The sequence below is a fragment of the Prevotella illustrans genome, assembly GCF_017426725.1.
GTDB lineage: Bacteria > Bacteroidota > Bacteroidia > Bacteroidales > Bacteroidaceae > Prevotella > Prevotella illustrans.
Genome location: NZ_JAERMS010000012.1, coordinates 1 through 57,671 on the forward strand (window position 1 = coordinate 1; position 57,671 = coordinate 57,671).

At 46.8% G+C, this 57,671-nt stretch carries 48 protein-coding genes, 1 tRNA gene and 1 pseudogene; 15 read left to right on the plus strand and 35 right to left on the minus strand.

Annotated elements, in window-relative coordinates; genetic code table 11:
• From JHU38_RS05480 to JHU38_RS05520, 9 genes are all read left to right on the plus strand, one after another.
• Positions 1 to 183: hypothetical protein (locus tag JHU38_RS05480; protein ID WP_207859320.1), on the plus strand; the 183-nt coding region annotated here is incomplete at its 5' end.
• A 355-nt stretch (positions 184 to 538) separates the two neighbouring features.
• The gene (locus JHU38_RS05485) at positions 539 to 1,762 is read left to right on the plus strand and encodes a site-specific integrase (protein WP_107581692.1); all 1,224 of its coding nucleotides are present in this window, start codon (positions 539 to 541) and stop codon (positions 1,760 to 1,762) included.
• Between the two features lie 117 nt (positions 1,763 to 1,879).
• Entirely contained in the window at positions 1,880 to 2,089 is a 210-nt protein-coding gene (locus JHU38_RS05490; RefSeq protein WP_107581691.1) for a helix-turn-helix transcriptional regulator, read from the plus strand.
• Between the two features lie 33 nt (positions 2,090 to 2,122).
• Positions 2,123 to 3,487 (plus strand): toll/interleukin-1 receptor domain-containing protein, encoded by a 1,365-nt coding sequence (locus tag JHU38_RS05495; RefSeq protein ID WP_107581690.1) that lies wholly within the window; start codon positions 2,123 to 2,125, stop codon positions 3,485 to 3,487.
• Positions 3,484 to 4,992, plus strand: a complete 1,509-nt coding sequence (locus tag JHU38_RS05500; RefSeq protein WP_023924954.1) for an argonaute/piwi family protein — start codon at positions 3,484 to 3,486, stop codon at positions 4,990 to 4,992. The genes JHU38_RS05495 and JHU38_RS05500 overlap by 4 nt, the downstream gene beginning before the upstream one ends.
• Before the next feature lie 9 nt (positions 4,993 to 5,001).
• Positions 5,002 to 6,606 (plus strand): site-specific DNA-methyltransferase, encoded by a 1,605-nt coding sequence (locus JHU38_RS05505; RefSeq protein ID WP_107581689.1) that lies wholly within the window; start codon positions 5,002 to 5,004, stop codon positions 6,604 to 6,606.
• Positions 6,607 to 6,609: 3 nt separating this feature from the next.
• Complete coding sequence (locus JHU38_RS05510) at positions 6,610 to 9,258, plus strand: DEAD/DEAH box helicase (RefSeq protein WP_107581688.1); 2,649 nt, start codon at positions 6,610 to 6,612, stop codon at positions 9,256 to 9,258.
• Positions 9,259 to 9,279: 21 nt separating this feature from the next.
• A complete protein-coding gene (locus tag JHU38_RS05515) occupies positions 9,280 to 10,221 on the plus strand; it encodes an AbiTii domain-containing protein (RefSeq protein WP_107581687.1) in 942 nt (313 codons plus the stop codon).
• A 199-nt stretch (positions 10,222 to 10,420) separates the two neighbouring features.
• Positions 10,421 to 11,944 carry an RNA-binding domain-containing protein gene (locus JHU38_RS05520; protein WP_107581686.1) on the plus strand — a complete coding sequence of 508 codons (1,524 nt, stop codon included), beginning with the start codon at positions 10,421 to 10,423 and terminating at the stop codon, positions 11,942 to 11,944.
• Positions 11,945 to 12,002: 58 nt separating this feature from the next.
• Here JHU38_RS05520 and JHU38_RS05525 read toward each other — a convergent pair whose 3' ends face one another.
• The 8 genes and pseudogenes from JHU38_RS05525 to JHU38_RS05560 all read right to left on the minus strand — a co-directional run bounded on the left by JHU38_RS05525 (position 12,003) and on the right by JHU38_RS05560 (position 18,484).
• Entirely contained in the window at positions 12,003 to 12,650 is a 648-nt protein-coding gene (locus JHU38_RS05525) for a hypothetical protein (protein WP_107581685.1), read from the minus strand.
• A gap of 2 nt (positions 12,651 to 12,652) precedes the next feature.
• The gene (locus JHU38_RS05530; RefSeq protein ID WP_107581684.1) at positions 12,653 to 13,573 is read right to left on the minus strand and encodes a relaxase/mobilization nuclease domain-containing protein; all 921 of its coding nucleotides are present in this window, start codon (positions 13,571 to 13,573) and stop codon (positions 12,653 to 12,655) included.
• On the minus strand, positions 13,570 to 13,923 hold the full coding sequence (locus JHU38_RS05535; protein ID WP_107581683.1) for a plasmid mobilization protein: 354 nt from the start codon (positions 13,921 to 13,923) through the stop codon (positions 13,570 to 13,572). The genes JHU38_RS05530 and JHU38_RS05535 overlap by 4 nt, the downstream gene beginning before the upstream one ends.
• A gap of 143 nt (positions 13,924 to 14,066) precedes the next feature.
• Entirely contained in the window at positions 14,067 to 14,978 is a 912-nt protein-coding gene (locus JHU38_RS05540; RefSeq protein WP_107581682.1) for a toprim domain-containing protein, read from the minus strand.
• Between the two features lie 268 nt (positions 14,979 to 15,246).
• Positions 15,247 to 16,437, minus strand: a pseudogene (locus JHU38_RS05545) (primase-helicase family protein).
• A gap of 3 nt (positions 16,438 to 16,440) precedes the next feature.
• Positions 16,441 to 16,734, minus strand: a complete 294-nt coding sequence (locus JHU38_RS05550; RefSeq protein ID WP_004354446.1) for a helix-turn-helix domain-containing protein — start codon at positions 16,732 to 16,734, stop codon at positions 16,441 to 16,443.
• A 512-nt stretch (positions 16,735 to 17,246) separates the two neighbouring features.
• Positions 17,247 to 18,164: a hypothetical protein gene (locus tag JHU38_RS05555; protein WP_107581681.1), complete on the minus strand. Its 918-nt coding sequence runs from the start codon at positions 18,162 to 18,164 to the stop codon at positions 17,247 to 17,249.
• Positions 18,165 to 18,402: 238 nt separating this feature from the next.
• Positions 18,403 to 18,484: transfer RNA gene (locus JHU38_RS05560), tRNA-Leu, on the minus strand.
• 181 nt (positions 18,485 to 18,665) lie between these two features.
• On the opposite strand from JHU38_RS05560, the gene JHU38_RS05565 reads away from it, so the two are divergent.
• Positions 18,666 to 19,760, plus strand: a complete 1,095-nt coding sequence (locus JHU38_RS05565) for a mannose-1-phosphate guanylyltransferase (protein ID WP_207859322.1) — start codon at positions 18,666 to 18,668, stop codon at positions 19,758 to 19,760.
• 208 nt (positions 19,761 to 19,968) lie between these two features.
• Here the strand turns inward: JHU38_RS05565 and JHU38_RS05570 are convergent, their stop codons facing one another.
• Together JHU38_RS05570 and greA are read right to left on the minus strand one after the other, a co-directional pair.
• The gene (locus tag JHU38_RS05570) at positions 19,969 to 20,370 is read right to left on the minus strand and encodes an HIT family protein (RefSeq protein WP_107582361.1); all 402 of its coding nucleotides are present in this window, start codon (positions 20,368 to 20,370) and stop codon (positions 19,969 to 19,971) included.
• Positions 20,371 to 20,411: 41 nt separating this feature from the next.
• Positions 20,412 to 20,879 (minus strand): transcription elongation factor GreA, encoded by a 468-nt coding sequence (gene greA / locus JHU38_RS05575; protein WP_107581679.1) that lies wholly within the window; start codon positions 20,877 to 20,879, stop codon positions 20,412 to 20,414.
• Between the two features lie 290 nt (positions 20,880 to 21,169).
• Between greA and ribD the strand changes: the two genes are divergently transcribed.
• Both ribD and JHU38_RS05585 read left to right on the plus strand, forming a co-directional pair.
• On the plus strand, positions 21,170 to 22,177 hold the full coding sequence (gene ribD / locus JHU38_RS05580) for a bifunctional diaminohydroxyphosphoribosylaminopyrimidine deaminase/5-amino-6-(5-phosphoribosylamino)uracil reductase RibD (protein WP_232369852.1): 1,008 nt from the start codon (positions 21,170 to 21,172) through the stop codon (positions 22,175 to 22,177).
• Between the two features lie 807 nt (positions 22,178 to 22,984).
• Positions 22,985 to 23,701: a Bax inhibitor-1/YccA family protein gene (locus tag JHU38_RS05585; protein WP_107581678.1), complete on the plus strand. Its 717-nt coding sequence runs from the start codon at positions 22,985 to 22,987 to the stop codon at positions 23,699 to 23,701.
• A 130-nt stretch (positions 23,702 to 23,831) separates the two neighbouring features.
• On the opposite strand, the gene JHU38_RS05590 is transcribed toward JHU38_RS05585, so the two are convergent.
• The 12 genes from JHU38_RS05590 to glpA all read right to left on the minus strand — a co-directional run bounded on the left by JHU38_RS05590 (position 23,832) and on the right by glpA (position 42,297).
• Positions 23,832 to 24,773, minus strand: a complete 942-nt coding sequence (locus JHU38_RS05590; protein WP_107581677.1) for a YncE family protein — start codon at positions 24,771 to 24,773, stop codon at positions 23,832 to 23,834.
• Between the two features lie 47 nt (positions 24,774 to 24,820).
• The gene (locus tag JHU38_RS05595) at positions 24,821 to 26,011 is read right to left on the minus strand and encodes a porin (RefSeq protein WP_107581676.1); all 1,191 of its coding nucleotides are present in this window, start codon (positions 26,009 to 26,011) and stop codon (positions 24,821 to 24,823) included.
• A gap of 289 nt (positions 26,012 to 26,300) precedes the next feature.
• On the minus strand, positions 26,301 to 27,560 hold the full coding sequence (locus tag JHU38_RS05600) for a BACON domain-containing protein (protein ID WP_107581675.1): 1,260 nt from the start codon (positions 27,558 to 27,560) through the stop codon (positions 26,301 to 26,303).
• An 18-nt stretch (positions 27,561 to 27,578) separates the two neighbouring features.
• Positions 27,579 to 29,156, minus strand: a complete 1,578-nt coding sequence (locus JHU38_RS05605) for a SusD/RagB family nutrient-binding outer membrane lipoprotein (RefSeq protein WP_107581674.1) — start codon at positions 29,154 to 29,156, stop codon at positions 27,579 to 27,581.
• Positions 29,157 to 29,162: 6 nt separating this feature from the next.
• Entirely contained in the window at positions 29,163 to 32,471 is a 3,309-nt protein-coding gene (locus tag JHU38_RS05610) for a SusC/RagA family TonB-linked outer membrane protein (RefSeq protein WP_232369853.1), read from the minus strand.
• A 56-nt stretch (positions 32,472 to 32,527) separates the two neighbouring features.
• Positions 32,528 to 34,240, minus strand: coding sequence for a calcineurin-like phosphoesterase C-terminal domain-containing protein (locus JHU38_RS05615; protein WP_107581673.1), 1,713 nt, complete (start codon positions 34,238 to 34,240; stop codon positions 32,528 to 32,530).
• A gap of 25 nt (positions 34,241 to 34,265) precedes the next feature.
• Positions 34,266 to 35,135 carry an HAD-IIA family hydrolase gene (locus tag JHU38_RS05620; protein ID WP_107582358.1) on the minus strand — a complete coding sequence of 290 codons (870 nt, stop codon included), beginning with the start codon at positions 35,133 to 35,135 and terminating at the stop codon, positions 34,266 to 34,268.
• Positions 35,136 to 35,141: 6 nt separating this feature from the next.
• Positions 35,142 to 36,629, minus strand: a complete 1,488-nt coding sequence (locus tag JHU38_RS05625) for an MFS transporter (RefSeq protein WP_107581672.1) — start codon at positions 36,627 to 36,629, stop codon at positions 35,142 to 35,144.
• A 31-nt stretch (positions 36,630 to 36,660) separates the two neighbouring features.
• Complete coding sequence (locus JHU38_RS05630) at positions 36,661 to 38,049, minus strand: MFS transporter (protein WP_107581671.1); 1,389 nt, start codon at positions 38,047 to 38,049, stop codon at positions 36,661 to 36,663.
• A gap of 119 nt (positions 38,050 to 38,168) precedes the next feature.
• Positions 38,169 to 39,416 (minus strand): anaerobic glycerol-3-phosphate dehydrogenase subunit GlpC, encoded by a 1,248-nt coding sequence (gene glpC / locus JHU38_RS05635; RefSeq protein WP_107581670.1) that lies wholly within the window; start codon positions 39,414 to 39,416, stop codon positions 38,169 to 38,171.
• A 5-nt stretch (positions 39,417 to 39,421) separates the two neighbouring features.
• Complete coding sequence (gene glpB / locus JHU38_RS05640; protein WP_107581669.1) at positions 39,422 to 40,663, minus strand: anaerobic glycerol-3-phosphate dehydrogenase subunit GlpB; 1,242 nt, start codon at positions 40,661 to 40,663, stop codon at positions 39,422 to 39,424.
• Positions 40,660 to 42,297 (minus strand): anaerobic glycerol-3-phosphate dehydrogenase subunit A, encoded by a 1,638-nt coding sequence (glpA, locus tag JHU38_RS05645; RefSeq protein WP_107581668.1) that lies wholly within the window; start codon positions 42,295 to 42,297, stop codon positions 40,660 to 40,662. The genes glpB and glpA overlap by 4 nt, the downstream gene beginning before the upstream one ends.
• A 706-nt stretch (positions 42,298 to 43,003) precedes the next feature.
• On the opposite strand from glpA, the gene JHU38_RS05650 reads away from it, so the two are divergent.
• The 3 genes from JHU38_RS05650 to JHU38_RS05660 all read left to right on the plus strand — a co-directional run bounded on the left by JHU38_RS05650 (position 43,004) and on the right by JHU38_RS05660 (position 45,736).
• Positions 43,004 to 43,783, plus strand: a complete 780-nt coding sequence (locus JHU38_RS05650) for a DeoR/GlpR family DNA-binding transcription regulator (protein WP_107581667.1) — start codon at positions 43,004 to 43,006, stop codon at positions 43,781 to 43,783.
• Between the two features lie 67 nt (positions 43,784 to 43,850).
• Positions 43,851 to 45,056 (plus strand): 1-acyl-sn-glycerol-3-phosphate acyltransferase, encoded by a 1,206-nt coding sequence (locus tag JHU38_RS05655; protein WP_107581666.1) that lies wholly within the window; start codon positions 43,851 to 43,853, stop codon positions 45,054 to 45,056.
• A gap of 2 nt (positions 45,057 to 45,058) precedes the next feature.
• Positions 45,059 to 45,736 carry a NigD1/NigD2 family lipoprotein gene (locus tag JHU38_RS05660; RefSeq protein WP_107581665.1) on the plus strand — a complete coding sequence of 226 codons (678 nt, stop codon included), beginning with the start codon at positions 45,059 to 45,061 and terminating at the stop codon, positions 45,734 to 45,736.
• On the opposite strand, the gene JHU38_RS05665 is transcribed toward JHU38_RS05660, so the two are convergent.
• From JHU38_RS05665 to JHU38_RS05725, 13 genes are all read right to left on the minus strand, one after another.
• Positions 45,731 to 46,759: a threonine aldolase family protein gene (locus JHU38_RS05665; RefSeq protein WP_107581664.1), complete on the minus strand. Its 1,029-nt coding sequence runs from the start codon at positions 46,757 to 46,759 to the stop codon at positions 45,731 to 45,733. The genes JHU38_RS05660 and JHU38_RS05665 overlap by 6 nt on opposite strands.
• Positions 46,760 to 46,878: 119 nt before the next feature.
• Positions 46,879 to 47,841 (minus strand): Rossmann-fold NAD(P)-binding domain-containing protein, encoded by a 963-nt coding sequence (locus JHU38_RS05670; RefSeq protein WP_107581663.1) that lies wholly within the window; start codon positions 47,839 to 47,841, stop codon positions 46,879 to 46,881.
• 70 nt (positions 47,842 to 47,911) lie between these two features.
• Complete coding sequence (locus JHU38_RS05675) at positions 47,912 to 49,588, minus strand: AMP-binding protein (protein ID WP_107581662.1); 1,677 nt, start codon at positions 49,586 to 49,588, stop codon at positions 47,912 to 47,914.
• A gap of 13 nt (positions 49,589 to 49,601) precedes the next feature.
• Positions 49,602 to 50,156 (minus strand): helix-turn-helix domain-containing protein, encoded by a 555-nt coding sequence (locus JHU38_RS05680; protein ID WP_107581661.1) that lies wholly within the window; start codon positions 50,154 to 50,156, stop codon positions 49,602 to 49,604.
• 86 nt (positions 50,157 to 50,242) lie between these two features.
• Positions 50,243 to 51,382 (minus strand): aspartate aminotransferase family protein, encoded by a 1,140-nt coding sequence (locus tag JHU38_RS05685; RefSeq protein ID WP_107581660.1) that lies wholly within the window; start codon positions 51,380 to 51,382, stop codon positions 50,243 to 50,245.
• A gap of 12 nt (positions 51,383 to 51,394) precedes the next feature.
• A complete protein-coding gene (gene argC / locus JHU38_RS05690; protein WP_107581659.1) occupies positions 51,395 to 52,378 on the minus strand; it encodes an N-acetyl-gamma-glutamyl-phosphate reductase in 984 nt (327 codons plus the stop codon).
• A gap of 9 nt (positions 52,379 to 52,387) precedes the next feature.
• Positions 52,388 to 52,579 carry a PspC domain-containing protein gene (locus tag JHU38_RS05695; RefSeq protein WP_107581658.1) on the minus strand — a complete coding sequence of 64 codons (192 nt, stop codon included), beginning with the start codon at positions 52,577 to 52,579 and terminating at the stop codon, positions 52,388 to 52,390.
• Between the two features lie 74 nt (positions 52,580 to 52,653).
• Positions 52,654 to 53,895 (minus strand): argininosuccinate synthase, encoded by a 1,242-nt coding sequence (locus JHU38_RS05700; RefSeq protein ID WP_107582357.1) that lies wholly within the window; start codon positions 53,893 to 53,895, stop codon positions 52,654 to 52,656.
• 41 nt (positions 53,896 to 53,936) lie between these two features.
• A complete protein-coding gene (locus tag JHU38_RS05705) occupies positions 53,937 to 54,557 on the minus strand; it encodes a GNAT family N-acetyltransferase (RefSeq protein ID WP_107581657.1) in 621 nt (206 codons plus the stop codon).
• Positions 54,558 to 54,573: 16 nt separating this feature from the next.
• A complete protein-coding gene (gene argR, locus JHU38_RS05710) occupies positions 54,574 to 55,050 on the minus strand; it encodes an arginine repressor (RefSeq protein WP_107581656.1) in 477 nt (158 codons plus the stop codon).
• A 34-nt stretch (positions 55,051 to 55,084) separates the two neighbouring features.
• Positions 55,085 to 55,495: a hypothetical protein gene (locus tag JHU38_RS05715; protein ID WP_146156997.1), complete on the minus strand. Its 411-nt coding sequence runs from the start codon at positions 55,493 to 55,495 to the stop codon at positions 55,085 to 55,087.
• A gap of 94 nt (positions 55,496 to 55,589) precedes the next feature.
• Entirely contained in the window at positions 55,590 to 56,465 is an 876-nt protein-coding gene (locus tag JHU38_RS05720; protein ID WP_158267290.1) for an alpha/beta hydrolase family esterase, read from the minus strand.
• Between the two features lie 17 nt (positions 56,466 to 56,482).
• Positions 56,483 to 57,565, minus strand: a complete 1,083-nt coding sequence (locus JHU38_RS05725; protein ID WP_107582356.1) for a phosphotransferase enzyme family protein — start codon at positions 57,563 to 57,565, stop codon at positions 56,483 to 56,485.
• Positions 57,566 to 57,671: the final 106 nt, after the last annotated feature.

Sequence of the window (57,671 nt, forward strand, 5' to 3'; positions counted from 1 at the left end):
AATTCAAATCAAAAAATCAAAGAACGCTTTGAAACCCTTATATACAAAGGGATTCCCATGTGTTTATTAAATATTATCGCATCACTAGTATTTATGAAAATGAAGGTCTGTAACCAATTTATCAACAAGTTCAGAATTTCTAATCATATCCGCTTGCATCAATTTATTATTATTCCTTTTTAGAATGCCCTAAGTTGTTGCTCTGTGGGAACAAAACGGGAGCATCCTTAAAAGACAAAAAGGATAAGTCATCTATTACTAAACACTTATCCTTTTACCTTGTACCCAGACCCGGTACAAAGTGGGTATAACAAGAGAAATAAAGAGAATGTATATAATTGATTATCAACACTTTGTGATTTTCTTATATTTGTCGATTTTGCCCTTTTTCGCCTATTTTTCGTTAGGTAGTACACTTTTAGTACACTTTGATATTCCAAACTTTTTAGTATCTTTGCAAAATAAGAAAACATCTGAAAATAAACGAGTTAATGATTTTACTCGGTTTGATACGCGTTTAGGTACATAACTATCAACTATGGCAAAATTAGAAAATAAAACGAAAGAAAACCCGAAATTAGAGCAAAATACGCTTTCTGATGGTCGGATAAGTCTTTATCTTGAGTATTATCTTGGTAGAGAAGAAACGCCTGTATTGGATAAAAATGGTAATCCTGTTTTGTATGAAACAGGAAAGATGGCAGGCAAACCCAAAGTACACATCAAGCATAACAGAAGAAAAGAGAACTTGCAGTTATACTTGATAGCTAAGCCTCGTACTCCAGCGGAACGACAACAGAACAAGGAAACACTTGCACTGGCTGCCAAAATTCGAGCGGAGCGTGAACAACAGTTTAAGGAGACTATGCTCGGCTATCGTTTGAAGAAGGATAGAGATATCAATTTCTTGGACTACTACCAAGCGTACATAGACAGCTATACCAAGAAAGACCTGCGAATGATAAAAATAGCCTTAAATCGTTTTAAGGATTTTCTGAAAGAGCAATACCCACTCTATGAGTTTAGCATTAAGCCTGACTTGGTAAATAGGGATATGATGGAACACTTTGTTGAATACCTACAATCGAGAAGTGTAGGCGAAGGGGCAAAGAGTATCTATCAGCGTTTCAAGAAAGTGGTGCGTTATGCTATTGATCACGAAGTGATGTTGAAAGACCCTTGCAAGGATGTGGTGTGCAAGGTGGATGACCAGATTTTGCGTAAAGATGTGCTGTCTATGGATGAAATCCAATCTTTGATTCAATGTCATTACGACAACGAGAACCCCAATGTCAGACGAGCCTTTATTCTATGCCTATATTGCGGTTTGCGCTTCTGTGATGTAAAAGACCTTACCTATAAGAACGTAGATTATACCAATCGCTTACTGAAATTTGAACAGAATAAAACCAAAGGACATTCTGCACATAGTGGCGTTATTATTCCTCTCAATGACGGCTTACTCTCTTTAATTGGTGAAGTTCCTGAGGATTTAAATTCTTCTATCTTCAATCTGCCATCGTATGAAAGTTGCAGCAAATCAGTAAAACGGTGGGTAAAGCGTGCAGGTATAAACAAACACATCAGTTGGCATTGTGCTCGCCACAGCTTTGCCGTGAATATCCTTAATAATGGCGCCAATATCAAGACGGTAGCTAGTCTATTGGGACATAGCGGATTGAAACACACCGAGAAATATACTCGTGCTGTGGATAAGTTGAAGTCGGAAGCGATAAATAGCTTACCAGAATTGAAGCTGTAATAAGAAAAATGAATTAAAAAACATTTTTTTGATTAGAAACAACCATCTTTTTTACTCAAAAGAGATACATTCTGGAAAATAATGAGTAATTTTATGGCGTAATCAAATTACATAAGTATGGAACGTAAGAAAGTAAACCGCCTAAAGGTGGTTCTTGCCGAAAAAGGAATGACAAATAAACAATTGGCAGAAATTTTGGACAAAGACCCTGCGGTTATATCAAAATGGGTAACTAATGTTGCCCAGCCCAATGTTGAAATGTTCATCCAGTTGGCAAAGATATTGGGAGTGAGAGTTGATGATTTGTTGTGGACAGAGGATATTTAATCCTCATATATAAACGAGTATCGTGATATTAAGATGAAAGATCAAATATTCATAAGTCATGCGACACCAGAAGATAATGACTTTACCATATGGCTCGCTTCTCGTTTAGAAATGCGGGGCTATCAAGTATGGATTGACAAAAATGGACTTCTTGGAGGAGAACGTTTTTGGCAAACCATACAAACAGCAATTTACTCCTCTCGAAAAGTTTTGCTAGTTTATTCTAAAAATATCTTACGTGATGGTATATTCAAAAAAGGTATCGAAGATGAATTAGAATATGCCAAAAGTCTTGTAGGGATAAAGAATGACACAGAGTTTGTTATTCCGTTGCATATTGATGATTCTGCATATAATCTTGTAATTGGATTACCTAATATCAATCATATCCCATTTGTTGGGAACTGGGCAAAAGGATTGGCACAGCTATTTAAGAAGTTAGATAAAGATGGAGTAACATATAGTACATATATAGAATCTTCACTATCAAATTGGTACGAAACTTCATATTCGACCGATTCATCAATTGTCTTGAAGAAAGAATTATACTATACTTCTTGGTGGAGTGTAAAATCAATTCCCCAGAAATTTTACATGTATCAATTCCTCAATAAAGAACAAGCTACCTATATTCGGCAAGCGAACATAAATATTCCTATAGCTCAATTGGCAAATACATTATCTTCTTTTGATGATAGATTGTCATATCTAATAGATAAAGAGGGACAAAGTTTTGATGTTCATCCACAGTCGGTATATTCTTTTTCTCTTGAACAAATTTTATATGGCTTCAATTCTGATAGTTTCCCTACACACAAGGATGTGGTAAATCATTTTAAAGATTTCTTAAGATATCTAATCTCGGAAGTTCTTAGGAATAAAGGTTATCGCAAAACGGAGTTATCTAATAAAAAATATGTTTTTTATCGACCTATACATAAGAAAAAGCCAATCCCCATTCATTTCAAATATAAATACTCCTCAAAAAACAAAAGAAAATCATTAGGTGGCAGGTATAAAGATAAAGGATTTTGGCATTACGGAATATCCATACAACCAATCGTTTATCCTTTTATTGGGGCTTCTATTAAGCCGCATTTGATATTTACTCAAGATGGGGTGAATATTATAGATAATGATTCAACTCAACACTCTTACCGAAGAAATAAGGGGAAAACCTTTTTCAATGAACAATGGAGGGATATGCTGATAGCGCTTTTATTTTCTTTACAAGATAATAATGAAGAGATTAAGCTTTCAGTAAGCCAGTCTAATGATATGCTTGAAATGAAAAATTGGACAGAAACCTTTTGGAGTGAATATGGCTATTATGACCCATGTAGCACTATGAGTGAAGATGACATTGTAAACTTGACAGATGAAGATAAAACAGAATGATAGAGCCAATTATTAAATACATAGAAGAACCATTTCTAACATTTGGCTGTAACCAAAAGGCAATAGATCCGAGAGATGGCCTGATGCTGTTTGGCCCTTTTGACAAGACGAAGTTAAAAGGTTCCATAACACTGGGTATTATTGGTCCCACAGCGGCACGATTATCTATGATAGATTATCTTAGAAAACTGCATGAACAAATACTGCCAATTAAAGATTCTAAAAAGTATCCTATTTTTCCTGGAATTGAATCTACAATGGGGATAGCTGTGAATTTTGGAAACATACCGCAAATAAATGTAAAAGAAGAAAATATTAAATCGGCTTTAAGACATACAAATACGCATATTCGCATTCATGAACTTGTGAATTTATATGTAGATCCTTTGATGGCTTACATGAAAGAGGAAGAAATTCCCGTAAACCTTTGGTTAGTAGTTATTCCAGAAGTTATTTTTACTTATGGCCGACCACAATCAAAAATAAAGAAGGCTGATGATAATATACACATTAAGTTTTCAAAAGAGATTTTAAATCCAAATAATCAAAATCTCTTTCCCGAGTTTCAGAAAGAAGATGATAAAATAAGGGAAGCTTATGAATATGAAATAAATTTTCACAACCAGTTAAAAGCAAGACTGTTAGGGAGTAATATAGCGACACAAATTATTAGAGATTCAAAAATATCAAACATTGGATTGTCTGAAAAACAAATAGAGAAAGAAGAACAAGTTAGAACAGCAAAAGCTTGGAATTTAGCATCTGCCATATATTATAAACTCGGAGGACTACCATGGAAAATGGGAGAGGTTCGAGAAGGAGTTTGTTATTTAGGATTAGTTTATAAAAAGACTGATGAAAAAAACAGGAATGCCTGTTGTGCGGCACAAATGTTCCTCGATTCTGGAGATGGTATGGTATTTAAAGGTAATGTCGGACCTTGGTGGAATCCACAGACAAAAGAGTTTCATCTGTCAAAAGAGGATGCATATAATATAATAAGCCAATCATTAGAGTCATATTTTAAAAAATTTGGGGTCTATCCATCTGAAGTATTTATTCATGCAAGAACATACTTTGATGATCCAGAGTGGGCAGGCTTTGAAGAAGCCTCATGTAACAAATCAAAAATAATTGGTGTAAGAATCAGAAGTAACAACACCTTCAAATTGTATAGGCAATTTTCATATTGTGTGCCGCGAGGACTAATGCTCCAATATGATGAATATAAAGCTCTTTTGTGGACCAAAGGTTATATTCCAAGATTTAAGACTCAAATTGGATTGGAAACTCCGAATCCTGTTGAAATTCAAATCACTCGTGGAACTGCAAATATTGATATTGTTTGCAAAGATATTATGAGTTTGACAAAACTCAATTATAATGCATGTATTTATGGAGATGGATTACCGGTAACATTAAAATTTGCAGACTCAATAGGAGAAATATTGACAGCAGGAAAAGATTTAGACACAGGTGTATTACCTTTTAAGTTTTATATATAAAATTGAGATATGCCTACATTACATTGGATAGGAAAAGATAAGGTCATTAATCATCATGCGGAAGTACCGTTCCGTGTGTTGGAGCATCAATATGGGTATCGGGGAGAAAATCCTGCTGATACATCTGAAACACATAGTGGAAATAAAATTATTCATGGAGATAATCTCGAAGCGTTAAAGGCATTATTACCAGAATATGAAGGACGAGTGGATTGCGTCTATATAGATCCTCCCTATAATACAGGCGAAGAGGGTTGGGTGTATAACGATAATGTGAACGACCCACATATACGCAAATGGCTCGGAGAAGTGGTAGGTGTCGAGGGAGAAGATCTTAGCAGACATGATAAATGGCTTTGTATGATGTATCCAAGGCTGAGGCTACTTCAGCTGCTATTATCCAATACAGGAATTATTTTTATAAGTATTGATGATAATGAATATGCGAATCTAAAGTGTATTTGTGATGAAATTTTCGGCAGCACAAATTTTGTAGCCACTTTTATTTGGGAAAAAAGAAAAAACAGAGAGAATAGAAAGGTTGTTTCATGTCGTCACGATTATATCCTTTGCTATTGTAAAGATATAATGAAGACAGATAGAAGCCTGCATCTCTTACCCATGTCGAAAGAAGCGTTGAGTAGATATCAAAACCCTGATAATGATCCACGTGGCTTATGGAAGTCAGACCCGGCAACAGCACAAGCAGGACATGCCACTGAGAGCCAATTTTACACATTGATTGCTCCAAACGGGAAAAAACATACTTTACCCAATGGACGCTGTTGGTTATATACAGAAGAGGTAATGCGGCAAGCTATTGCCGATAGGCGAATTTGGTTTGGAGAAAGTGGTAATAATGTTCCGAGAAAGAAGACATATCTAAATGACAAAGATAGGGGATTAACCCCAGAAACCATTCTCTTTGCTGATGATGTAGCTACAAATGAAATTGCCAAGAACAATTTAAAAAATATCTTCTCTGAACAAATTCCTTTTACGACACCTAAACCATTCCAATTGATAGAACACCTTATTCAAATTGCAACTGATGATGATAGTATTATCCTCGATTCTTTTGCAGGCTCAGGAACGACAGCTCATTCTGTGTTAGATATTAATTTTAATACGAAAGGCAACAGAAAGTTTATCTTAATAGAGATGGAGGCTTATGCAGAAAGTATTACTGCAGAACGAATACGCCGGGTAATCAAAGGCTACGGAGAAGGGAAGAAAACAGTTGAAGGTTTGGGCGGCTCTTTTGATTACTACGAGTTAGGTTCTCCTTTGTTCACTGAAGATGGCAACTTAAATGAACAGGTAGGTATAGAAAAGATGCGTGAATACATTTATTACACTGAGACCCACGATTACCTGGCAAGTCAGCAAACAGTGAATCACCCCTATCTGTTAGACTACAAGGACGGTATGGGCTATTTCTTTTATTACGAGCCCAATGAGATTACAACTTTGTCGTATGACACATTAAACATAGTACCCAAGACTGCAGACCATTATGTCATTTATGCTGATATCTGCACGATAAGTAAAGAGCAGCTGGCACAATTGAATATTACATTCAAGAAGATTCCTCGCGACATCAATAGATTTTAAAGTATGCAACTGAAAGAATATCAACACCAAGTGCTCCGAGACCTGGAGCAATATATTGAGGCTTTGAATGGTAGCAAAAACCTCTCTGCCGCCTATTCTCAATATTGGAGAAACAGAGGGGTTTCGGTGAACGGATTCAGTAACAGTTATCTGCATCCCTATGTCAATACCGTGAATGGTGCGCCGCGTGTAACGCTGAAAGTTCCCACGGCAGGCGGTAAGACATTCATTGCCTGCAATGCTATTAAAAGGATTATGAATAACCTGCAAACAGGTGCTCCTAACCGGGTTGTGGCATGGTTTGTTCCCAGCGATAGCATTCTCAAGCAAACTTTAGAGAAATTACAGGCTGCCACTCACCCCTATCGTCAAACGATAGATGCACTATTTTTCCACCGTGTGACAGTAGTGGACAAGGAGGCTGCGCTGATGGGACAAGGCATTAGTCCTGTGCAGATGCACAATAATCTGACCATCTTCGTGTTAAGCGCCCAGTCGTTTGTGGAAACCATCCGTGTGAAGAAAGACAAAAGTGTAGAGCAATTGAAGCCTCGTGCTTTTCGAGAGAATGGAAACTTCCTTGAACATACGCAATATTATGTTCACCCAGACCAGTTGATTGACAATGCAGACCCTACGGCACTCATACAGGTGATAGCCCAGCAGAATCCGTTGGTGATAGTAGATGAAAGTCATAACTTCAAGGCCGATCTAAGAGTAGAACTGCTCAACAATCTATCTCCCCGATTCATATTGGAATTGACAGCAACTCCACGCGACAATAGCAATATCATCAGTTTTGTCGATGCCATGCAACTGAAGCGTGAAAACATGGTGAAACTTCCCGTCATCGTGGAAAACCGCAACTCGCCTAAAGATGTGCTTGTTAGTGCCATCCGAATGCGTAATAGTCTGGAACAACATGCCCTTGAGATGGAAAAGCATGGTGGTAGATACATCCGTCCAATTGTATTATTTCAAGCTCAACCAAAGATTGATAACGACAACATTACTTTTGATAAGATAAAAAACAACCTTATTAGTTTTGGTATTCCAGAGGACCAAATCAAAATCAAGACGGCTAATAAAGACGAATTAAAGGGCATTGACTTGATGAGTCGTTCTTGTGAGGTGAGATACATTATAACCGTAAATGCGCTGAAAGAAGGTTGGGATTGTCCCTTTGCCTACATTTTGGCAACATTGGCGAATAAAACTAGTCGTGTAGATGTAGAACAAATTTTGGGACGCATACTCCGTCAGCCATATACCACCCAGCATCAGAATCCTTTGCTCAATCTTTCCTATGTTTTCACAAGCAGTAATGACTTCCGTGATACAGTCGAGAGAATCATTCTTTCGTTACAAAAGGCGGGATTCAGTAAAAAAGACTTCCGTGAAGTAAATATGGGTAGTGTTGCTGAAGAAAAGAAAATTATTCCCAATTTGTTTGATAAGTCACAAAATCAGGAGAAAGAGAATGAGGCAGAGGATGCTATCGAATTATCAATAGAAGAGGTAACTACAATCAAAGAAACAATACAGAACGATGCTCCAAGTAAATATATCCAAGACCTACAAAAGCAGGCGGAGCAGATGGGCAATGAGTATAATCAGAAAATAAATGAACAGTCACAAAGCGGAAACATCGATCCTCTTGCGGCTATTATACCAACAGAAATGTATTATCCTATCAATGAAAATTATAAAGAGGTAGTAGCAGAAATAAATCTCCCTGTCTTCTACACAAAGACTGTTGCATCAATATTCTCCGATGACGAATGGATTCCTTTGGAAAAATCGATGTTGACGAAAGGTTTTGATTTGCCATCAAAGGATGCTACTGTGGATTTCACCATTGTCCGTCCACAGGGTGTTACTATCGACGTTGTGGAATCAGGCGATGATTATGTGCCAGTGCGTCGCAACAATCAGCAAGCCATAGACTTTATCCGACAGCAATATACGGATAAGTCCGCAACCACTCAGAAAGATATGTTAAGCAAGCAGATTGCAAGTATGATTAAGTTTGACAATGTTGTGGAGCCAGATATTAAGAAATACATAGATAGGGTGATTTCTGGGCTCGATGCCGATGCTATTGCTAGTTTGGTGGACAACCTCTACTTGACACGAGATACCATAAAAGAGAAAATAGAGTTCCTCTTAAGGGATTATCAGAAACAGGTTTTCCAGCAATGGCTAAATGTGGGAAAGATTCAACTTAAAGGGCATTATACCTTTATTGATGCCATTGCAATGCCAAAAGAAGAAATGGTCGGCATCGATAAAGGGTTGTATGTTGCAGAAGAAACTGTCAATGACTTTGAATACGATGTCATCTCGGCCATCGCAGACAACCCCAATGTCTTGTTCTGGCATCGTAACCGAGAAAAGAAGGATTTCTGCATTAATGGGTATATCAATCATTACCCAGACTTTATCGTTCGAATGAAGTCTGGAAACACTATTCTTGTAGAGACAAAAGGCGATCATTTAGTCAATGATGATTCGAAGAACAAGATTTGGCTTGGTAATAAATGGGCCGACCTTGCTGGAAGCGACTATAAATATTTTATGGTATTCCAGACAAAAGAGATAGAAGGTGCAATTACTGTTAAGCAGTTGTTGCAATATCTGAATGAACTATAATCTTTTATTTGTTTACACGTTATGGAGATAAAGAATCTTATAGAAAGTCTTATATTGGACCTTGCCGATAATGGTAATATAGTTTCCATAAGTAGGAAAGCACAAGTTGTTGCAAACCTTTTGGGAAATGCCAAATTTTCAAGTTGGGTTAGCAAAGAATTTGTAAATGGCTACACAGTTGATGACGAAATGCCAGAATATAGAAAAATAGAAGCAATAGATGTTTGTGGAACTTATATCGTTCCACATGGTTTTGGAGGAGCCATAAAGTATAGTAATGTTTCTATACCTATACAGAATTTAGGCTCAGAATTATATAAAGAGATAGTATGCACGCGTGTCTATGAAACATTATCTATAATTCAACAATCTATACCTGAAAAAGATAATATTTACGGTAGCTTAACACCGAATCAACTGTACTATATTCAAAGTGGTATATTACAAGGGTGTCAAATATTCTCTATTTGCAAAGTATTTTCAAAACAAGATTACATGAAAATAGTAGATTTCTTAACAAGTCATCTGTTAGAAATGCTTCTGAAGATTAATAAAGATATATTTAATAACAATATTGATTTTGGTAAAATGTCAAAACACCAGCAAAACGAAATTATTAATAATATTTACAATGCGACGATAGTTCATACTGGTAATGGAGAAATTAATATAGACAATAGTAATGTTGTAAGTAAAGATAATCACGTTACTATTGAGAAAGAAACTCTTGACGAGATTAAGTCAATAGTGCAGCGTATTGAGCAACTTGAGGTAACCGTTAACGATGACGAAAAGGATATGGCTCAGTATATTCTTGAAATCCAGCAAGAAATAAATTCAAAAATGCCTCAACCAGCAGTGATAAAAAGGGCACTTCGTGCACTAAAAAGTTTCAAAGTTATAATAGGACAAAAAACAATAGAATACGGGATAGACAAGATTCTCACAATGCTAACAGTATAAAGATTATGGATCAGGAGTTTTACTTCATCACATTTCCCTTTATAAATTATTGCAATATTATGTATAATCACCTCACAACACTTGTATTTGGAAAGTATTTAATTAGTAGTATTCAATTATGTGCATTTCTCTTTAAAGGGAAAAAGTAAGGAAGATATAGGAAGTTAAGAATGTAATTTATATATTCAAAATATGTAATATGACCATACAAAAAATAATAACTCGCAAGGAAGACCAAACGTTTGATTGCAAGAGCGTTCAAATAGATCCAAAGGCATTGGCTATTACCATCGTGGCATTTGCAAATGCTGATGGTGGAACGATTGCTATTGGTGTGTCTGATAAGAAGAGGAAGATAGAAGGCATGGATCAACATACAGAGAAGCTGAATGAATTACTACGTGTTCCTTTAGATTTCTGTAATCCTTCTGTGCCTATTACCAGCGACCTGCTACCCTGTACTGACAAGGATGGGAACGACAACCATATCTTGTTAATGTATATCCCTGCAAGTTCGGAGCTTCACGCCAATCAGGCAGACGAAGTCTATATGCGTGTTGGAGATAAGAGCCGTAAACTGTCTTTTGAAGAACGCATACAGTTGATGTATGACAAGGGTGAGCGTTACTATGAAGATACAGCAGTGTATGGTGCTACGGTAGATGACATTGATATGGCTGCTGTCGAAAGATATACAGAATTGATTGGTTATACCAAATCGGCAAAGCAATATCTACATGAGAATAATGGCTTCATAACTACCAATGCAAAGGGAGAGGAGCAAGTTAGTGTGGCTTGTATTCTGTTGTTTGGTAAATATCCTCAAAAGTTCTTTCCTCGTGGGCGTACTCGTTTCATCCGTTATAAAGGTACAGAGGAGCGAGTGGGTGCAGAGATGAATGTAATTAAGGACGTAACTTTTGAAGGAACGATACTTGATCAGGTGAAAGCCACGATAGCTTATCTTGAAACCCAGGTGGAGGAACATACATTCCTTGGGCAGCATGGGCAGTTTGTAACCAATAGGGATTACCCAAAGTTTGTGATTCAAGAAATGGTTGTCAATGCGTGTTGCCACCGGGCCTACAATATCAAGGGTACGGAAATCCAAATTAAGATGCTCGACGATCGCCTTGTCTTCGAGTCGCCGGGTAGATTGCCCGGGACGGTTAAGCCCTCTAACATTCGTCATACACACTTCTCGCGCAATCCTAAAATAGCCCAATTCCTTAAAGCATACGACTTTGTAAAGGAGTTTGGCGAAGGTGTGGATCGCATGTGTAGGGAGTTGGAAGCTAATGGTACATCACATTTATCTTTCCATCTTGATGATTTTATTTTGAAAATCACAGTGCCGAAGGTTGTGTCGGAGCAAGAGAAGTCTGTGAAAGAGAATGCGAGCAAGGTGACTGATAATCACCTAAAGGTATCTGAAAAGGTGACCGATGAACAGTCAAAGGTATCTGATAAGGTGGCTGATAACCGAACGGTAATAGTGGAGAAAGTTGTAGCCAAAGCATTAGAAAATGGTGATAAATTAACATCAAATCGTATTACCATCTTGCAATTAATGGCTGAAAATCCTTATATTACCAAGATAGAACTTGCTGCTGCCGTAGGAATCAGTGCCACCTCTATCATGCGTAACATCGAATATATGCGTAATAAATACCTCCGTCGTGTTGGACCAGATAATGGTGGCTTTTGGGAAATCATAGACTAATATGCAGCGCACAAGCCCAACCAAGCGAGAATTTTGGTTGGGCTTGCTTCATATAGGGTTATTTCAATTTCATTTGCATCAAACTATCGGCCTTTTGCTTCAGTTCCATGTCGTAACTATCAGTTGCCTTCTTAATTTTTCTGATTGTGTTTTCATTGCGATTAATATCAAACACATCGTTGAGCCATAGAATATCCTTGGAGCTACAGCCCCGCCACACTCTGATGATACGGAACTTCAAGGCATCGTCTTTGTTTTGCTGTTTGCTTTGCCATAGGAAATAGTTGCCGACCAAAGAAACAAAACAGAGGATAGACACAGCCACCACAGTAGTAAAGACTTTCGATGACTTGATATCAAAGCTGTGCCTATGGATGTGTTCCTGTGGTTGTGGATGCACTTTATTCTCCTGCCATTCGTGCAGCATGGTCAAGACACTTGCCACCAATTTGTCCATAGATTTAGCCTCCTCGTCCTTGATGCGCACTTGCACACCAATATACTTGTTAATCACTTCTTTTGTTCGCTGTTCATACTTATTGAGCAATTCCTGTTCCATCTGTTCGTCACGTTGTACAGGTGTAGATGGAACAGGAAGAAAAACAGAACCGTTCTCCTTTTCTTTCAGTTCCTTTAGTTCTCTGTAAATTGTCTCCAGTTTGTTTTTGATTTCCTCAAAGAGGACAAATGTATTATTATCTGCCATAGTTATAAATGTATTTTACGTTTTTTCTTTTTCCTCTTTTTATCGAGTGTGTTGTAAATCTCCGCAGGGACAGTACCATGAGTTTGAAACAAATCCAATCCTCCTTCTATGAGGTTGTTGGTAATTTCGCTCGTAACACTTGCAATATTGGATATGAGGTTTATCATTCCTTGTGTCTGCTGCTCGTGTTCCCTGTTGTTCTGTTGCAGAGCAAAGTCTATCTTGGAATAACTGAAACCCCTATCCACTTTAGAGCCATTGAAATGATAGCCGTTCTTTTCAAAAATAATCCCCTGCACTTCCTGTGAGTTGCCTTTGTACTTGAAACGGACACCAATATCCTGCTTTTTCAAATGAGCAAGTAAGGCTTTCCAATCCCTGCACCGAGCTATTTCGGTTTTCAACGCCTGATAGATTTCATACTTGGTCTTGTCAGGTTCTTTCAGGCGGTACTCCTTGACTTTCTCCTTGCCAGCAGCGAAATATAAACCATATTTGGCGGTCAGTTCCTTACAAATCTTCTCACTTCTGAATCGGTCGTTACGATCAGAAATGGTCTTACCATTATTGTCTATCCGATTGAAGGCGATATGGACATGCGGATGTTCCTTGTCGAAATGACGACCGATGATATACTGTGTATCTTTTATACCCATCTTCTCCATGTACTCACGAGCCACTTTCGCCATCCACTCATTGCTGAGTTTTGGGGAATCCTGTGCCGAGAAACTCAGGGAGATATGCCCCACAACCTTGCTTACTCGTGGATTCAGTTCTGTCTGGTCGATGAAACTTTGGACAATATGGTTGATGCTCTCCGTTCTCACTCCGGAACTATCTATGAGTTCCGTTTCTTTCTTCGGGTCAAGGATGTAATTAATAACACCCTTGAAGCCAGACCCTTTCATTATCTTGGCTATCATCTTCGTATCAGGTTTAAGATTTCATCAATCTTTCCAATGATGATTTTGTGAAAAGGAGCAACGGTATGAAAGCCTTCCGCATTGGCACGATGTGCCAACTGGTTGAGATTGTTTGCCATGCCACACAGTTTACGGATGAAGTCTGCCTGCTCTACGGTCAGCCGTTCTATGACATTTCCTTTCTCAAAAACTTTTCTTACAAACTCACTCATGGATATTCCTGCGTTCTTGGCTTTGCCTTTGAGCGTATAATAATCCTCTGTAGTAAGTTTCACCGTGATACGGTATTTCTTCTTTTCGGCTGCGCCTTTAGTTGGGCGACCACCTTTGTTGTGTTCTGATTTAGTCATATTGGTTTCTTTAATTTGTTTTGATGGAGACCGACGGGATAATCCTCTGCACCGAGTGTCATGAGGTGGAGCAGGTGGTTTTGGTATGCCCAAAACATAAACTTGCTCCCCGAAAAACAGATTATGCCAAACTATTCTTGTAATCATAGCTTAATCCCTTTGGTCTTCTTATTTTCTGCTTTCTCTGAATGCTTAATTTTAGCACACAGATACTCGTTCAAGTCCTTGTAGCCATTGTATAAAGTTGATGCATCCACAACAGAATTTTCTAATTCCTTTGAAAGTTGCAGGTAGGCATTTCTTCCGGCATTGTCATTGTCCAAGAAGCATTGAACACTATCATATTGCGACAAGCGCTCTAATGCCTTTTGGATATTTGACACAGAATTGAGTACCAAATAATCTTGCCGCTTTAATCCGTCATTCTCCTTTCTTCGGAGCGTCATAAATGAAAGAAAGTCTATGAAGCCCTCGAAAACAAAACATATTTTCTTTGGTTCTTCTGCATAGAAATGGCTGATGTCTTTTGGTGCAATGCAGCCTTTGAAGAACGGATTGCGTATTTCGTAGCCACCTGCGATATTGGGAAAGCCAATACCAAAGTAATGCTTGCCCCTTGTATCAAAGTGCAGCTCCTTACACACAGTTCTTGCCGTTTCAATATCAATACACCTTTCTTCAAGATATTTGATAAGGGCTGGATGAGTGATAGGAAGCACCTGAAGATGCTCAAAGGAGTTCTGCGGTGTGGTTGGCTTGACTGTGGGCAGACTGCCTGACACGCTGCTTGGTGCGTTACGCTCTATCTGATGAATGAGATACGACACGTCCGAAGAGTTGTAGAGCAACTCTGCAAGGGCGATGATATTGCCACCTCTGCCAATACCGAAGTCATACCATTGATTGATTTCTGTATTTACCTTGAACGATGCGTGTTTCTCCGTTCTTAATGGAGAAAGATACATGAGGTTGACACCATATTGTTTTACGGGTTTACAGCCCATTGCTGCAAGAAAGTCCTGCAACTTTATCTGTTTTATTTGGTCTATATTCATAATTATATAGAAGTTAAAGTGATGAAAAATTTGATGAGTTGATGAATTTAATTTTATTTATATGGCTACCAGATAGTTAAGCTCTCATCATACCCTCATCATAGTACTCTGCAAAATGGAATTACTACCGAAAAGAAAAACATTATCCTTTTCTTTTTTCATCAGCATAATATCTATGATGAGCAAAAGATGAGAACGTAAACAACTTGTACTGAATACTTTATATGGTCTATTCATCATTTCATCAAAATAATGGATATAAAATTGTTTAGAGACTCTTAAGCTGATCCTTGGTAATAGTATAGAACCTGCCGGTTCTTCGGATAGGAGAGTAATACTGCGGAGCGTTGTAACTGAGTTGGTAGGTGGTGTAGGTCAGCGTATTGGACACAGGCGTGAGTTTCCAGATGTCCTGCACAATCCTCCTTATCTGCCCTTTGTCGTACTTGCATTGCGTATTACTCAAAAGTGGCATCATGTCATTGATGCAGAAAGAGACTTTCTCAACGTTATTCATTTCCATGATGTCAAGACACAGCTCGGACATTTCAAGTTCCAACTTGTTTCGGTTACTGCGGATAATGCGCTACAAGGCTGGTGTAAAGGTCAGTTTGGGCGCAAACCACATACGGCTTTCCTTATGGGTGGACAGAGTTCGGTGTTGCAGGAAATAGAGAAAGGCAGGGATTTCGGCTTTCAGTTTTTGCAGGAAGTCGGTATCATCGCTATCAAGTCGGTTTATCTTCCTTACCCAATATCGGGTTTCTCCCACGTCGATGATGACTGGAAGTAACTCGTTATTGGAACACAGCACGAACTTGGCAAAGAAGGAGATTTCGTCTCGGTCTTTGCCCTTTGCTTCCACCTTATAAGAAAGAGTAGTGCTAAGATTCTTCAATCTCTCACTGTCTTCCCTACGGTTGAGCAGTACTTCGTCCACTACTATAAGTAGTTTACCAGCCCAATCGGCATTGAATTGACTTCGAAAGTCTTCGTTGGTATTGAACGTAACATTGTTCTGAAAGACCGCTTTAAGGAAATTGAGGAATGTACTCTTACCTGTATTGCGTTCTTCTGACACCATCAAAAGAATGGGGAGTTTCTGCACTGGTTGGAGATAGAGTAATTGCAGGTAGTCCATCCCCAACTCGTATTGTTCCCCGAATATATGCCTTATCAGGGATTCAATGTGCGGGAACTCTCCCTCTTTTGGCTGGTGTCCTATTGGCTCGTAGAGATTCAGGAATTTATCAACCACAGGCTGATAATCCACATGATTAGGAACTGTGCAGAATCCATCGTACTTCGGGACAGTAGCAATGAAATCCTTTCCATAATCCTGCCGTAGCGTTTCATTGTTCCATACGATACGCTTCTTAACGAAACCGCCATTGATGCGTGGTTGGTTCACAATCTTGTACAAGGTCGTGCCAACACGGATAAATTCTTCCTGTGCCATAAGCTATTTCTGCATTAAGGGTTTGTTGCCCATGATATACCTTTGAGCCTCTTGATTTATCTGTGCAGTGGTCTTAATAGGATTCTGCCGTAGCCACGCTTCAAGTTCTGCCTTCTCAAAGTAAAGCATTTTACCTTGCGGCTTGTAATGCGGTATCAAATTGCCTGATGTGAGTTTGTAGAGATAACTCTTTGAGAGGTTTAAGAACCTGCTGGCTTCTTCAAAACTCAGCACGTTCTTATTCATGAATACCATTTGTTCGAGTTCTTCAACTCGAGTTTCTAATGTCTTGTTCATATTGAAAACATTTTGAATTAAACAATATGAAGGTGCACCTTCGCTAATTATTTGTTAACGAGGGCAAAATTAGAAACGATAAAAGTAAATGGCGTTGAGCAATGTTTGAGGTATCAACCTATGCTCAACCTTTTTTCTGTTGTTTGATATATTTGCTTATCATTTCATTTGATAAAATAATAGAAATGTGTATCTTTGCAGAAGAATATAAGCTTAGTTGTAATCACCAGTTTGATTTCATATGCGATAGGTTACCCGCTCCCGTCATACTTCCAATTAGTTTTGGGAGGGATTAGTTTTTATAACTTTAAAGAGAAAGGATTATCTATGGAGAAAACAATTATGAAGGCGGTTGGGGCTGTAGCGGCGGTCCAGTCAGAAAGTTCATATGAAAGAGAATAGGTGTAATCATATATTACAATGAAGGCCCCAAAGGTTCGAATCCTGCCCCGCCACACACTTATGAGCTACCTAAATGGTAGCTCTTTTATTATAAATTGTAGGCTCAAAGTTTATAATTTCAGTTGTTTGAGATATTTATCAATGGTTTCCCATCCTTTCGGCTGCTTCATGTTGATTTGGTCTGTTGCAGTGGAAAGGTCGGTGCGTGTCAGTGGTGTATCTTTTGTTTTTCCTAAGACAAGTTCATTACGAGCAATAGCTGATTGCCATTCATCAGTAATAAGCCCTCGAAGATTAAGACTTTGCATAAGATATGCCAGTTGGCGGTTGTTGTTTGATTTCAGAACACCTTTTAGTTTACAAGCAAAAAAGTCTTTGAGTATCTTGGGAGATATGCGAGTAGTGAATAATTGAATTTCGTTGATGCAAGTGGTTAGAACCTCAATTTGCTCATCTGTAAAATCAGATTGAAATGGATTTGTTCCTTTACCAATGATGACCGGTTTCTTTTTCTGCTCATATGGTTCATCGTTTACTAAAATTGAAGAGCGATACAGGGCGGTCTTTACCTCTGTCAATTCAATTCGTTCTATTTCTGCCATGAGATATTTTGCATAGCGTTCATATAGAATCGCATCGACAAGACACGAGAACATCGGCAGGACATCATTATATAAGGTGTGTCTCTCAATGTATTTCGCATATTCAAACGAAGATACAGAGAATGAGGCATATTTCTGTTTTTGTTCTTTGGTCAGTGATTCAAAGAAGGAGCTTTCCCACAAAAAGTCATCATCGTTGTAATATTCCTCTACACATGCAAGAGCAGAATAATTCAGATAAATGTAAGATAGTTCATCGGTTATTCGGATATATTCTTTTTGTAAAATCTCTTTGAACTGTATATTGTTGATGCAACTCTTCTTCCTCAGAATATTTCCAATGAGCACATTGTAGGTCTGAGTAATGCAATAGCTTAATATTCGTTGAATACTGTCGAGCTGTATCTTTAGATTGTCATTTTCCATTTTGCAATTTTCTATGGTGGGTACTGTTTACAAAGATAGGGTATTCATTGGAGAAAAAGCCAAGAAAGGGAAATAAACAGAATAAAAGGGAAAAGTTGTCGTTAATTAAATATAAAATCTAAGTGGCGAAAAAACATAAAAGTACACTTTTCTCATAACATTGTTATATAGTACACTTTTAGTACATGTTGAAAAAGAAAAATCCCTTGTAAATCAGCGATTTACAAGGGATTTGTAGTACCCAGACCCGGGATCGAACCGGGATGGATTGCTCCACTGGTGTTTGAGACCAGCGCGTCTACCGATTCCGCCATCTGGGCATGCATGGCGTCTTGAAGAAGACGGGTGCAAAGGTAACGCATTTTTCTGAAATGGCAAACTTTATTTTGTTTTTTTTCCTCAATTCATGAAAACGTCCTATAAATAATACTAATCACTTTGATGTATCGGGATAATTGCATAAATTCGTAGCAATTATAAACGAAACCTAAGCACCTTTTTATGGAATTCGTCCTTGAAAACAACTACTGTGTTATTTTAGCAGGCGGCAAGGGACGCAGGCTGTGGCCATGCAGTAGAGAGACTCGTCCCAAACAATTCATCGACTTTTTCGGCATCGGACGAACGCAACTACAACAAACTTTTGACAGGTTTTGCAAAATACTTCCTCAAGAAAACATTTTTATCAACACGAACACGGCTTACGAGGATTTGGTAAAAGAGCAGTTGCCTGAAATAGCGGCCGACCATATCATGGCCGAACCGATTTACCGCAACACGGCGCCAAGCGTGGCCTGGGCCACGCATCGGATAGCCAAGATAAACCCAAATGCCAATATCATCGTCAGTCCTTCCGACCAAGCGGTGTTCAACGAAGAAGTTTTCCGACAGAATATCATGGACGGACTGGCGTTTGTGACGCGTAACAATATGCTACTGACACTGGGCGTGAAACCCACCCGCCCCGAACCAGGCTACGGTTACATACAGATAGGCGACAGCATAGACCGGGACGACGTTTATAAAGTAAGGTCGTTCACCGAAAAGCCTGACCGCCAGTTTGCCAAATTCTTCATGGAGAGCGACGAATTTCTCTGGAATACGGGACTTTTTCTGAGCAATGTTCGCTGCATGAACATGTGTATGTATAAATTCCTACCAGCCGTATTGCGCACGTTTGACCAAAACAACCCTAACTCTACTTTTGCCGAGGAGAACGCATTCATTCAAGAACACTTTCCCTCCTACCCCAACATATCGCTTGACTACGGCCTGTTGGAAAAAACCGACAAGGCCTGCGTCATGAAATGCGACTTCGGATGGGCCGACCTGGGCACTTGGCACAGCATATTCGAGGCCATGCAACGAAGCGACGAAGACAATGTTGTTATCAATTCCGACATCATTATCGACAACGCCCGCAACAACATCATCAAGCTACCCGAAGGGCGCCTGGCCGTCATCAATGGTCTGGACGGCTACATTATTGCCGAAGAAGATAATGTGTTGCTCATCTGTAAGAAAGAGGATTCCTCTTCGCTTATCAGAAAATACGTCAACGAAGTGCGGCTGAAGAAAGGCGATAAATATGTCTAAGCGTTACTGTCTGTCAACGATGACACGCGAGAAGTCCATCTTATCCTGGCAGACTCCCTAATATGCCTCACTCATATAAACTCTTTTTAGAAAAACAAACTTGAAACCCAGTATCGTCACGGCAGAAGATCGGCGTGGGGAAATTGCAAAGGGGGATGCGTCTGCACGACACATCCCCCTTTGTTCTTTATCTTTTCATCAGATAGAATCAGCCAAGAGCCTTGAAAGCCGCCAGAATCTTTGCGGCCAGCGCCTGCTGCTCTTCACCGCTCACCTCCACATGGTGCCTGAAGTCAACATCGGCCTCACTGTTCATCGGCAACAGATGAATGTGAGCATGGGGCACTTCGAGTCCCAACACCACCTGGGCTACTTTCGTGCAGGGCACAACCTGCCTCAACGCCCGGGCTACTTTCTTGGCAAAAACCTCAAACTCGGCCAGATCGGCGTCGTCCATATCAAAAATGTAATCCACTTCCTTACGAGGAATGACCAGCGTATGGCCCTTCGTCACGGGATTGATATCCAGAAAAGCATAGAACTTCTCGCTTTCGGCACACTTGTAGCTGGGTATTTCGCCGGCAGCTATCTTACTGAAAATTGTACTCATATCGTTTTCCTCCATTAATGATATTGCACTAAAAAGAATACTTACTCAATCGTAATCTTGTCGATACGCAGCTTAATGGTGCCGCGTGGGATCTTTATCTCAGCCACGTCGCCCTCTTTCTTATTCAACAGTCCCTGAGCAATCGGTGTGGTAATGGCAATCTTGCCCTCTTTCAAATTGGCCTCGCTCTCGCTCACGATGGTATAAGTCATCTTGGCCTTATTGGCCATGTTGGTCATCTGCACGGTCGACATAATCTGCACGGCGTCGGTTGAGAGGCGCGACATGTCTACAATCTTGGCCTCGGCGATGGCAACCTTAACCTGATTGATTTTATCTTCGAGGTGGGCCTGCGCTTCCTTTGCTGCGTCATATTCAGAGTTTTCACTTAAATCGCCCTTGTCTCGAGCCTCAGCGATAGCGGCTGATGCCTTAGGGCGCTCCACAGATTCGAGCTGTTTGAGTTGGGCCACGAGTTTATCGTAACCTTCTTGTGACATGTAAGCCATAATTTTTGCTTTAAGTTTATGAAAGTGTTTCTTTGGGACAATAAAATAAAGAATTCCGACAGCTGCGTGTTGCCGGAATTCCGTACCCTATCATCTTTGGTTTTTAATACTTTTGCAAAGGTATGGATTATATCCGAACAAAACAAGTTTTTAATAATTATTTAGTTTTAGCGGTCTTCTCCTATGGTGTTTCGTAACTGTTTGCACTACAAAGAAATACCGTTATAGGCAGTTGTTTCACTTATTTTGCCTACATTTGTACGGAATAATTTTATCAAACGCCTTATTTTATGGAAAATGACATCTATGCCGGTGGAGCCGAAGCGCAGCAACTCCTGCATCAAAAATACATGCGTCGCTGCCTGCAACTGGCACGCAACGGCCTGCGTAACGCCAAACCCAACCCCATGGTGGGCGCGGTCATCGTGGCTCGCGACGGTCGCATTATCGGCGAAGGCTATCACGTGCGCCACGGTGAGGGCCATGCCGAAGTCAACGCTTTTGCCGACGTCAGGCCGGAAGACGAATCTTTGCTCGGCGAATCCACCATCTACGTCAGTCTGGAACCCTGCTCGCATCACGGGAAGACACCACCTTGTGCCGACTTGATTATCCACAAGGGCGTCAGACGGTGCGTCTGCGGTTGCGTCGATCCCTTTTCTCAGGTACAGGGACGTGGCATCAGGCGACTGCGCGATGCCGGCATCGAAGTCATTGTAGGCATACTCGAAGCCGAGTGTCTCGCCATCAATCGCCGGTTCATCACTTTCAACCTGCATCAACGACCCTATATCTTGCTGAAATGGGCACAGACGGCCGACGGATTCATCTCCCATGACGGCCAACCGTTGGCCATCTCAACGGCGTTCACAAAGATGTTGGTCCACAAACTGCGCACCGAATACGACGCCATACTAATCGGCAGAAACACCTTAGATATCGACCACCCTCGGCTAAACGTCAGGGAGTGGGCCGGTCCATCGCCTGAGCGCATAGTCCTGAGCCATCGCCCGACATCTGTTCCTAACGGTTTCCTCTGCCTGACGAGCATTGACGACGTCCTTCATTATCTCTACCACGCCCGCAAGCAGAGCCTCATCGTTGAAGGCGGGACCAATGTTCTACAACAATTCATCGATCGTGGATTGTGGGATGAAATCCGCATCGAGACGTCTCCCATAACCATTTCTGAAGGTATCAAGGCCCCACAGCTTCCCACGACAAGCCACCTCGTGGCGCAAGAGACATACGATGGAAATACCATCAGTCGCTACGTTGCCGAAAAAACGCTCTTTTAACTTTCCATAAAACACATTTTATATTTCATGATCGTCGCTATAGGCAACACCTTCCGACACACCCCAACGCAGCGATGTAATGAAAGAGCCGTATCAATTCTGTTTTGAGTAATGATACGGCTCTTTTATTATCCCATAAAAACGGCTCATTTCACGGTGAAAAAAATATACAAATCATTGTTGAATTTTGCTTCGAGAATAAAGTTCGTGACTAAAAGCCCGGAATTTTGAAAGTTTTCATCAAGATAGCAAAGCGTTGATAATCAACCTTTTAACATAAACAGCAAAGTCTGCACGCACGCAAAAGAGACTAAAATGGCGAAAATAACCGTCCAAAAGCAGCCTTTTCAGCCGCTGAAAGCATAGCTATGAGAAGGTAAAAGCATAGCTTTTAGCGTGTAAAAGCTATGCTTTGGCATCGAAAAGAGCAGAAAATGACATGGCGCATGGGCTGAAAAGGCTCTTTCAACCTTATTTTTCCATCTAATTGAAGATTTTTCAGAGGCCGTTTTTCTTACTACTTTCTTTACAAAAAGTCGAAATCAGATGCGGGGGGTAATAAAACCCTTCTATAACAGGCCGCACCCATGATAACAAAAACATGAAGTGAGTTCGTTTATCACATTGTTAAAAATATAGAAGTTTCATACCAAATGAAGCCGAATGGTATTATCTTTGCATAAGATAGGCTGCGCTCGGCAATATGAAAGTAAACTGTCATTGTGCTCACTTGCACTATCTTTGCAAACAATACAACAACGAAAGAAGGATTTTACCATCGTAAATTATCAATTAAAATTATAAACAATGGAAGTAAAAGAATTAGAAAAAATGATCAGAGAGCAGGAAGGTTCTCTGTCATTGGCTTTCCCCGCGCTCATGCGCAAAGTATATATATGGATGGCGTTGGCACTGGCATTGACGGGGCTCACGGCCTATGGCATTGCCAGCAACACCAATCTGGCGTTCGCGCTGATCAGCAACCGGATGCTATTCTGGGGCATCGCCATCGCCGAGTTTTCGCTGGTGATATTCCTGTCGGCTCGCATTCATAAACTATCACTGACAACTGCCACCTTGTCATTCTTGCTCTATAGCGTGCTCAATGGTGTCACCATGTCGATCATTTTCTTGGCATTCACAGCCAGCAGCATTGCCACAACTTTCTATATCACGGCCGGCACCTTCGGCGTGATGGCCGTTTACGGCTACGTAACCAAAGCCGACCTGAGCAAGTTGGGCAATATACTGATGATGGCTTTGCTGGGACTGATTGTCGCGCTCGTGGTGAATATCTTCTTGCGTAATTCTATGCTCGACCTGATTATCAGTGGAATCGGTGTCATTCTCTTTACAGGATTGACAGCTTACGACTCCCAGAAGATCAAGACGGCGCTGGCCATGCAGGAATATCCTGATGAAACCGCGCAGAAAGTGGCACTCATTGGCGCACTCAACCTGTATCTTGACTTCATCAACCTCTTCCTCTATCTGCTCCGCTTCTTTGGTCGAAGCAATAATTAAGAGACTCAGGATTGCGCTATGGGAGAGTATTGAAAAAATCCGATAGGCTTCTTTTAGAAAAAAAGTCTGCACATAACCGGCATGATCATTGGTTATGCGCAGACTTTTTTAGTATGTTTATGAAAATCCTTTATTTGATTTTCTCATAAACATAAAGTTCATGTATTTCGCCCGTGTAGCCTTCTTCGGTGAATGGACCGATAGGCATGCCGAGCAGAATCTGATTTCCACGATTGTTGAGTACTACGAGGTCGTCGTTGGTTGGGTCTATAGAAAGGCCTTCGATCTCGCCGGCACGACGGAAGTCGCCCATCTCACGGAATAAGTTGATGCGACCGGCCATGGCTCCTGCCGCAACTTTACCCGGCTTCTTCACAGCCTTAAAGTTCTCAACAGATACTTGTGTACCGTCTTTCAGACCGGTATAAGGAACATTACTGATATCGGCAATGTAGATATTGTCGGCAATACCGAATGTAGACTCACCGTCGTCGGCAGCAAACAACATCTTACCATCGGCTATGAAGATGCCCTGGCACCAGTAAGGACACGGCCGACATTGCATCTTGGTATAGTACTTGCCTGTTTCGAGGCTGTAGCAATATACGTAACGGCTGTCTACCCAATCGCTCATCCATACCATATTCTTCTCGCGGTCTACGGCAAGGCCTGAACATTCTACCTGTCCTGACTCCGCTACCCATGGAATCGTGCGTTTCCATTTCAAGGTCTTGGCGTCGTAAACATCAACGGAGATATTGTGTCCCTGACCAAATTCGAATTTCTCATTACCGGTATAAATCTCACCATTGAAGATATCGATGTCGCCGAAGTGGTTGGCCAGTTCCGGATGTCTGAAGGGCTGGTCGTTCTTCATGACAATGTTACCTTCCTTGTCATATTTGTAGAGCGCTTTGGTATCGCTCACGTAGTAATAGTCCTTATCGATGGCAATACCTTGGCGGCCTTTTACGGGGATTACCTTCTTCAGTCTGTACTCAGTGCCTAAGTGTTGGGCGACGGCAATCATACCTACACAGCAGAGTGCCAATATTAAAAATGTTTTTTTCATAAGGATTTGATGTTTATTGTTAAAACTTGAGTAAACGATTTATCAGGTTAGAATTTGAAGATACCCATGATTTGAAGCTTACTTGAGCTTGACTTGTCGTTGTTGCTTACCTTGGCGTCGTCGGTATAGTTGCTAAGCATGTAGTTGGCTTGGAACTTTAAACGGGCCGTCGCATGATAAGTAAGGCCGAGCAGAATCTGGTCGTAGTTGTTAAGACTGGCATTATTCACCTTGTCGCGATACAGAGAGTAGCGAACGACGGGCAGCCATTTGCCTACATGGTAGCCGGCAAGCGCGTAGAAACCATCTTCTTTAACGATGGCGTTGCCGTCCTTGCTCGACCCGATATGGCCGTATTCAGCACGCAAGTCGAGTCCCTGTGGATCGTTATACCACGCGCCGAAGATATAACGCGTCATATCCTGATTCTTGTAAGCTACGCTGTTGATGGTGCCATCATATTCGCCCCAGTTGAAAGAAGCTTTCACGTTGAAATTCTTCATCGGGCGAACGGTTACGGCGGCGACGAGATCTTTCGACTTGTTCTGGTCGTCTTTGCAAGGCAATGAACCATTACTCAACGACAAGTTGTAAGACAAGTAGTTGAATCCTTTGCCTGATGGAGCCAAATCGCCCATCAACATGACACCGAGGTCACGACCGTACTCAATGAAATCATAAGCATAGGTGTTACGGCATACCATACGATAGCAGATGTCGGAGAAATCAACCGTTTCGAGCGTCGCGGGAGAGAGATCGTAGTTCTCAAAACCTAAAGGCAGATAGTATTGACCGGCACGAATCTTCAACGCGTCGTTCACTTTCATCGTTGCGAAAGCATCCATCACTTGCAAGTTTTTCTGTCCGCGGCCATTGGTGGTGCCCGAGATTCCATTGAAAGCTTCAATCTGCAAACGGAAGCTGACATTGTCAGTCACATAGCCATCAGCTATCAAACGCAGACGCTTGGCCTGAAATGAAGACGAGTGGTTGCCCAGACTGTTATACTGATAGCCTGTTTGCAGATAGCCGGAGAGTTTAGGCAGCTTTTCCAGCGCCTTTTCCCAACCTGTCTTTTCGGCTGTGGTATTTTGCGTAGCCGTCACATTCGTTGTTTCAGGTGTCACATTTGTCGTTACAATTTCTTCTGTTTTGTCATTTGTAACAACATCACTTGCCTGTGCTGTCCCCGTAGATACAGCTATCAGTCCAAGAATGGAATAAAGAAGATGTTTCATAATAATTGTTTTAAGTTTATAAAAAATAGTCCTTGATTTAGTGTTAGGCATAAAGCGGATTGGCCGCAAATGCTCTTGTTTTTACGATACGAATATAATAGAAATCTGATGGAGATATTCTTTTCGTGCTGTTGATTTCTTTTATTTTAAGTGAAATAAACCTATATTAAGTTAAGAATACTGCTTATAAACATATTTTGTGTGTAAACGCAAGCCAATTCTTTTATTACGCAAAGAATCGACTTGCGAAAACTGCCAATATAAAAACTTTCACCTTTCTATTTATAAGCTACTGTTGTTCTTGCACTTTGATATTGTCTAAGAGCAAACGGTTCTTTCCCTGACCTATACCCTTGAGATCGCGGCCCCATTTAGAACCGCCGACAAAGACAATCTTGGTATCGGCTGTAGCGCCATTGATCGTGAATTGATACTTGCTGTCAGGCTCTGTCCATGGGTTGTAGCCCTCACCATGTTCACTCTTGGGTGAATCGGGGAAGACAGTAATCTCGAAGACCGCCACGTTGTAAGTAGCTCCACCGATAGAAATTTTGCCCATGTTGTCGGCCACGATGGTACCTGGGCCAATCAAGCCAACGCTCAGTACGCCATCGTCTTTCTTTCCGTTGCCGGCCATATAGCCAATACACTGGAATGAAACATTTACGTTGGCGCTACCCTTGATGGCCGTGAGTGCCGGTGAAACAAGGTCGCCGGCGTAGTTTGTCTTACCTATCTTGGTATAACCACGGCCGCCATACATCGCTTCGCCTAACGTTGTCCAACCCATGGCCTTCTCTCCCTCACTCCATTTGGTGAAGTTTACTTCCGGATAGTTATAGTAGTAATCTTCCTTACCTTCCTGTAGCCAGTCGAACCGCTCATTGAGAATAATACCGGGAGCCGATTGGGTGAGAATGGTAGACGATACCAGGTTGCTGAACTCGCCGTCACCTTGACAAGTGATGGTAACGCTACGCTTGTCGTCGGTATTCTTGGTGAGTGAGATATAGACGGTATCTTTGCCCACAGAATCAATCTTAGCCCAGTCGGTGGCTTCGATCGAAGCCTTCCAAGGCACATTGGAGGTTACGGCAATCTTGGTCTGACCGCCTGTTGGCAATGCAGTATAGCCTCCTTCGGCATTGACAAACGACAGCATTGGTACGTTTGCATCCTGCGCAATAGTGATGGTTTTTACTTTGTCGCCATTAGAATAGATATCTATATGCCCTTCACGGCCCTTGAAAGAAGGATTGGCATCTACCCAGTAGTAGAAGATACCGTCGTCTTCACCTTCGTCGATGAAGGTATGAAGCCACCGGCCGTCTTCATTGGAGGTCTTCACGGTCCAGCCCCTGTTGGAGCGAATGACAACGGGCGCCATCTTATCTTTCGTGATTCCATCGATCCCTACATTTACGGTTTCTATGTTACCGTCGAACGTATAGTAGGGGGCGCCATTGTCCTTGGAGTCATCCGAGCAGGAATTCACAAAAAATGATCCCAGCAGGAATACGCCAAACATGAATATATTCTTTGTTTTCATTATACTATATTTTGAGGATTATTTTCCTGATTCGATTGCTTTTTTACTCCACCAGAGTGGTGTCTTCATGTCGTTTTCACCTCCCATACGCTTGAGCGCTGTTTCTGCATTCACGCGATTAGTAGCGATAGTCGTGTTGGGATAGGCAAAACGAGTGGGGAGAATGCCGTCATTCATGAACGACTCGTCGACCGTGAGAACGGGATAACCTGTGCGACGGTATTCTATCCAGCCTTCCATGCCAACCATGAAGGCAGCCAGATAGCGCTGGTTACCGATAAGTTCGAGCTTATCAGCGGCATTATCCCATGACGCGAGGGGTGTTTGAAGAAACTCCTCGACAGCCTCGTCGGTGATAAGATTCTGCGGTTCGGTAACGATTCCGTAGTCAGACCATTTCTTCAACGACGCTTTCACGCCGTTGAGATAGTGGTTTTTGGCCACCTCTTCGCCACCATTGATCCAGCCTCTCATGGCTGCTTCGGCTAAGATAAACTCAACTTCGGAGTAGTCCATGAACCATTCGTCGGCATTATTGCGCAGGAACGTGGTCACATTCAGGTTGGCACCGCCGCCAAAGTCGCTTTTTCCAATGTTCACGCCACAATAAGACCAGTAGCCGACTTTGGCTTGTTGCATGAAGATTTGCAGACGGGGGTCGATATTGAGGTCTACCTTTTCGTCATCGACTTTCTTCTGTACCATGAGCATGATCAGATTCTTGGTTGCACGATAGCAATTGATTCCATCTTTGGTATACTCTTGCGGATCGAACTCACTGTAGTAAGGAGCGATGGCTGAGAATTTCACGGTGGCGTTCTCTTCGCTTGAAGCGATGATAGGATAATTGGCTGCGTCGGTAACGATCTCATTGATCTTCTGAATCACGTTTTTACCGTCGCTTGCAATGGTCGACGGTCGGCCACTGATACGACAAAGCAGGCGTAGGTAGAGTGAGTTGTTGAACTTACGCCACTTCATCATGTCGAAACCATACATGCCATCGAGCGTTTTGATGGATTTGCTTACTTCAGGATTGGTGGCATATATCTTGTTGGCAGCCTCCAGGTCGGCAAACATCTCTTTATAGACGTCTTCCTGTGAATCGAAGACTGGCGTTTTCACTCCCTCGGCAGCTTTGAAAGCCTCAGCATAGGGAATGTCGCCAAAAATATCGGTCAGCCCATCCATATACATCACTTTCAAGGTCAGGGCTACGGCTTCAAGCGGTTTATTGCCTTGCTTCGTTGCCAGGCGGTACATTTCCTGGGCGTTGGAAGCATACTTGGCATAAGTTCTCCACACGCTGGCCCAGTTGCTGTCACCGATATCGTATTTGTAGACGCGGCCCATCGTGTTACCGGTCAGGGCTACATACTGTGCTAACTCGTTGTTCCAGTTGTAGCTGTAGTAAGTCAGGAAGTTGGCACCTCCGTAGAGTAGCGGTTCAAACATGGAACTGGCAGCCATCTTACCGCTTTCTACGGTAATCTTATTGGGGTTTGTATTGGTTTGATCGAAGTTGTCTGTACACCCCGTCGCCATCATTAGTCCACACGCCAACATAGCGATTGAAGAATATTTGATAGTTCTCATGATTGGTCAGAATGAAAATTTAACATTAATACCATAAGTACGGGTCATCGGGAACGACATCGTTTCAATACCGGCGTGGATTTCGCCGTTGTTGACCATGGCCGTTTCAGGATCGTACTGCGGGAAACTGGTGAGACAGAACAGGTTGGTGGCATAGATACCGAAGCTGGCATCTGACAGGAACTTGGTCTGCCTACAGATTTTCTTGGGCAGAGAATAGTCGAGACGAACTTCCTTCATCTTGAAGTATGATGTGCTGAAGGTGTTCTCTTCACAGTTATTGCGATTCCAGACATAGGTGTTATAGTAGTTGGCTGCATTGGCAAAGACAGTGGTGTTAAGCTTATACACGCCTTCCTCGCCTGTTGCCTGCACGCCATTGACTACCATTCCGTCGTAGCGACCCTTCAATGAATTCTTCAATTTGCCTTGATAGGAAAGGGCAAAGTTGGTCACTGAATAGCAATGGCCGCCATATTGACCCGCGAACGACATGCTGAGGTTCCAATTCTTATAGCGGATATTCGTATTCAAACCGCCGGTCCAGTCGGGATTCACCTTGCCTAAGTCCTTCAGCGTGCTGCGATCGAGCTCGGGATAACCTTGCTTATTGATGATTTTCATGCCGCTGCAGTCTACCTTATTACCATTTTCGTCCAAATAGTAAGATCCCTTCGGAGCACGTTTATAGCCTGCGCCATAAAGATGATACATTTCTTTTCCTAAGTAGGAATATACATAGACGCGGTTGCCTATGGTGGTTCCCATGTCGGTTTGATACGGAGTCTGTGGATCCCAGTCGTTTTGCAACTTTTCAAGACGGTTCCAATTCTTCGACCAGTTGATGTTCACGTTCCATTCCCAGTCGCGGTTCTTGATCGGCGTGAAGCCCAAAGTAAGCTCAAGTCCCTTGCTGCTGATCTCACCGGCATTGATGGTATAGCCTGTCGCGCCTGTAATCTGGTCGGCCGCTACATTCACAATCTGGTTGGTCGTACTGGTAGAATAAACCGTAAAATCGAAGCTGACACGCCCCCCAAAGAGCTTTCCTTCCAAACCTCCTTCCCAACTTTCTTCATTCTCAGGCTTGATCATAGCGTCCGGAATGGTAGGGCTGATCGTGTAGCCGCCGTAATAGCTCGTCGCGTTGTAGTAGCGGTCGAGCGAATAGGGTGACGTATCAGTACCGACATTGGCCCAGGAGAGCTTTAATTTCAGCATGTCTACCCATTTGGCTTTCTTGTCGAAATTGAATACTTTGTCGAGCAAGATACTGGTAGAAACCGACGGATAGTTGTAAGAGCGGTTGCCGGCGCTCAGCGTTGATGACCAGTCGTTACGGTCGGTGAATTCCAAATAGTAGGTGTTGTCCCAACTGAATGACGCGAAACCATAGAAACTGTTCACTTTCTTCTTGGAATGATAGCTGAATACCTCGGGACTATAGCCTGAAGGAACATTATATACGTTGTAAACTCCGTCGTTCTGAAGTTTGTTCAGTGTCACGCGATTGTTATAATACTTATAGTTCATGCTGTTGCCACCAAACGAAACGTTGAAACCGAGACGGTCTCCGACGAGTTTATTATTCACGTAGTTGAGCAGGAAATCATTATTGATATTGTATACCCGGTTCACTTGCTCACGATAGAAGCCCTGCAAATAGCCGGATGTGTAGAACGGTTTCTGCTGTGTACGCCACTGATCAGTCAGGTCGAGCGCGGAGCGAAGTTTCAGATTGAGCCCTTTAGCGAGCTTGATATTCAACGACACGTTGCCGTAAATACGGTTCCTGTTCAGCGCGTTCAGTTCTTCATATACGTTACGGTAAGGATTCAACGGTTGATCCGAGCGATAAACGAGACTCTTGCCGCCCGCGCCGTTGGCCAGATAGTTCTCTTCATTATACCTGCCGGCAAAGTATTCGTCTTTCCAAACGGACGCAGGTTGGTTCGTATAGCCCATGACGAGCGCGTAAATGGGGTTTTGCGAGGAATAGCCCGTTGCGGGAAGGTTGTCGCTTCGTTTGTTGAGGAAGTTGACACGGCTTGACACACTGACCTTACTACTGATAGGACTGTCGAAAGCAATGGCCACCGCGTCGCTGACATAGCCTGTGTTGGGCATGATCCAGTCGTTGCGGGTGTCGGTCAAAGAGATGCGGGCAGTCGTGCCCTTACCGTTACCACCACTCACCGTGACATTGTTTCTGTAGGTCGTACCTGTTTGGAAGAAACCTTTATACCAGTCGTCATTATACTGCCACGGCAGTGGAGTGTAGGTGTTGGTGTCCCAATTCTTTGAAAGATACTGATAGCGAAGTTTCGAAGCGTCGTATTTCTCACCAAAGGCATATCGTGAAATGTGATCGGTCACGGCTACACCATCGGGTGTCTGTTCAGCCGTCAGCTCCCAGAAACTGAATGGCGCAAGTCCCATATCGGAGCCGGGACCGTAGGTTTTCTGAAAGTCGGGCCAATAACCGGCTTTCTCGAATGTTACGGAAGAGTTGACCGTGACGCCCCACCCTTTCTTTCCGCTGCCGCCCTTGGTCGTAATGACGATAGCGCCGTTACCGGCCATAGAACCATAGAGGGCTGTTGCGGCCGCGCCTTTCAGTACGGTGACCGACTCTATGTCCTCTGGGTTGATATCGCCCGCGCCGTTACCGAAGTCAACGGGCGCGTCCTGGTTGGCATAAGTCGAGCCGCTGCCCGTCGCAACCGTACCCGAATTGACAGGGACACCATCGATGACGAAGAGCGCTTCACTGTTGCTATAGTTCAGAGAGTGGTCGCCACGCAGGGTGACACGCATCGAATTCATCGGGCCTGTGCCGGCGTCGACCATCGAAAGGCCCGCCACCTTGCCCTTCATGCTGTTCATCCAGTTACCGCTGACGGTCTTGGTCAAGTCGTCACCGGTCACTTTCGATACCGAGTAACCCAATGATTTTTCCTCACGTTTGATACCCAGAGCCGTCACGACGACATCTTTCAGCGTCTTGGTGTCCTCGTGCATAACGACGGTCAGATGACGCTTGTTTCCAATTTTCATTTGTTGCGCGTCATAGCCCACATACGTGAAGCTCAATACAGGATCTTTTCCGGTCACCGTAATGGTGAAATTACCATCCATATCGGTAATGGCTCCGTTTTTAGTTCCAATTTGTTTCACCGTAACGCCAAGCAATGGGGTGGTTCCATCCGCGTCGAGAACCTTTCCCTTGACTTGAGTCTGCGCAGAGAGCGACATGGCGAAGACACACAAGAACCCCAGCAAGATCATTTGCTTTAGATTAGATAGTTGTTTCATGTTGTTTAGGTTTACAATTATTAAAGATTCTATTCGGTGTTGTTCGGTAGGCCGGGCTAACTCATGGAAAGCCCAAATGCTTTGGGACGTTTCATTTCTTCCTTGTAGACATGCCCGAAGCTATCCGTTACTTTGATAGAGAGGGTCGAGGTAGTGCTTGCGGCTTTCACTTTGAACAGATGCGCGGTCTTGCTCGTAACGAAATCTGAGGTCGGGGTTTTGCCGGCCGCACAGCGTTGGGCCTCGTAGCTTAGTATATGAAGCGGATCGTAACCTGAGATTCGTGTCACGGACAACGCTTTGCCGTCTTCGGTCACTTCTATGCTCCAGCCTTTGTCATAGTTCCATACGTTGATGAGAACCTCGTTGTCGCTGCCGGCCTTGTCGTAGCCATGGGCGTAGCGGGCAAAGAGGTCGGTGTTTCCTTTTACGTCGTCAGCGCCTATATACACCCGGTTCATGTCATACGTCCTGAACTGGTAATCCTTGTCAAAGCCCTTGCTTTTGTAGTACCATTCCGGATCGTTTCCATTGAACAGATAGACTCCATAGCCGCCCGGCGTTCCGTCGCAACATATATGCTGCTTGCCGGAAGTGAGCTTTCCCGTCCACCACCAAGTGGCGCAGATGGCGCTCGTGTTGTGTTCGTGGATGTTGGGCAACGCCGCCACGTTGAAGTTGTCGTGCGTGTGTCCCGACAGAATGTGCACGTTTCTGTAGTCTTTCAGCAACGCCACCAAATCGTCGGCATTGGCCAGTTTGTACCTTACAGTCAGGTTTCCCTTATCGTCCAACCCGGGAATCCGGTAGAGCGGCGCGTGAAACGCGATGACTAAGGGCTGCGTCTTATCCTTCACAAGGGCCAGATCTTTTTTCAGCCAGGCCATCTGCTCCTCAATGATGGTCGTGTAATAGCTCCTGTCACCGATCTTTCCAAGGGCGGCCCCCGCATTGAAGTATTGAATATCGTCGAGAACGACATAATGAACGTTGCCCGCATTGAAAGAGTAATACACGGGGAAGCAGTCGATGAAAGCCTTTTCCGCCAGCCAGTCATCGGCATAATAAGGGTCGTTGTCGTGGTTTCCCATGCAGTGAAAGAACGGGGCGTCTATCTTCTTGGTCTGTTGCATGGCCTCGGCGATGGCAAAATTGTTTTCATACCAGAAAAGATCCCAGCTCTCATCGCCCAGGCTCAGGCCATAAACCTTATATCCTTGCTGCCGAAGTTGACCGATCGTCATATTAATGTCCGTCGCCACGGTAGCGAACTGCTTCAAATCTTCCGTGCGGTTGGCTAAGTGAAAATCGGCCATGGCGATGACGGCGTGCTTTTGATTGTCCGCTTTCTCCAATTCAAAGTCCTGCCGTTCCACGGTGGAAGTCTTCACCGAGTTGACTTTTCTGAAGAAATCGGGCACGTTGCCGTTCTTGTTTTTCACCTCATAGCCGGCCGGAATCGTGATAAACACGTAGCCATACTTTTTCTTCGAAGGCAAGTAGTACACTCCGTTGTCGCCGGTAACCGTCACCTCTATTCCGTCCGAAACCTCCACTCCTGCCAGTCCCCGGCCTTGGCAGGTCACCCTTCCTTTAAGAGTCATTCCTTCCTTGTCGGGAACGACCGTCTCCTGTCCGGGCTTATCGGGTGTCGTGTTCGCCTTTCCGGAGTCCGCCCCCGAGCAAGCAGTCGAACCTCCCGTGAGGATGCTGACCACAAGTAGCAGAATCGCATAGGTTGATTTCCAAAAGTCTCTGTATCGTTTCATCGTTAAACCTCCTTTCTTATCCTATTTATTCTCGATGCGATTTGAGGAGCAGTTTGCCGAATTCCTCTATGTTGAGGGCCGTAATGTCGGGCTGACGCTCGTAAGCGAGCGACATTTCCAGCGTGGTTTCGCCCGACAGCACCAGCACGCCCAGCGAACCCGCGTTCTGTGCTGTGGCCACGTCCGTGTAGATACGGTCGCCACACATGGCGATTTCGTCCGATTTCAATCCGTACTTGTCACGGATGCAGTAGAGCATGTTCGGATTGGGTTTACCGATTACGATGTCGGGCCGGCGCTTCGTCGCGCCTTCTATCGCCTTGCAAATCGAACCGCAGTCCACCAAGATCGTTTCCTCATCGGTCGGACATACCCAGTCGGGATTGGTCGCGATGTAGGGAATGTCTGCCTTCGAAGCCCACCATGCGGCACGACACAGCCGCGAATACACCAACGTCATGTCGAAAGCCACGACCAAAATGTCGGGACGGTCATCCGCGCTGTCCTCGCAAAGCGTGAATCCCGCCTTCTCAAACTCAGCCTGCATGCTCGGTGTCCCCAAGCAGAAAAGCCGCTTGGCTTTGGGATAATGCAGGCGAATATGGTCGATGGTGGCAATCGAAGAGGTGTACATCTGCTCCTCGGTAGCCTCAATGCCCAGCCGAGCCAGCTTAGCCAGATAGTCCTTGCTGCTCTTCGTGGGATTGTTGGTCAGGAAAGAGTAGGATATGCCATGGCGGGTGAGCGTGGCTAAAAAGCCCTTTGTGTAAGGAAAGAGCGTGCCGCCTAAGTAGATGGTGCCATCCATATCGAGGGCCACGTGCTTGATTTTGGCGCAAGCCTCCATCAGTTTCTCTTCCGACAGGGGCGAACTGTATTTGTCAAAATGGGTCATCTTCATTTATTCTTCGTCGTAATTGATTTGCTGACTGCGTGCGTAGCCGTCGCGAGGCGCCCGCCACATCGAGAGAAGGATGAACATGCCGACCACGGCTACCACGATGATGGTCTCAAACACGCGGGTCCATCCGTACAGGTCGGCCACATAGCCCACTAACAGTCCCGAGCATCCCGAACCGATATAGCCCAGAATGCCGGCAATGCCGTTGGCCCTTGCCGACGCTTCTTTGGTGGCTTGCTTGCTCAATTCGATACCGACAAGGGCCTGCGGACCGTAGATGCAGAAGCCCGCGCCCACGAGAACGGCTGCCGTGACGGTGATTCCGGCGCTCTGGGGCAGGAAGCGGAAGACAGTCATAAAGGCGGCAGCGCCCAGCATGCACATCACGCACATGCGATGGCCCTTGCCTTGGAAAATGTGGTCGGTGGCCCAACCGGCAAACAAGGTGCCCACGATACCGGCTATCTCGAATGCCGCCACCGTCCAGCCCGCTGTCGAAATGTCCATGCCGCGGCTCTCCGTCAGGAACTTAGGTCCCCAGTCGAGCACGCCCATACGCACCACATACACGAACATATTGGCAATGCAGAAAGTCCACACCCAACGATTTCTCCACACCATGACGCTCTCAAACCTCTTGCGGGCTTTACCGCTCATGCTCTCGGAGTAGTTTCCCAGCGACGTATCGGGCAGGTCGGGCAGTCCCACCTCCTTGGGTTCGTCACGCAGCCCCAGAAAGATGAATATGGCACCGGCCACGGCCATGCAGGCCGGAATCCAGAAACACCATTTCCAGGCGCCGATATGCGCGGCATAGGTCAGCGCCTGTGTAGCCGCGTTGGCCACGTCGTTGTTCGTCAGGTTGGCCGTGACGCGGGCCACGACCTCCGTGTTGGCGCTCATGTCCGATCCCATTGACCCCATGATATAGCCACAGACGATGACGGCACAGGCCGCGCCTATCGAGTGTGACGTGTTCCATATCGACATCTTCGTGGCCAGTTCGGCAGGGTGAATCCAGTGAGGCAGAATACGGGCGCATGGAGGAAAGCCCATCCCCTGGAAGTATTGGTTCAGGATAATGGTGACGCCCATCACCAGAATCAGCGCGCTCGTAAAATCGGGGCCGCTTGTCGTGCCGGTGAAAACCTGGCTCAGGTTGACGCCGAAGCCGAAAGCGAAGTTAGCGGCGGCACACAGCAGCAGGCCCAGCGCCATGACAATACGGCCCTTGATACGGTCTACCGTGTAGCCGTTGATGAAGCGTGAGAAACCGTAAACAAGAGAACTGGCGAAGATGATCCAGCCGAAGCTCTTGTTGGTGATGCCATATTCGGCCGTCAGACCGGGCATGGCCAGCGAGAAGTTCTTTCTTACGAAGTAGAACGTGGCGTAGCCCAGCATCGTGACCAGGATGGTTCTCGTTTGCCAACTCAGGAATTTCTTCCGCTGCTCGCCCAGCGAACTGTAGACGTCCATTTTTTCCATAGTGATGATAGATTGCTATTTGCTTGATGTTTTATTTCTGATTTTTCTTGATAAGATATTGTTCTTCTTTGTAGGTGAGGGCCATAAAGACGATAGACATGGCGCAGGCTCCTATCAGCAGTACGAAGGTCCAGCTCCAGCCAGCGGCGTCGGCCACGTAGCCGATGACCACATTGGCCAGCAGGGCCGTACCCAATACGTAGCCCATGAACCCCGTCAGTCCGGCGGCGGTGCCGGCCGCGTTCTTCGGAGCTAGGTCGAGAGCCTGCACGCCGATGAGCATGACCGGTCCGTAGATGAAGAAGCCGATGGCGATGAGGCAGCCGATGACGACGTTGATATTATCGAAATTCTGCCAGTAGATGAAGATGAAGATTGCCACCACGGCCATGAAGAGTATCGTGGGCAGGGCGCGGCGGCCATGAAACACACGGTCCGACATCCAACCGCAGATAATCGTGCCGGGGATGGCGGCCATCTCGTAGGCGAAATAGGCCCAGCCGGCGTTCTTGATGTCGATTCCCTGCTCGGTCAGAATGGTCGGCGCCCAGTCTAAGCAACCGTATCTTACCATGTATACAAAGGCATTGGCGAAGGCGATGTACCACAGGAACTTGTTGGAGAGTACGGTCTTGAAGATTTCACCGGTGCTCAATACCTGCTCGGCCTTCTCGTCGTAGGTCTTGGCATAGTCGTCGCGCCACTTCTCGATGGAGGGCAGGCCGCACGACTGCGGCGTATCGCGGATGAGACAGTAGGCGACAATGGCGATAAGGATGGCCACACAGGCGGGAAACAGGTAGGTACCGATGAGGAAGTAGCGCTGCTCGTCGGCCCCATAGAACCAGCTGCCGAACCAAATAGCGCCGTAGACGGCCATCGGACCGACCAAGGCTCCGCCCACGTTATGGGCACAGTTCCACACCGACATCCACGTGCCGCGCTCCGTAATGCTGAACCAATGGGTCATCACACGGCCACACGGGGGCCACCCCATGCCGTTGAACCAGCCCACGAGGAAGTTCAACACCGCCATCAACGTAATGGCCAACCCCTTATGGGCGGGACCTATATACTGTACAGGAACGATCATGAACATCATGGAAACGGCGGCCAACGTCAATCCCAAGGGAAGAAAGCGACGGGCATTACTACGGTCGGACACGCTGGCCATGATGAATTTGGAGAAGCCATAGGCGATAGCGTTCATCGAAAGCACGACGCCGAGCTCACCTTTCTCGAATCCGAAGGGGGCCAACATCGGTATGGCCATTGAGAAGTTCTTACGAACGATATAGAACCCCGCGTATCCGATGAAGATACCGAGGAATACCTGCCAGCGCAAGGCCTTGTAGCGGGCGTCGGCTTCGGGGCCGGTTTGCTCCGCCTTGTACGCGGGAGGTGTCAGAAAGTTCCACATAATGATTTAGGTTTGGTATACAAAATTGTTTTCAGTTATATGCAAAGATAGTAATTATTTAGGTTGTTGCTCAGGGCTGAATCTTAAATCGCGTGAATAACATACGATTTATGGCATCCTCAAGCATTCAGGCGGCGGGTCTTCTCCACGTCGAGGGCTTCGGCAATGATACTGATGGGATTCTTCACGTCATAGCCGGTCGACATCTCTATTTGCCATTTACAGGTTTCGCAGTCGGTCGACACGCAGTCGGGGTCGACCTCTTCGATCTGCTTGAACACGCCCGCCCCGATTTTCTGCGACCGCTCGTAGTTCTCTTTCTTGAAGCCATAGGTACCGGCTATGCCGCAACACTGGCTCTCAAGCATGACGAGTTCCAGTCCGGGAATCATCTTCATCAATCCCGTGGAATAGGGAATCCACCCCAGACGTTCCATGTGGCAGGCGCTGTGATAGGCTGTCTTCATCCTGAAATCGTCGCGGAAGGCCAGTCTCAGCTTGCCGTCCTCTATCATGCGGTAGAGCCAGCGGGTGGCGAGCGTCAGGCTGTCACGCACGTCGTCGTTGTCTATCCCGAGCAGATGCTTATACTCGTCGCGCATGGTGAAGGTACAGGTGGAACTCGTTGTCAGAATAGGCTCACCCCTGACCACGGCCTTGCGCATCGACGCCATGTTCGTCTCACCCTGCCGGCGGGCCTGCTTGGAGAGGCCGTTGGCTATCAAGGCCACGCCGCAGCACTTCTCTTTCTCCAGCAGCCGCACGCCATAGCCGCAGGCATTCATAATCTTGACCAAGTCTTTGGCCAGTTGCGGATAGTTGTAGTTGGCATAACAGCCGTGGAAATAGGTGATGAAGCGATCGAACCGGCGCTGCTCGGTCTCGTGCCGGCGATACCATTGCTCGAAAGTCTGGAACGAATAGGCCGGAAACGTGCGGTGCCGGTCAATGCCCATCACGCCGTGGAGCGCCGCTTTCACAGGCGCCAGCTTCAGGGCGAAGTTGGTGAGCGGCGCGAAGTTGTGCGCCAGCGTACCCACAATGTCGGTATTGGCCAGCATGCGGTCGCGCAGACCGGGCGTGTGGGTGCTGTATCGGATGCGGGCCGCCTGAATGATGTCGCCCACTTTCACGTCCTGCGGGCACGCCACCTCGCAACGTTTGCAGTTGAGGCACATCTTGAGCGACTCGTTGAAGAACTCCATGCCCTTCAGCCGGTAGCGTTCGTTGTCGGGTCCCGACTGCTTGGGACCCGGATAGTCGGGCTCCACGGCCGAAACGGGGCAGTAGACGGTGCAAATGGAGCATTTGAGGCATTGCTCAAAGTTGAACGCGCTTTTGCTTTTCTTCTGTATTTCTTCTGCCATCGTCTTTACTTTTTTAGAATATTGTGGGCTGCCTGCAGAGCCGTGAGCATATCAACGCCCGATCCGTCGGCCAGTTTCAGGGCGTTGTGGCCGCTGAGCACGGAGCCCGACGCGTATAAGTTATCGACGCGTACGCCGTTGCGGCTGACGAGCAGGCGCTCGTCGGTACGCACGCCGAACCGCATATAGGGCTGATCGTCATATACGTATTCGGCCGTCCAGGCGCCACGATCGTCCGCCGCGTCTACATCGAGACCGAAAACGGGCTCGAACACGCCCCGGTAATTGCTCATCAGTCCCCTACTCTGGAACGAGCCCGTGGCCAGCACGAAGTGGTCGGCATAGAAGCGTTCGTCGGGCATGTTCTCGGTCGTGACATAACGCAGGCGCCCCGCCTCGAAACAGCCTCCCGTCACGGCGTCGGAAGCGCAATACATGCCACCCAGTTGCTGATAGGCTTGCCGCAGACACGTCTGAAGGCGCACGCCCGGCATCGACGGCGGCATGGTAACGACGAAGCGAATCGGCCGGTCGACGAGTTGCCGCAGACTGCTTTCGGCCCGCGCGTCGGCAACGCCCAGCACAGCCGGCAACAGGATCACTTCGCCATCGGCCTCAAGACCGTCGATGGCTTCGACCATCCGGCGCAGCGCCGTTTCGTCGGCCAGCACCTTACCCACATTCGTGGCCCGCATTTCCGACGGACTGCGGCGAGCCTGTTCCAGCTCGGGCGTGGTGAAACTTTTTACCTCTACGTCGGTACCCTTGCGTCGGATGTTATCAACCAGAAACTCGGTGGGGATGTCGAGGAAGCCCCGAATATTGGCAAAAGTCACCGTCCGCCAGGGCAAACTGTCCTCTTCGGCACTCCGAACAAGTCCGTTGAGTGTCAGCCACGCGGGCTTGCTGACACCCATCGGACTGAGCCTGAAATGATTTCTGTCTGTCGTTCCGTCCATCAGCAGTCCCGCGTCGGCCAACAGCCGTGCGGCTTCTTCGGCCCGTGCGGCCACGTCGTCTACTTTATGATACGGATGTGAAGCGCTCAATGCCCGTATGGCGTCGAGCGGGTGGAGCACGGTCTGTCCCTGTTCGTCGTAACCCAACAGGTCGACAGACCCCGAATGAAAGTGCAACGTGCTCTGTCCGGCCGTAATGAGGGCCGTCCGCTGCCCGGCCTTGGCCAGCGTCAGCGCGCAGGTGAGGCCCGTGAGGCCACCGCCTATTATAATAGAGTCGAATTTCATAAAGCTATCTCCTTTCCATCTCCACAAAGTCGGTTGAGGCCGCACAGGCCTTCGTAAATCGTAGCGGTGAGCTGTGCCTCGCCCAAGGCGTCGCCCCAAGCGACGGGACGCGCTCCTTTCCAACGCTCGGCCATGAAAGCGGCCAGGTCGCGCTCGGCCGCGGCCGGTTCGACACGGGCCGTCCGGCAGAGCACGTTGGCCCCACGACAGGCGCAAAGCTCACCCTGACAGGTACCCATGCCCATGCGGGTGCGCCGACGCAGGTTGATGAGATTGTGCACATGGAGCTTATCGACAGCGAATTGCACCTCGCCCACTGTCACATCCTCACATTCGCACACCAAAGCACGCGTCTCTATACTGTCGGCGTTTATCGTGCGAGCCATGGTGCCGTGGCGTCCTTCCTGCGCGTGGGTGCTGTATTCGGCAGCCCGATGGCTGGTATGGCCTTTGTCTACAGGCTTTTCGGAGCCCGGAAGTGGCGTGACGGCCGTCAGACAGGGCTTATCGACGCCCAACTTACGGCAAGCCAGGTCGGTAGCCACCTCGGCCATCATGCGATAGGTCATCATCTTGCCGCCTGTGATGGTGATAAGACCCGCCAGACCGTCACGCGTCTCGTGGTCGAGGAGGACGATACCACGGCTGATGCTGCGGCCCGACGGGTCGTTGTCGGCTGCCACGAGAGGACGTACGCCCGCGTAGGCACGCAGGACGCGGGTGCCGGCCAAGTCAGGCGCCAGCTTTTCGCCCTCTCGAATCAGTATATCTACTTCTTCGGGTGTCACTTTCAAATGGTCGATGGTGTCGAAGGGTACGCGGTCGCTCGTCGTTCCGATGACGCAAACGGTGTCGTCGGGCACGAGGATATCGGCGTTGGCCGGCTTGCGGCAGCGGTTGATGACCATGCCGTTGACCCGATGGCCGAAGATGAGCAGCGTGCCTTTGGCGGGAAACATGTTGACCTGAACGCCGGCCATCTTGGCGACAAGGTGTCCCCAAATGCCGGCAGCATTGATGACAACGCGTGAACGCGTCTCAAAAACGTCGCCCGTATGGTTGTCGCGCAGCCTGACACCTCGCACACAACCGTTCTCCACGACGAACCCCACGGCTTCATGATAGGTCAGCATATCGGCTCCGTGGCGACGGGCGTCGATGACATTGGCCGTTGTCAGACGGAAAGGATCGATCGAGGCGTCAGGCACACGGACGGCGCCGATGAGGGCCGGATTGACGGCCGGCTCCATGCGGCGGGCCTCCTCGGGCGAGATAATGTCGGCCCTGATACCCGCCTTTCGGCACGAGGCTACGAAAGTGGCCTGATAGGCGAGGTCGTCTTCGGGCAGCGTGATGAAGAGTCCGTCGGTCTCGTCGACGCAGTGGCGGGCTATCCTACGCAGAATCATGTTCTCCTTGATACACTCCGAGGCCGATTCGCCGTCGGTCACGGCGTAGCGGGCGCCACTGTGCAACAAACCATGGTTGCGCCCCGTAGCTCCGTTGGTGAGATCGTACTTCTCTACCAGCAGCACTTTCAAACCACGCATGGCGCAGTCGCGGGCCGTTCCGGCACCCGTGATACCACCTCCGATAATGATGACATCGTATTCTTTCTGACGATCTCTGTGCATTTTGCTAAAGTTTGTTTTTCGTATTGCAAATGGTTTACAAAACAAAATAGAAACGCTCGTTTTGATTACGCAACGAAATTATTTATTTTCTTTCATAAGCAAAGATAGTTTTTATTTGATAATAATAATACTTCGATCCGTATGTTTTAACATAATTTTAACACTTTTGTTTCGTTACGACTTTCTTTTGACTTACGTATCATTTGAAAAACGGGTATGATTTTAGGGCAAATTGGTCTATGATATGTAAAATATTTATCACAAAATAACGACCTTCTGAAAGTTTGCATCTAGCATGTAATGCCCCCCTTTCGCGGCTTCTGACCGGGTGAAAAAACGTGTTTGAAAATCAAAAGCACCGCTTTTGGTACGCAATCGTGGCCTTTTGAGCTTGTCAAAGCAGTGCTTTCAGCTTATGAAAAGGCCGCAATGAGCGGGCTATAATGCGTGTTTTAGCATGGGAAAATGGAGACTCTGAAGGGAGAAAAAAAAGATAAAATACTGATAACCAGCGATTTACAAAACGCTTCAAAAACGCGTTATTTCCGACAGGAATTTTCTTTTTTGAAAATAAGCCAGCCATTTAAAACAAAATGTAAAGATTACTGACGGTTTAGTGTTAATATATATTTAAAGATGAGAACGTAGAGGATAAGGTTATGAAATAAATCGTATATTTGTCTTATTAATCATAACCTATCAAGCGATGATGAAAGAAGATAGACACAATGCCATTTTGGAACAGTTGTTTAAGTCCGACTCAGTGATGGTTTCGGAGTTGGCTGAGTTGCTGGAAGTGTCGTCTGTGACGATCAGAAAAGATCTAACCGACCTTGAGAAAGCGGGTAAATTATACCGCAGCCACGGAAAAGCAATCGCGATCAATCCTTTTACAAGCAACCGTTCGGTTAATGAGAAAGAAAAGCTCTTCCCCGAAGAGAAGTATGGTATAGGTACGGAAGCAGCCAAATTTATTGAGTCTAACGACTCGATCATCATTGCTTCGGGTACTACCATCCACGCTTTTGCCCACTGCGTAAAGCCTGTTCACAAACTGACGGTCGTATCGGCGTCGCTTCAGGCTTCGATCGTACTTTCGCAGGATGATAACATCGATATCATCCAGTTAGGCGGCATGCTGCGCCACAGCAGCGAGTCGGTGGTGGGAGACTATAGTGAGGTGCTGCTCGACGGCTGCGCTTTCAGCAAGCTGTTCATGGGTGTTGACGGTATCGACTTTGACTTCGGTATCACCACCACCGATATGCGGGAAGCCCATCTGAACCAGAAAATGATGCAGGCGGCCCAGAAGACGATCGTATTGGCTGACTCGTCGAAGTTTGGGCGCAGGGGATTCGCCAAGATCAGCGATATGGAAGAGGTGGACATGATTATCACCGACAGCCATATCAAACCCTCTGACGTGCGCCGGATAGAAGAACTCGGCATTGAACTGATCATCGCCCCCGGAAAAGGGATTAGTTGACGGATGGCGAAAAACGCCTTCGGGTGCTTCCGCTCCTTAATAAAAATAGATAATTAATTTTGAAATTATGAAGATACCTTCAGAGTTTGATCCCATAAGGCCGTTCGAACCGGAAGAATTGCCTGAAGTGTTTGACCGATTATTGGCCGACCAACAGTTCCGGCAGGTACTGGCTTATCTTTATCCGGACGCGCCCATAGAAGCCGTAGGGCAGAAGATGAAGCAGTGCAAAACGAATCTTGGCTTTCAGAAAGCCTTCTGCTATCCCTTCCTGCAGAAACTGGTGCAGACTGCCAGCGCGGGAATCGACGCGGACGCTTATAATCTGGACATCAAAAAGCGCTATACCTTTGTGAGCAACCACCGCGATATCGTGCTCGACTCAGCCTTTCTCGACAAAATACTGATTGACGTGGGCTTTGAGACGACCTGCGAAATCGCCATCGGCGATAATCTGCTGACTTTGCCGTGGGTGAAAGACTTGGTGAGAATCAATAAGTCGTTCACCGTGGAAAGGGCGCTCCACTCCGTCGAAATGCTGAAAGCCAGCAAGCGTATGTCGGAATATATCCACTTTGCCGTGGCCCGGAAAAACGAAAACGTATGGATAGCGCAACGCCAGGGGCGTGCCAAGAACTCCAACGACCTGACCCAACCGGCTATCTTGAAGATGATGGCGATGGGTGGCGAAGGCAGTATCACCGAGCGGTTGCAGTCGCTCCATATCGTGCCGCTGGCCATTTCGTACGAGTATGACCCCTGCGACTATCTCAAGGCACGCGAATATCAGCTGCGCCGTGACGTGCCGTTCTGGAAGAAGACAGCCGAAGACGACATGGAGAGTATGTTGGTGGGTATCAAGGGCTACAAGGGGCACATTCATTATGAGGCCGCGCCCTGCATCGACGAGTGGCTGGAGACGATCGATCTGGAGCAACCCAAGAACAAGCTGTTCGACGAAATCGCTTCGCACATCGATACAGAGATTCATCGCAGTTACCGTATCTATCCGTGCAACTACATCGCCTTAGACATGATTCAGGACACGAAGGTCTATGCCGAGCGCTATACGGAGGAGGAATATGAACGCTTCGAGGCTTACGTGGCCGGTCAGCTGGAGAAGATTGACATCGATAACAAGGACGATCGCTTCCTTCGTACCTGCCTGCTGAGCCAGTATGCCTATCCGACCAAGAACTATCTGGCTGCCAAAGCTGCCACGGAGGGTGGCATGTTCAAGTCGTTGCGCAACCGCTTTTCGTTTAAGAAATAAGTATGTGGGATAAGAAGCGTTGGAGCGTCGTGGCCATCGGATGGGTGGCCATCAGCCTGCTGACAGGTTGCAAGCATGAAACTTATGAGAGTGGCGACGGGAAATATTCCTACCTGCAGGCTCATTATGTGGAGGCCACGACCAACAGCGGCAAGCTGTTTGTCCATGCCCTGACCGATGAAGGCGTGCGACTGACGTTCACGAAGCCCGTGCAGACGGGTTGGGCCACGACCCCCGACTCCACCTATCGGGCCTTGCTCTATCACAATCAGGTGCAGGGCGACGGCTCGACGGACCCTTTCTCGCTCCGTCCCGTGCCCGTAGTGCGGTTGCACGATACCGCGAGTCTGCCCGAAGTATATACCGATCCCGTGGTGTTTAAGAGCGCCTGGGTATCGGCCAATCAGAAATATCTCAATGTTTCCTTCGCCCTGAAGACGGGAAAAACGGACGACGAGGACAAACGGCAACAGGTCATGCTGCTGCTTGACCGCATGATAAAAAACGCCGATGGCACAAGCGACGTTTATATTCGCGTGTTCCATCGGCAAAATTCCGTTCCCGAGTATTATCAGTCGGCCCAAGTGTTGAGCCTTCCATTGGAAGGATTCAAGGGGCGGCTGTATCTGACGGTCAACACTTACAAAGGTACGGTTGTAAAAGAGTTGACGGTTTTATAGGTTCTTTTCCAAATAATCCAATTCCTCTGCCTTCGTTGCCCAGCTCGTAACGAAGCGGCAAATCATATTCTGTTTGTCGAACGGTCCCCAGTGGGTGAAGACGATGTCTTTCTTGCACAGCTGTTTCACGGTCTCATTGCTGAGAATGACAAACTGCTGATTGGTAGGCGAATCGATGAAGAAGCGGAAGCCCTTGGCCTGGAATATCCTTTTCATGCGCATAGCCATCTCGATGGCGTGGCGGGAAATGTCGAAGTAGAGGTTATCGGTAAAGAGCGCGTCGAACTGTACGCCCAGCAGTCGGCCTTTGGCCATGAGCGCCCCGTGCTGTTTCTGGATATTGAAGAAGTGCTCGTGGGCGTTGTTGTGGGTGAAGACGATGGCTTCGCCACAGAGCGCGCCTATCTTTGTGCCGCCGATATAGAATACGTCACAATGACTGGCTAAGTAGGGAAGAGTGATATCGTTGCCATCGGCCATGAGACCGTAACCCAACCGTGCGCCGTCTACATAAAGAGGCAGGTTGTAACGCCGGCAAACCTGGAAGATTTCATCAAGCTCCCGGGCGGAATAAAGCGTACCGTATTCGGTAGGAAAGGTGATGTAGACCATGCCGGGGTAGACCGAGTGGGAGGCGTTGCCGTCGTGCAGGAAATTGTAGAGATAGTCGTCAAGCGTCTGCGCGTCCATCTTTCCGTCTTTCTCTTTGATGGAAATGACTTTGTGTTCGGTAAACTCGATGGCGCCGGCCTCATGCGTATTGATGTGTCCGGTCTCTACACTGACAACGCCTTCGTAAGTGTGAAGGATGGAATCGATGACGGTAGCGTTGGTCTGAGTACCGCCCGCAAGGAAGAAGATTTCGGCGTCCGGGTCATCACAAGCAGCTTTGATTTTCTCTTTGGCACTGTCGCAATAAACGTCGAAACCGTACGACAGTGTTTGTTCTCCATTGGTTTCGACAAGGTGTTGCAGCACTTTGGGGTGTGCTCCGTTGTTGTAATCGCTTTCGAAAGATATCATTGGTTGTTTGATTATTTGGCTACAAAACTACATTTTTTTCGCATAATATTCGCAAATGCTTATGAAAAAATGCGTGATGAAGCGCGTTGGGCGGCAAAAACAGGGAAGAATGAAGTCCTTTAAAGTGTTTCGAGCATACGTTTGATGACGACTTCGGCACTGATTTCACGATTGGCGGCCTCCGGAATAACAAGGCTTCGGGGGCTTTCAATGACATCGTCGGTAACGATGAGGCCACGGCGAACGGGCAAACAGTGCATGAAATATCCGTTGTCGGTCCAATTCATGTGCTTGGAATCAATGGTCCAGGCCGCATCTTCGGTCAGTATTTTGCCGTAATCGGCCGGATGGGTGACACCGGGACAGCTCCAGTTCTTGGCGTAGACGAAATGAGCGCCGGCGAAAGCCTTGCGCTGATCGTACTCTATAACGGCGTTGCCGGTGAACGTTGGGTCGAGCTCGTAGCCTTCCGGATGAGTGATGACGAAATCAACGTCAGCCGCTCCCATCCATTGCGCAAAGCTATTGGGTACAGCCTGGGGCAAGGCCCGACAATGAGGAGCCCACGAGAGCACGACTTTAGGACGACGGCAAGGCTTGTACTCATCGATGGTGATAAGGTCGGCAAAGGCTTGGAGCGGATGAACGGTGGCCGTCTCCATGGCGAAAACGGGTCGGCCACTGTGTTTCACGAACTGATTGACAATCGTTTCGGCATAGTCGAACTCCCGATTGACGAGGCCCGCGAAGCTCCGAATGCCGATCAGGTCGCAATAACTGCCCATCACGGGGATGGCTTCAAGCAGATGTTCGCTCTTGTCGCCGTTCATAATGACGCCGCGTTCGGTCTCTAACTTCCACGCTCCGGCATTCACGTCAAGCACCATGACATTCATTCCGAGGTTCATCGCGGCTTTCTGTGTGCTGAGTCGAGTACGAAGACTGTTGTTGAAGAATATCATCAACAGCGTCTTGTTCTTGCCAAGGTGCTGAAAACCATAACGGTTATTCTTTACTTCCCGCGCTTCCCGCAAAGCCTGCGCAAGGTTGCCTAAGTCTTCTACATTGAAAAAAGTCCTCATATATTTTGTTGGTTGTTTATCAGTTAGCGTTGATAAACTGTTCGTATCGTTCTATATGGTTTGCGAAAACCTATTTCTGATTGTCCTTTTCGCGTATTTCGACACGGCGAATCTTACCGGATATCGTCTTAGGAAGTTCATCCGCAAACTCAATAATACGAGGATATTTGTACGGAGCGGTCTCGTGCTTTACATGTTCTTGCAGCTCTTTGACCAAAGCATCGCCCTTTTTGTCCTTCCATTCCTTGGTAAGTACCACGGTAGCTTTGACAACCATGCCCCTTATAGGGTCGGGAACACCCGTAATCGCGCATTCCACAACGGCCGGATGGGTCATCAGCGCGCTCTCGACCTCGAATGGTCCGATGCGATAGCCCGAACTCTTGATGACATCATCCATACGTCCGACAAACCAATAGTAGCCATCAGCATCGCGCCAAGCCATGTCTCCGGTGTGATAAAGGCCGTCGTGCCACACTTCCTTGGTCTTTTCCTCGTCGCGATAGTAATACTTGAAAAGCCCTAGTGGCTTCTTGTCGCCCACGCGGACGCAGATTTCGCCCTTCTCTCCATCCTCGCATTCGGTGCCATCGGGCCGCAATAGTCGGATATCGTACTGCGCGTTGGGCTTTCCCATGCTGCCGGGCTTCGGCTTCATCCATGGAAATGTACCTAAAGTCATGGTTGTTTCAGTCTGACCGAAGCCTTCCATCATCTTAATACCCGTGAGTTGGCGGAACTGTTCGAATACGGCGGGCTCCAATGCCTCACCGGCGGTGGTGCAATACTTCAGCGATGAGAGGTCATACTTGGCAAAATCCTCCTGAATCATGAAGCGAAAGATGGTGGGAGGCGCACAAAAAGACGTGACGCGATACTTTTCAATCTGCCGCATAATCTTTTCTGCCGTGAATTTCTCATGATCGAAGACGAAGACTGTGGCTCCGGCAAACCATTGTCCGTATAGTTTGCCCCACACAGCCTTGCCCCATCCTGTGTCGGCCACCGTGAGATGAATGCTGTTTTCATTGAGATTGTGCCAAAAGACGCCTGTAGTAAGATGGCCCAAGGCATAAAGGAAGTCGTGAGCGACCATCTTCGGTTCGCCGCTGGTGCCGCTGGTGAAGTACATCAGCAGGGTGTCTTCGTTACTGTTGACGAACGAAGGCCGTTGGAACTGACCTGCTTGCTTCCATTCTTTATTCCAATCGTGGAAGCCTTCGGGCACGGGCTTTTCCATCTCTGACAGCGAATTGACGGCCACCAACACTTTCACGGTCGGACTTTCAGCCATCGCGGCTTTGATCTGTCCCGTTACGTATTCGTCATTGACGCACAGAATGGCTTTCACACTGGCTCTTTCGTTTCTATATACGATGTCGTGCTTGGTGAGCATGTGGGTTGCCGGAATGGCAACAGCACCCAGTTTATGCAATGCGAGCATGGACAGCCACCACTGATAGTGGCGTTTCAAAATGAGCATCACTTTGTCGCCGTGGCCGATACCTAAGTCTTGGTAATAGGCCGCTGTTTGATCGGTTTGCTCTTTTAGGTCTTTGAACGTGAAACGGAGTTCTTCGCCACGCTCACTGGTCCACAAAAGCGCTAATTTATCGGGTGTTTCTTCGGCCCAAGCGTCAATAACGTCGTAGGCGAAGTTGAAATTTTCAGGAATAATAAACTTCAGATGTTGCTTGTAATCTTCCTCCGAAGTAAAGCGAGTCTGCTTTAAAAATCTTTCTATCATTGTCTGTTCTGAATTAGATGGCTATACATAAGAATCTTACAGGCTTGCCATCCAAGGCCCGCATGCAGTGGGGTTGACGCGCGTCAAAGTAAATGCTGTCGCCAACTTCTAATATTAATACCTTTTCTCCGATGGTTAATTCGAGTCGTCCCTCAGTTACGATGTCAAACTCTTGCCCATCGTGAGCGTTCTTACTGAACTTAACGTCATCCGGCAGCGGGTCTACTTGCACCAGAAAGGGGTCAACCTTGCGACCTCTAAAGCCGCTGGCCAGGCTTTGGTACTTATAATCCTTGCGGCGTTCGACGGTCGGTCCCTGATTCTTGCGGGTCAGGAAATACGCGTCCATGCGTGGTTCTTCGCCGAACATCAGTACATCAAGGCTGATGCCGTAGCGCTTGGAAATCTTAGAAAGACGATAAACAGACGGGTCTGCTTCGCCAGCCTCTATTTTTAAATAATGTTCAAGGCTGATGTCGCACAGTTCGGCCACTTCCTCCGCGGGGATTTCAAGAACCTCCCGAAGTCCTTTCAGGCGCAGGCCTATTTGCTTTAATGAATCTTCCATAATAATATTGTGATGAATTTAGATAAGTTCAAAAGTAGTAAATCTTTTTCGATTCACAAATAAGAGCCTGTCTTTTTACAGCATTATCAGTCATTTAACACCGTTTCCAATCGCTGAATGAAATCGTCCGCATTATCTCTCGTCAGACAAAGTGGTGGCAGAATGCGCAGCATATTGCTTCCGGCACACCCCGTGAAGCAGTGTTGTTCACGAACGAGTTTGCTTCTTACTTCCTTATGAGGTATATCCAACAAGACGCCGAGCATGAGTCCACGTCCAAGAACTTCTACGATATGTGTGTTGCGTTGTCGCAATTGCTGTAGTTCATCGATGAGATAGTCGCCCACAAGATGCGCGTTTTCAACGAGTCCCTCCTTTTCAAAAACGTCAAGCACGGCCAATGCCGCCGCACAAGCCAGATGATTGCCACCGAATGTTGTACCTAATTGACCGTAGGAGGGTAGAAAATCGGGGGAAATAAGTACGCCACCCATCGGAAAACCATTTCCAATTCCCTTGGCTACGCTGATTAAGTCGGGCCGGATACCTAACCATTGATGCGCAAAGAATCTGCCTGTCCGCCCATAACCGCATTGTATTTCGTCGCAGATGAGTATCGTTCCATGTTTCTTACAGGCCTCTTGCAGCCCTTGGGCAAACGCGGGTGTAACCATGTTGAGGCCACCAACGCCCTGAATACATTCCAAAACGCAGGCACACACATCGCCCTTGCCCAGTTCGTTTTCCCAGGCTTCGAGGTCGTTGAGTGGCAGAAAAGTCACGTGTCGGTTGGCATTGATGGGAGCGATGATGTTGGGATTGTCGGTCACTTCTACGGCCAGTGACGTGCGACCGTGAAATGCTTTCCAAGCCGAAAGCACCCGTGTGCGTCCCGTTTGAAACGAAGCCAGCTTCAAACAGTTCTCATTGGCCTCGGCACCGCTGTTGACTAAGAACAGCTGATAGTCGTTATAGCCACTGAGACGACCCAGTCTTTCAGCCAGTTCTACTTGTAATTGGTTGACAACTGAGTTACTATAGAAGCCTAATTGGCCTAACTGTTCCGTTACCTTTTCTACGTAATGAGGATGGCAATGACCGATACTGATCACGGCATGACCTCCGTAAAGGTCGAGGTATTCCTGTCCTTGATCGTCCCATACGTTGACTCCTTGCCCTTTTACGATGTTGATATCGAATAGCGGGTACACGTTAAATAAGTTCATCGTTCAGTGGTTTTAGAAAGCGCTTGCTTTCAGTTTTAGGCCCATGGTCTCATCCCGTCCGAACATGATATTCATGTTTTGAACGGCTTGCCCTACCGCTCCTTTCAGCAGATTGTCGATTACGCAGGTGATGACCGCCTTGTTGCCGAATTTGTCTACATGCACAAGCGCTTTGTTCGTATTCACCACTTGCTTCAAGTCGGGTGCCTTATATATATAATAGGTGAAAGGTGCTTCGCGATAAAAGTCTTCGTAGAGGGCGACGAGTTGCTCGGCGGAGGGATTCATTGGCGAACCTTCCTCGCCCTCAAACGTCACAACCTCGGTGCAGAAAATGCCGCGCGTGAAGTCGCCGCGATAAGGAATGAAGTCGATAGAGGCGTCGAGTGAACCTTGCAATTCGGCCAAACTCTGTCGGATTTCGGCCACATGCTGATGGCTGAAAACCTTGTAAACGCTGATGTTATCGTTGCGCCAAGAGAAGTGGGTGGTGTTTCCGGGCTTCTGTCCGGCCCCTGTGCTGCCTGTTATCGCGTTGACACTGACGTCATGTTTAATCAGTCCGGCTTTGGCCAAAGGCAGCAATCCCAATTGAATACAGGTGGCAAAGCATCCCGGATTGGCCACAAAACGGGCCTTGGCGATGTCCGCTTTATGAATCTCGGGCAGTCCGTAGACCGCTTCGGGAGCCAGTCTGAAGTCCTGAGCTAAGTCGATGACGCGCACGTTAGCGGGAATCTTATGTTCTGCCAGGAAAGCCTTGCTCTTGCCATGCCCGAAGCAGAAGAACACGACATCGGCCTGTTCAAAGGGCATGTCGGACGTAAACAGCAGGTCGGTTTCGCCATACAGACTTTCATGCACGTCGCTCACCCGATTGCCCGCATTGCTCTCACTGTTGGCAAAGACGATTTCCGCCTCGGGATGGTTCAGCAACAGCCTGATCAATTCGCCGCCCGTATAGCCTGCAGCACCTAAAATTCCTACTTTTATCATATCTATGTTTTATTGTTTGGGCATGACAATCCACAGGAAAATGTAAATCAGAATACCCGGAAAGCCTGCGCTGAATACCGTTAGCAACACATAGGCTAAGCGCAAGATGGCCGGATCCCAATCCAAATATTCGGCAATACCGCCTAAAATACCCGCAACCCACTTGTCATTCGTTGATCTTAATAATTTCTTTCCAGTCATATCTATATTCTTTAAAGGTTATTGTTGCATGTTAGACGTCGGCAATAACCGGATAGTTGCATAGCGTTCGCGCTTTATCGCTGCTCGTCGGGGTGCATGCCGTAGAACATGCGGAGGGGCGTAGAGCTCACTTTGATGAAGCCCTTGGCATCGTCGGTCGTCCATCCGTGCTGCATTTCGCCATATTCGCCGAGCTTTGACCGTGTCAGATCGTCGGGCGAATCGATGCCAACCGTTTGGAATCCGTAAGGATAGAGGCGCAGGATGGCTGTGCCGTTCACGTGGCGCTGACTGCTCGTAAGCATTGCTTCGATGTCGGGCATGACAGGTTCCATGTATTGACTTTCGTGCAGGAACATGCCATACCAGTTTGCCACCTGGTCTTTCCAATACTGTTGCCACTTACTGAGCGTACTCTTTTCGAGCAGTCGGTGAGCTTCGATAATGAGTTTTGGCGCCGCCGCCTCAAAGCCCACACGACCTTTGATGCCGATAATCGTGTCGCCCACGTTGCAATCGCGGCCAATGGCGTAGGCACTCCCTATCTCTTCGATGCGCTGAATGGCCTTCACCTTGTCGGTAAACGGCTCATCGTTCACGGCCACAATCTCTCCTTTCTCGAAAGTGATGCGCAAATCAGTCGGCTCTTCCCGTGTTAAGTGTTTCAGATAAGCCTCTTCGGGAAGTCCCTGTGTAGGGTCGAGCAGCTCGCCACCACAGATACTCGTGCCCCAGATACCTACATTGTAGCTGTATTTCAGTTTGGTGAAGTCCGCGTAGAATCCATGCGCGTTCAGATAGTCTGTTTCTTCCTGACGGCTGAGCGCGTGATCACGGGTCAGCGTGATAATCTTCACGCCCGGCACCATCACGAGAAACGTCATGTCGAAGCGTATCTGGTCATTGCCGGCACCCGTAGAACCATGGGCAATAGCTTCGGCGCCAATCTCCTTGGCGTAGCGGGCTATGGCGATAGCCTGAAAAATACGCTCGCTGCTCACGGAGATGGGGTAGCAGTTGTTGCGCATGACGTTGCCGAAAATCATGTATTTCAGGCTCTTTTCGTAGTATTCCCGCGTCACGTCGAGCGTTACATACTTCACCGCCCCCAACTTATAGGCGTTTTCCTCATTCACTTTCAGTTGCTCGGCGCTGAAACCGCCCGTGTTGGCACAGGCCGCATAGACCTCCCATCCCTCTTCTTTCAGTTTCATGACGGTGTAGGACGTGTCCAGTCCGCCCGAGTAGGCTACGACTACTTTGTCTGCCCCTTCCTTCGGGTGGGGAGCTGCTGCCACTTGATGGTTCTTAGTCATTTGCTTCTCCATTTCATGTTTGTTGATCTGTTGATAATTTGTTACGGATAGCGCTCCTTTTCCTTCGGGGCGGGGGCTTCCATTCTTCTGATTCTCTCCATGACCTCTGCCGGAATCTTGGCCGGCAGGTGGTCCTCGGGGTCGAAGAGCATGGCGGTGCAGATACAATAGTGTCGGTCGGTGCGCCGCAGCACGTCCACATTGCAACAGCTTTCGCAGCCACGCCAGAAAGCCTCGTCGTCAGTCAGGTCGCTGAAGGTCACGGGATGATAGCCCAGCCGCGTGTTCATCTTCATGACGGCCGACCCGCTGGTCAGCGAGAATATCTTGGCATGGGGCCAACGCTTGCGAGCCAGCGTGAAAGTCATGTCCTTGATGCGCTTGGCCACGCCCTGTCCTCTGAACTCAGGATGCACGATGAGGCCCGATGTGGTAACGTATTCCTTGTTGCCCCACGTCTCGATGTAGCTGAATCCCGCAAACCGGTCGCCCGAGAGAGCTATGACGGCTTTGGCTTCCCTGATTTTGGTGAGCAGGTATCCGTGGGTACGCTTGGCGATACCTGTGCCACGCACTTGCGCCGCCTCTTCGATCGCCTTGAGAATCGTGTCCACGAACTTTTCATGCGACGCGTCCGCCACCATCACTTTTATCTCTTCCATCCTCTTTGGCGCTTCTTTAGAATATCGAGTCGACAGCTTTGGTTATGGCCCGGGTCAGCTCTTCCAGATTGGCATACTCCCTGACGACGATAAAGATTGTGTCGTCGCCGGCGATCGTCCCCAGTATGTTCGGTATGTCGCTGTTGTCTATGTTGTAGGCTATACTGCTGGCATAGCCCGGACGGGTCTTGATGACCCCCATGTTGCCCGAGTATTGTACGGACAGAAATCCCGAGTTACGAGTCATCTCCGTGGCCGAGAGCGGCTTGTGCACACGTCGATACATCGTTTCGTTGGGCAAAACGTAGACATATTTGCCGTTCATGCTGGCAGCCTTGGCCACTTTCAGCTGTTTCATGTCGCGACTCAATGTGGCCTGGGTCAGTGTGAAGCCTTCCTTCTTGAGTTCCCGAAGCACTTCTTCCTGGCTGCAAAGCTCTTTGCTGGAAATCAACATTTTCAACGTCTCGATTCTGCTGGTCTTAATTTTCATTTGGCTGTATATTTATTCGTTACAGGCTACAAAACTATGTATATTTACAGAAACAACCAAATATTATTGCATATTTTAATTGAACATGCAGTTTTTCGGGCGCTGAATACGTATATCTATACGTCTTAAAAGGATTTCCGCGCGCGTTTTTTATCAAATAAAACGTCGTGGTAAAATCCGACGCGCATTTTTTTATCAAATGAAACGTCACGGTAAAATCCGACGCGCATTTTTTATCAAATAGAACGACTTTGTTAATTTTCGCGCGCGTTTTTAAACGGCAGGACATGGCGCGAGCCGCAGGGACGTGATTTATCACGCCGCGCCGCTGCATTCGGTTCTTGTCGCCGCGTGGGATTTCTTCGTCAGAATCTCGGCGTGGGTATGTTTGACGGGCAATCATCATTCCTGCCTGATCGGCAAAAGGCGGAACGTGATGAATCACATTCCGCCTCAATAAATCATGCGTTAAAACACCGCTGATTTTAGAAAAGACTTTTTCTCGAACCGGCGTATTTGTCTACTCGTAGTTCGTCAACTCAGCGAAGATACTTCGTAAAGAACTTCCATATCTCTTCACCGGTATTGATATCGGCTTGGTGCCAGCTATGGCGAGCGCCCTCAATCTCGTAGAACCAGACGTCACAACCGTCGTCTCCGCCGGTGTATCGGCGAATGGTTACACTGTGGCCGTTGTCCGGTGTCAATCCGTTACGCTTCTCTATCGTCTCGACGGTGCAACGATTGTGAGCCACCATCGCATTTACGGCCATCGCCACAGGCAGATACTTGCCCCAGCCGTCAGCATTCTTAATGTCGCCACCGAAGCGTGATGTGGGATCGGCCGTCCCGTGAATCTCCATAAAAGGCACCCGACGTTGCGGCGCCGCTCCCTTGTAAATCCATTCCATCAGCTGTCCCGACACCGAAGCCAAAGCCTTAAAAGTTGTCTGATTCCTGTAAGCCGACAGATAACAGATATCACCACCGTTCGACATGCCGGTCAGAAACGTGTTTTGCCGACTGAGATTGTACTTTCGTTGCACATGGGCCGCCAACTTACACAAATCGGCCACGTCGTCTTCCTTCCATCCTTCTTGCTGCGGATAGCCCACGTTCCAGCCGCGCTTGCCTTTCGGATCGCGCAGACCGTCGGGCACACAGAGCGCGAAGCCGTGGGTCTTTGCCGCGTCGCGCATGTAGGTTTTCTTCTTCAGATAAGTGCTGCCATAACCATGCAGCACAACCACCAACGGCGCGTCGGCCTGTATGCCCTGCGGAATAACCATCTTGAAATAGCGCATGTGCCCATTGATCCTGGCCGAATCGAGCCGTTCCTCCTGTGCCGACGCAACGCCGCTCATGCCTGCCGCCATCAAGAGCAGCAAGAGTCCTTGCCTCAAGAAATGCTTCATTGCCATCAAACTGTTTTTCAAGACACGAAAGCCTCCATCGCCGGCATCTTCTCCATGACATCATCAAAGAGTTTCAGCTGGTTTTTGGCACGGTTGAGATTATGTTCGGGGTATTGAATCTTATAGTAAGTGTCGCCATTCAGGTAGTCGGCCAGGAATCTGACGGCTTGCATGAAGGGGAACATTGCGGCGGCCCAAGGCAGATGACGAATCTCGACATCGGTCAAAAATGAGCCGGCCGACTCCAAATAACCTTCGGCGAAGGCCTTGAATATCTCCATATTAAAGCCCACGTGGCTCAAGTCAGGATCTTCTTCGGTCGTGAAATTGGCGGCTGTGCGCATGAAATCGCCAAAGTCTGAGAACACATAACTCGGCATGACCGTATCGAGGTCGATGACGCAGAGCACCGTTCCGTCTTCATCAAAAAGCATATTGTTCACCTTCGTATCGCAGTGGCATAAACGCTTGGGTAGTTTTCCCGCCCGATGCAGCTCCTCGGCAAAGCACATTTTTTCGGCATGTTCCTCGATCTTGTCCAACAATGGCCGAACCTCCACTACCCTTCCACGTACATCTGCCTCAACAGCCTCTTTCAACTGCCGCAAACGGAAGCCCATGTTATGAAAGTCCGGTATAGTCTCGCCTAACTCTTCGGGCACGTCTACCAGCATAGCCTCAAAATTACCAAAGGCCTGTCCTGCATAGCGAGAGCTTTCGGGCGTCACGCTGTCTACCGTCTTCGAACGTGGAATAAATACCGACAGGCGCCAATAGCGTTGCTTGTCGTCCATCACATACGTCTTACCGTCGGTTGTTTCCACAAATCGAAGCACCTTACGGTCGAGATCGGCCTCTCCCCGAGCTTCGAGTTTCTGCCGGATATGACGCGTTACCACCTCGATGTTGTGCTGCAACAATGCCACGTCCTTGAACACGGCGTGATTGATGCGCTGCAAAACATAGTCGGGGCAGTCGGCCTCCTGTGTTGTAATTTTAAAAGTGTCGTTGATCAGTCCGTTGCCCAACGGTTCTATTCGGGCAACTGTTCCCTCCATACGAAAAGCCCGGAGGATGGTTTTTACTTCTGCGTATTCCATGTTGCTAAAAATAAAAATAGAAATAGGTTGATGTATCTCTGCAAAGATACGATTATCCCGGCGCACGACAAAAAGCAGATCGTAAAGATTCATAACTATTGTTACA

Bases quoted from the DNA above. Each gene is read 5' to 3' on its own strand.
- JHU38_RS05680 (WP_107581661.1), bottom strand. From the start codon at position 50,156: ATGGAAGATTCATTAAAGCAAATAGGCCTGCGCCTGAAAGGACTTCGG.
- ribD (WP_232369852.1), top strand. From the start codon at position 21,170: ATGGAAAATGACATCTATGCCGGTGGAGCCGAAGCGCAGCAACTCCTG.
- JHU38_RS05600 (WP_107581675.1), bottom strand. From the start codon at position 27,560: ATGAAAACAAAGAATATATTCATGTTTGGCGTATTCCTGCTGGGATCA.
- JHU38_RS05535 (WP_107581683.1), bottom strand. From the start codon at position 13,923: ATGACTAAATCAGAACACAACAAAGGTGGTCGCCCAACTAAAGGCGCA.
- JHU38_RS05605 (WP_107581674.1), bottom strand. From the start codon at position 29,156: ATGAGAACTATCAAATATTCTTCAATCGCTATGTTGGCGTGTGGACTA.
- JHU38_RS05585 (WP_107581678.1), top strand. From the start codon at position 22,985: ATGGAAGTAAAAGAATTAGAAAAAATGATCAGAGAGCAGGAAGGTTCT.
- JHU38_RS05595 (WP_107581676.1), bottom strand. From the start codon at position 26,011: ATGAAACATCTTCTTTATTCCATTCTTGGACTGATAGCTGTATCTACG.
- JHU38_RS05685 (WP_107581660.1), bottom strand. From the start codon at position 51,382: ATGAACTTATTTAACGTGTACCCGCTATTCGATATCAACATCGTAAAA.
- JHU38_RS05565 (WP_207859322.1), top strand. From the start codon at position 18,666: ATGGAATTCGTCCTTGAAAACAACTACTGTGTTATTTTAGCAGGCGGC.
- argR (WP_107581656.1), bottom strand. From the start codon at position 55,050: ATGAAAATTAAGACCAGCAGAATCGAGACGTTGAAAATGTTGATTTCC.
- argC (WP_107581659.1), bottom strand. From the start codon at position 52,378: ATGATAAAAGTAGGAATTTTAGGTGCTGCAGGCTATACGGGCGGCGAA.
- JHU38_RS05570 (WP_107582361.1), bottom strand. From the start codon at position 20,370: ATGAGTACAATTTTCAGTAAGATAGCTGCCGGCGAAATACCCAGCTAC.
- JHU38_RS05650 (WP_107581667.1), top strand. From the start codon at position 43,004: ATGATGAAAGAAGATAGACACAATGCCATTTTGGAACAGTTGTTTAAG.
- greA (WP_107581679.1), bottom strand. From the start codon at position 20,879: ATGGCTTACATGTCACAAGAAGGTTACGATAAACTCGTGGCCCAACTC.
- JHU38_RS05555 (WP_107581681.1), bottom strand. From the start codon at position 18,164: ATGGAAAATGACAATCTAAAGATACAGCTCGACAGTATTCAACGAATA.
- JHU38_RS05625 (WP_107581672.1), bottom strand. From the start codon at position 36,629: ATGGAAAAAATGGACGTCTACAGTTCGCTGGGCGAGCAGCGGAAGAAA.
- JHU38_RS05620 (WP_107582358.1), bottom strand. From the start codon at position 35,135: ATGACCCATTTTGACAAATACAGTTCGCCCCTGTCGGAAGAGAAACTG.
- JHU38_RS05655 (WP_107581666.1), top strand. From the start codon at position 43,851: ATGAAGATACCTTCAGAGTTTGATCCCATAAGGCCGTTCGAACCGGAA.
- JHU38_RS05630 (WP_107581671.1), bottom strand. From the start codon at position 38,049: ATGTGGAACTTTCTGACACCTCCCGCGTACAAGGCGGAGCAAACCGGC.
- JHU38_RS05490 (WP_107581691.1), top strand. From the start codon at position 1,880: ATGGAACGTAAGAAAGTAAACCGCCTAAAGGTGGTTCTTGCCGAAAAA.
- JHU38_RS05705 (WP_107581657.1), bottom strand. From the start codon at position 54,557: ATGGAAGAGATAAAAGTGATGGTGGCGGACGCGTCGCATGAAAAGTTC.
- JHU38_RS05550 (WP_004354446.1), bottom strand. From the start codon at position 16,734: ATGAACAAGACATTAGAAACTCGAGTTGAAGAACTCGAACAAATGGTA.
- JHU38_RS05610 (WP_232369853.1), bottom strand. From the start codon at position 32,471: ATGAAACAACTATCTAATCTAAAGCAAATGATCTTGCTGGGGTTCTTG.
- JHU38_RS05510 (WP_107581688.1), top strand. From the start codon at position 6,610: ATGCAACTGAAAGAATATCAACACCAAGTGCTCCGAGACCTGGAGCAA.
- glpA (WP_107581668.1), bottom strand. From the start codon at position 42,297: ATGCACAGAGATCGTCAGAAAGAATACGATGTCATCATTATCGGAGGT.
- JHU38_RS05675 (WP_107581662.1), bottom strand. From the start codon at position 49,588: ATGATAGAAAGATTTTTAAAGCAGACTCGCTTTACTTCGGAGGAAGAT.
- JHU38_RS05670 (WP_107581663.1), bottom strand. From the start codon at position 47,841: ATGAGGACTTTTTTCAATGTAGAAGACTTAGGCAACCTTGCGCAGGCT.
- JHU38_RS05525 (WP_107581685.1), bottom strand. From the start codon at position 12,650: ATGGCAGATAATAATACATTTGTCCTCTTTGAGGAAATCAAAAACAAA.
- JHU38_RS05530 (WP_107581684.1), bottom strand. From the start codon at position 13,573: ATGATAGCCAAGATAATGAAAGGGTCTGGCTTCAAGGGTGTTATTAAT.
- JHU38_RS05725 (WP_107582356.1), bottom strand. From the start codon at position 57,565: ATGGAATACGCAGAAGTAAAAACCATCCTCCGGGCTTTTCGTATGGAG.
- JHU38_RS05540 (WP_107581682.1), bottom strand. From the start codon at position 14,978: ATGAATATAGACCAAATAAAACAGATAAAGTTGCAGGACTTTCTTGCA.
- JHU38_RS05500 (WP_023924954.1), top strand. From the start codon at position 3,484: ATGATAGAGCCAATTATTAAATACATAGAAGAACCATTTCTAACATTT.
- JHU38_RS05505 (WP_107581689.1), top strand. From the start codon at position 5,002: ATGCCTACATTACATTGGATAGGAAAAGATAAGGTCATTAATCATCAT.
- JHU38_RS05720 (WP_158267290.1), bottom strand. From the start codon at position 56,465: ATGAAGCATTTCTTGAGGCAAGGACTCTTGCTGCTCTTGATGGCGGCA.
- glpC (WP_107581670.1), bottom strand. From the start codon at position 39,416: ATGGCAGAAGAAATACAGAAGAAAAGCAAAAGCGCGTTCAACTTTGAG.
- JHU38_RS05700 (WP_107582357.1), bottom strand. From the start codon at position 53,895: ATGACTAAGAACCATCAAGTGGCAGCAGCTCCCCACCCGAAGGAAGGG.
- JHU38_RS05495 (WP_107581690.1), top strand. From the start codon at position 2,123: ATGAAAGATCAAATATTCATAAGTCATGCGACACCAGAAGATAATGAC.
- JHU38_RS05660 (WP_107581665.1), top strand. From the start codon at position 45,059: ATGTGGGATAAGAAGCGTTGGAGCGTCGTGGCCATCGGATGGGTGGCC.
- JHU38_RS05615 (WP_107581673.1), bottom strand. From the start codon at position 34,240: ATGAAACGATACAGAGACTTTTGGAAATCAACCTATGCGATTCTGCTA.
- JHU38_RS05695 (WP_107581658.1), bottom strand. From the start codon at position 52,579: ATGACTGGAAAGAAATTATTAAGATCAACGAATGACAAGTGGGTTGCG.
- glpB (WP_107581669.1), bottom strand. From the start codon at position 40,663: ATGAAATTCGACTCTATTATAATAGGCGGTGGCCTCACGGGCCTCACC.
- JHU38_RS05665 (WP_107581664.1), bottom strand. From the start codon at position 46,759: ATGATATCTTTCGAAAGCGATTACAACAACGGAGCACACCCCAAAGTG.
- JHU38_RS05485 (WP_107581692.1), top strand. From the start codon at position 539: ATGGCAAAATTAGAAAATAAAACGAAAGAAAACCCGAAATTAGAGCAA.
- JHU38_RS05515 (WP_107581687.1), top strand. From the start codon at position 9,280: ATGGAGATAAAGAATCTTATAGAAAGTCTTATATTGGACCTTGCCGAT.
- JHU38_RS05590 (WP_107581677.1), bottom strand. From the start codon at position 24,773: ATGAAAAAAACATTTTTAATATTGGCACTCTGCTGTGTAGGTATGATT.
- JHU38_RS05520 (WP_107581686.1), top strand. From the start codon at position 10,421: ATGACCATACAAAAAATAATAACTCGCAAGGAAGACCAAACGTTTGAT.